Below are 57,671 nucleotides of genomic sequence, written 5' to 3' on the forward strand. Positions count from 1 at the left end.
TTTCTCTTTCTTTTGGCTTGGCCCAAAAGAAACAAAAGCCCAAGTCGTGGCAATGCTTCTCCCCACTTGCCAGCCGCACCCTCGCTGCCACGACCTCCCCACGCGCCTTAAGAATGGGCTTTTGGAATAATTGGAAATGCATTTTCTGTTAATTGAAAAATTGGAAGATTGGATGATTTGTGTCACCTAACTATGTCCGGCTTCTGGAGAAGCAGGACAACAGAACAGCAGGGGCCGCCAACCCTCAATCGTTTTTTATGCCTTTTTGATTTTCTCTTTCTTTTGGGTTGGCCCAAAAGAAACAAAAGCCCTAGTCGTGGCAATGCTTCTCCCCACTTGCCAACCGCACCCTCGCTGCCACGACCTCCCCACCCGGCTTAAGAATGCGCTTTTGTGCTAATTGGGGATGCATTTTCTGTTAATTGAAAAATTGAGAGATTGGATAAGTTGTGTCAGCAAACTATGTCCGGCTTCTGGAGAAGCAGGACAACAGAGAGAAAGGAATTAAGGTTGGGATTGAAAATCCTATGCTAGGTGATTCTACAAAACAACTATCGAACGGCTGCTTCTCTATCCTTCCTTTTTTGTAAATAATTGCCAAAACTGCCTTTCTTGAATATCTTTATCAAAAAACCAATACCCCCTTGCTTGGAGCAGTAATCCTAATTGTAGTACTATTTGGTGTTAGCCAGCCTATCCTCAGCAATTTGCAAAAGGAACATAAATGGCTAAAAGCAGGCCTACTCAATCAGATGTATTGGTACCACATGTTTTTTGGATTGGTTTATTGGACCTATGCACAGTTCAACCGCTCTGATTCAGTTAATTATTTTTTCAGTTATAGAAATTACAAAAACTGGTCTAGTGCCTTCGAACCCGGCACTCTTTTCATCGAATGGGTAAATTACCCCTTTGCCAAATGGCTAGGATTCAATTACGATATGATGATGTTTTTCAGTACCTGGATTGGGTATTGGGGCTTCGTCTATTTTTATTGTTTTTTCAAAGAAAACCTTCGCTTCAATGCCAAATTCGAGGGTTGGGATGCTATCACAATTTTCATGTTTCTTCCTAACATGCATTTTTGGACGGCTTCTCTAGGCAAGGGGGCTTATATCTTTGCAGGGATAGGTATCTTAACCTACGGGCTTTCCTGGCCAGGTAGAAGAATCCCATTGATCCTCTTAGGTGGCTTTATCTGCTATATGATCCGCCCTCATATTCTGTTTGCTATATTGGTCGGAATGGGTGTGGGCTTTGTCTTGGGAAAGGAAAAAGTACCGGTGTATCAGAAGTATCTGGTAGCTCTAGGAGCCATAGCGATGAGTATTTATGTCTATGAGGATTTATTGACTTTCCTCGGATACGACCCAAATAATGTACTAGCAAGCTTCGAGGAGGAGACTGGACTGAATGCTCAGCGCCTGCAATCCGCTGGTTCTGGAGTAGATATGTCTAATTACAGCTTACCTATGAAGCTCTTCACCTTCTGGTTTAGGCCGCTTTTTATTGATTCTCCCAATATACTTGGCATAGCCATCTCCTTCGAAAATGCCCTCTATATCTATATGTTTAGCAAAATCATCAGTAAGGATTTCATTAAGTACATCAAAGAAGCTCCTGCGATGGTGAAGATGTCCGGGGTTGTTTTTATCTCCATATCCATTTCCATGACCTTTGTGATGTCAAATCTGGGGATCATCATCCGGCAGAAGTCCCAAATCATGTACTTTATGCTCTTTGTGATTGTGGCTTTTATGGATTGGCAAAAGCAAAATAGAATCAGGAAAAGAGGTGAAATATTCAACAGGATAGTGGAAGAGGAAAGAAGAAAATTGGAGGTGGGGATTGGGGATTGAGAGATTGGGAGATTGGGAGATTGGGAGAATAGAGAATAGAGAATAGAGAATAGTTACAAATTCAACTCTGTTCACCCAGTTGATTGGTTATTTTAGTGAAATTCATATTTTTAAATTTTTCAATCATGGAAAAATCAGAGACTTTCGAAAACCTTAAATGCTGGCAATTAGCCTATCAATTAAAAACGACTATTAAAAAAGATGTAATCATTAACTTTTCATCTAGTGAAAAATATGAGTTGAATTCTCAGCTACTTAGAGCTGCTAGATCTGCAACAGCAAATATTGCAGAAGGCTGGGGAAGATTTCATTACCTGGACAGCAACAAATTTTATTACAATTCCCGTGGATCCATATCGGAAATTTTAGATCATATTATAGAAGCCAGAGATGAAGAATATATATCCCAAGAAGTTTACCTCAAGTTAAGATCAATGATTATAGAATCTCTAAAAGTGCTAAATAGCTTTATTTTTTACTTAAAGAGAGAACATATTAACAACTCAAGAAAAGGGTAAAATCTCCAATCTCTAAATCTCTACTTTCCCTCAATGACCAAAGGCATTTTTACCATCTCTCTAGACTTCGAACTCCTTTGGGGTATTTTTGATAAGGTGGGGACTTCCTATGATCCCAAGTATTTTAAGGATACGAGGTTGATCGTCCCAGACATGCTCGAGCTTTTTGCAAAAAATGAAATTCAGGCGACCTGGGCTACAGTAGGGATGCTTTTCGCAGAAAATGAAGAAGAATGGCGACAGTACTCCCCCACTCAGCTACCTAGCTATAGAGAACCGAAGCTATCTGCCTATGAGTTTGTCAAAAAACATGGATTGAAGAGTGAGGTGCATTTTGCGCCGGAACTTATCCAAACCATTCTCGATACCCCGGGACAGGAGTTGGGCTCACATACTTTTGCCCACTACTACACGTTGATGCGGGGCCAAAGTCCTGAGCAATTCAGACAGGATCTTCAGGCTACTCAGCGAATAGCCCAGGATAAATTTGGTAAAACTTTACGCTCTCTTGTTTTCCCCAGGAATCACATCAATGAACTATACCTCAGCATCTGCCTGGAAGAAGGATATACACAGGTCCGTAGCAATCCACGCAACTGGTACTGGCAAGAGACCCAGCATGAAGATCTGAGTAAAAAATGGTTTAGATCAGCCGACTGCTTTTTCAAAGTGGGGCAAAGAACCAGCTACCCCGCAGGGGAATTGCAAGTATTGCCTGAGGAGCCTTTGCTTATTCCTGCCTCACGGATTCTTCGTCCTATCTCCAAAAACAACAAGCTATTCAACGCGGTACGCCTCAATCGGGTGAAAAATGAGATGACTTCTGCTGCTCGAGGAAAGGAAATCTATCACCTCTGGTGGCATCCTCATAATTTTGCTACCGATCCCATTCAATCCATGCAGGAGCTTGAGGATATTCTGAGTCATTTCAGGTTTTTACAAGCTGAGTTTGGTATGCAAAGTAGGAATATGGGGGGAATTAGGGAGTTGGTTGGTGGGTGTTAATTGGTTGGTGGTTGTTAGATGTTGGTTGTTGGTTGTTAGATGTTGGTTGTTGGTTGTTAGGTGTTGGTTGTTAGGTGTTGGTTGTTGGGTGTTGGTTGTTGGTTGGGGAGAATTCAGTTTATGCCCAAAAGGGTGAATGGAAAAGGGGTGAAATTATATTGATGAATATTGAATAATGAATAAGGAAGTAAAAGCGGTGCAGGGAAAGGATCATGGCAAAAAGATTAAGGTATTGCATCTCATAAAAAGCTTGGGACGTGGTGGGGCAGAAAAGCTGATACCTGAGACAGCTTTGGTTCATGATCAGGAGAAGTTTGAATTCTACTGCTTGTATTTTTACCATCAGGAAAACAACATAGTAGGCGAGCTGCAACGAGCAGGAATTCATGTTGAATTGATCCCATCGGGTAATTTGAGTCTATTTTTCCAAGTAAGTAAAGTAAGAAAATTCATCCAAACTCATGAGATAGACATCCTCCATGCCCACTTGCCCTGGGCGGGAATAATGGCCAGGTCTGTAGGGAATAAAATCAAAATCCCAATTGTCTATACCGAGCATAACACTTGGGAACGCTACAACAAACTCTCCTACTGGGGCAATAGAATAAGTTTCAAAAAGCAAGATGTAGCCATTGCAGTGTCTAATGAGGTGGCTCTATCTATGCGTTTGAATTCAATTTGGGATCCGTACAGACGGGGAGAGCGAATGCAGTTAAAAGTCATCCAGAATGGGGTGAATACGGAAATGTTTGTAAGGATGCCCGATGTCCGATGTGCGATGCCTGAATTAGCAATTCCAAAAGAAGCTAAGGTTATTGGAATTGTAGCGGTGTTTAGGGATCAGAAGCGTTTGTGGCTATGGGTGGAAGTGGCACTGAAGGTACTAGAGAGATGCCCGGAGGCTCACTTTATGCTAGTGGGTGACGGGGAATGGAGAGGAAAAATAGAGGATCAAATCAAAAAGTCAGGCAAGTCTGGGAATTTTCATTTGGTGGGAGTTCAAAAAAATGTCATCCCCTATTTATCCATGATGGATATCTATCTAAGCACTTCCGAATTTGAAGGCTTGCCTATCGCGATGCTGGAAGCCATGTCATGCGAAGTACCTGTGGTGGCCACTAGTGCCGGCGGCATAGGCGAGGTCATTCAGCAGGGAGTGCAAGGTTATTTATCCGCAATAGATGAGTGGAATAAATTAAGTGATTACTGTTGCGATTTGATACTTAATCCCGAATTACATGATAACATGCGAAAAGCTGCCAGGGAGCGAGTAATTGATCAATTCAGTATGAAAAGAATGGTGAGGGAATTGGAGGGAGTGTATGGGGAGGTGGTTGGGTAGTTGGTGGTTGTTGGTTGGTGGTTGGTGGTTGGTGGTTGGTTATTGGTTGTTAGTTGTTGGTTGTTAGTGTTGGGTATTAAGGGATATGGAGTTAGGGGTGGTTAATGATTTGTTGAAAAAAGTCCAGGTAGTGCTGGGCAACTTTATCCATTCGGAAGTGTTCAGACGTGAATTTTTTGGCGTTTTGGCCTAGCTGGATCCGCTGATTAGGCTGATCAAACAGTTGGTTTATTTTTTGACAAAAAGCATCCACAGAGCGATCTGGAATGAGGTAGCCCGTTTCCCCATCAATCAGGCATTCCCTGATCCCTCCTACTTCAGTCGCAATCGTAGGAACTTCAAAATAAGCTGCTTCCAAAACCACTCCAGGCAGCCCTTCTGTATCTGAAGTCAAAATCAGCAAATCAGCGGCGGCTAAGTAGGGAGAAACGTCTTGCTGGTAACCGAAAAAGAAGGTTTGAGATTGGAGATTTGAGATTTGAGATTTGATCGAAACGCCCAAATCACCATCTCCAACTACCAGCGCTTTTAATTGAGGTCTTGTTTTTGCTAGTTTTTGGATGATTTCTAGAAAGCGATCCGGTCGTTTTTGAGCGGTGAGGTTTCCCAGAAAAAGTAATACCTCGTCATTTTCATCTAAACCTAAATCCTTTCTACCTGCTTGTCTGCTCGGAGCATTTTTGAATTTGCGCGGATCAAAAACCCGGTAAATAACTGTAGTAGGCTTTTTGAAATTGTAATGCCTGATCATGGAATCCAGAGAGGCTTGGCTTACTCCGATAGAAGCATCCAATTGAGGAATCACTAAGCTTTTATAGTACCAATGTGTAAATTTTCCTGCATTCCAAAATTCAGCATTATCAATAATTCGGCTAACCCATCTGATCCGTTTGGGTAAAAACTGCTTTGCTGCCGCCCCATACTTTAATGTTCTTGAGCCGTTAAGCAGGATGATATCAGGAGAAATTTCCTTAATTCCTTCTATCAATCGCTTTAAAAGAACTGGCTGAATTGTTGGGATTTTCTCAAACAGATTTTTTGAATCAAAATTCAATACTAAACCTTGAGATCTAATTGGCAATTTAGATGCGGATTTTTCCGCCTTATAAAGATAAACCCTGAAAGTTTCATGTCCGCTTCTACTCAAATAATCAGCTAACTCAGAAATAAAAACCTGCGCTCCTCTGCGTATTGGAGAAGTATCGAGAAAGAGAATCTTCATCTATTTTCTTTTAAATGAATCGCGAGAACTAGCAAAGCATAGATTCGCCGTTTGTTGAATCTCCCTTTTCGCTGACCTGATAAAAGAGATTTGATAAATCGATGATCAAATGGAGAATCGGCCCCAAGGAGATACTGAGTAATCAGTTCATTCCAATCCGATTCCTTCAACCATTGCTCTAGAGGAGGAACAAATCCCTGCTTTCTTTCAAAATCCCAATTCGAGGGGAGCTTCTTTTCGCCTAACTTTTTTAAAATAATTTTGCGCTCTTTATCATTAACCTTCCAATCTGAACTAATAGATTTAGAAAAGTCCAGAATTCTAGGATCTAAGTATGGAGCCCTAACCTCCAAACTTGCCAACATGGAAGCTCGATCCACCTTAGTTAAAATGTTGTTAGGAAGGTAGTTTTTGAAATCAAAGTCCAACATATTTTCTGTCCATCCCCTATCCTTGTTCCAGACAAAAGCATTTATATAGGTTTTTGCAAAAAACTCTTTTCCCATCAATTTTTCAATCTCATGATCCAAAAAAAGTGTAGGAACGATTGGGGGACCAAATTCCATATTCTCACCAAACTCCATTAGTGCATGTCTTCCCTTTAAACCGATTGGCATGTAGTATTTAGCAATAGATGCTAGCGTTTTTCTTAAAATCAATGGAAGACTTTTACTCTTTTCTTTAAGTCTGGTCCAATCCTGATAGCGCTCATAGCCTCCAAACACCTCATCCGCCCCATCTCCACCCAATGCTACTTTACATTGGGTCCGAATAGCTTTTGACATGAGATAGGTAGGATAGAAAGCGGGGTCAGATATAGGTGACTCCAGTCCTTTCATCGTGGCCAACCAATCGGACAGCTCAATCTCGGAACAAGCCAAGACTTCATGAGACAGTCCAAAATAAGCTGTAATCTTTCTGGAAAAAGGCTCCTCATTTAATGACTCAAAACCAGGGAAGGTGACGGTATAGGCTTTCACAGAATTAGAAATCTCACTGACATAAGCTGCCAAAAGTGAGGAATCGAGTCCACCACTAAGCATTAAACCTACAGGAACATCAGCTACCAATTGATCTTTTATAACTTTTTGGAGAACTTGATCAAGGGCCTCTACCGGATTATCCATTGTTTTATCCTCTTCTTCAAAAAGATACGATGAGATTTCAGGTTCAGCTCCGAGTTTCATCTTTAAAAAATGACCAGGCAATAATTTTCTAATACCTGTCCAACAAGTCAGTGAGTCTCTAAAATATCCGAAGTTCAAATAGCTTTTAATTCCTGAAGCATCGATTTCAAATACTTTATTACTCAAAGTCTTTAATGCATTGATCTCTGAGGCAAAAAAAAGTTGCTTGTCTGAAGAGAAATAATAAAGAGGTTTTTCCCCAGATCGGTCTCTGGCAAGAACTAGCTCTTTTTTAGTCCGATCCCAAATGGCAAAGGCAAACATTCCATTTAACTTTTCCAGGCAGGATTCTCCCCATCGCATCCAAGCTCTAAGCAAGACTTCTGTATCAGAATGAGACTGGAAGCTTTCTCCAAGAGCTTGAAGCTCAATTTTTATCAAATTCCAATTATAAATTTCACCATTAAAAGTAAGGATGAACTTTCCATCAGGAGATATCATAGGCTGACTACCTCCCTGACCTAGGTCAAGAATAGATAGACGCGTATGTCCAAACCAAAGTCCATTTCCTGCATCAAGATAATCCCCATTTGCATCCGGGCCACGATGGTTCAAAAATGACAAAGCCGACCGTTTCCGATCGGCTGAAAGCAGTTTATTTGGAGTAAATGCTCCTATAATTCCACACATTCTTTAAGTAGATTAGAATAAACTTCCCAACCGTGGTCTGTGTCCTCACAGAACACTATTTTGGACTTTTTGACCCTGATTCTTGTCCTAACAGGTCACTAATTCACAAACACAAAGCCTAAAACCTATCCCCTCACCCTGGTCTGTGTCCTCTCACCGTGGTCTGTGTCCTCTCACCGTGGTCTGTGTCCTCTCACCGTGGTCTGTGTCCTCTCACCGTGGTCTGTGTCCCCACAGACCACTGTCATTGACTACTTATCTTCACCCACAGACCACTCTTATTAACCAAATCATCAGTGTGGCGTACATAACTTCCCTCGCTCAGTACCTAACTTGCAGTTGACCAACCTTACAGGTCACTTCAAATAAAAAATTCCTTACCTAAGATCACCTAAAACCTATCCCTGTAATCTGTCAAAAAGCCAAACCTATCAACCCCATGAGCATAAAACTCAGCTGAGGACCATACATATTCCTCAGGGGTAGAACACAAATTCCAATGGTTCTGCAGCGGATTTAAATGAACATATTCCAGTTTTTGCTCGACCTTTTTCTTCGTATCCATTAACACCGCTAAAGGGTCTCTTTTCCAAATCCGAACCTTGCGATCTGACTCTTCCACCTGAAAATCAGCCGCTAAGTTCAAATTATCTTCCTTTAGTTTTTTTGCTATGGAATGGCTCGTGAATTTATTAAAACTCGCAACTGGGGTTTCTTTCCCATTCATTTCTTTCATCTCCCAAATTAGGTGAAGATGGTTTGGCATGATCACAAAGCCGTAAACCACCAAGTTTCCTCTCCTCACCAATTCACCCATGGATGACACAATAAGAGACTTGTATTCATCATTGTGAAAAATTGATTTCCAGTCTTTTACCGTATCCGTCCAAAAATAGACCCGGTCAAATTCCATGTGGGAGTTGCGAACTGGATTTATAAAGTCAGACATGAATTCAAGACAAAGTCAATGCGATTCTAGTTTGAGACTGAAGTGAGACATACCAATGAATAGAAGCAATTATTTCTGTCTGTGGAAACCTGCCTCCCGATAAGGTAGGCAAAGACCAAGGTTTGAAAATACAGTGTGAGTTGAAATGATACATTTCGGTCTGTGAAGACACAGACCGAGGTGACGACCCACCACCGTGGTCTGTGTCCCCACAGACCACACTTACTTAACCAAATCTTCGCCATTGCTTCTGATCCAACGTACCCGTGTTGCCTTTACTCACATCCTTTGCTGCATCCCAACTTCTCTACATTACGAAAAACCATCATACTAATTTGGATCTGTGAAGACCTGTCGCCCAACAGGACAGTATCAGAAAGAGTCGTTAGTATTTATTTCAATCTTTAAAGGCATAAACCGAGGTGATAAGTAGGTATAGTTACGATGGATGGAACAGGGACTGAGGTTAATAGTTTCGGTCTGTGAGGACACAGACCGAGGTGGGCGATAGTTTCGGTCTGTGAGGACTCAGACCGAGGAAGTCGGGTGGTCATGATTTCTGTTTCGGTTTGTGAGCATACAGACCGAGGAGAAGCCCCACCACCGAGGTATGTATCCTTCCACCCCTGCCTGTGTCCTAAACCGTGGCCTGTGTCCCCTCAACCCTGGCCTGTGTCCTCAACCGTGGCCTGTGTCCCCACAGGCCACCACTATTTAATATAACTACCGTCTTTGAAGGCATAAACCGAAGTGATAAGAAGGTATAGTTACGATGGATGGAACAGGGACTGAGCTTAGTAATTTCGGTCTGTGAAGACACAGACCGAGGTGGGCTAGTTTCGGTCTGTGAGGACTCAGATCGAGGAAGTCGGGTGGTCGTGATTGCTGTTTCGGTCTGTGAGACCCAGACCGAGGAAGGCCCTTCCACCGAGGTATGTATCCTTTCAACCGAGCCTTGTGCCCTTAACCGAGAATTGCGTCCTAAACCGTGGCCTGTGTCCTCAACCGTGGCCTGTGTCCCCACAGGCCACTATTATTCAATATACTTACCGTCTTTGAAGGCATAAACCGAAGTGATAAGAAGGGATAGTTACGATGGATGGAACAGGGACTAAGGTTAGTAATTTCGGTCAGTGAAAGCATAAACCGAGGAGAGTGATAGTTTCGGTCTGTGAGGACACAGACCGAGGTGGGCGGGTTTGTTATGATTGCTGTTTCAGTCTGTGAGACGCAGACCGAGGAGAGGAGAAAGTGACCTGTCCAACTTTCTTTTTTACCACCTGACCAAATATTAAAGAGAATTTTAAACCTTCGAGGTTTGAAAAACCTCAAAGGTTATCTGCCAGCAAACGCAAATAAACCTCTTCATATTGAACTGCAATCTTCTCTATATCGAAGTGCTCCCTGGCATAGGCATAACCCTTTTCTGTACGAATCTCCCAATCTTGAAGCGATACCGCCTCCTGCATTTTCGCCAATAGATCTTCCTGATCCCCTACGCTATGAAAAAGACACATCCCTTCTTTTAGGCATTCCTTATTCTCCGGGATATCTGAGCAGATGATAGGAATTTTTGCCAGCATCGCTTCAATCACTGAGCCGGGCAAGCCCTCAAAATAGCTTGGAAAAACAAAGAAGTCTGATTTTTCCAGCAATTCAGGTACATGTGATACTGTACCCAACAATTCCACGGAATTTCCAATCTCTAAACTCTCAATCATCTTTTCAATGGCTCCCCTATATTCCCCATCCCCCGCTAAAATCAGTCGGTCCAGAGGCCGCTTCTTAAGCAATTCAGCAAAGGCAGGAAGTAAATCTTTATGGCCTTTTCGTTCGATCAAGCGTCCTACACAAAGCCAAGTCCGATGCCCGATGTCCGATGTCCGTAGTCTGAAGCCCGATGCCCGATGCCTGATTACTTTTGGAATAGGACGTCCTCGGTGGATTACACCAGTTTTTTCGGGGTCAAGACCAATAGTTTTTCGATGTGAGTCAATCAGCACCTGAGAGTTTGCAATCATCAAATCTATTCTGCCAATGGTAAACCTATCCAGCAGCTGCACCCCTAGCAGGGAAAGTTTTCCCTTCCAAGGCAATCCGTCGTAGCGTCTCTTTCTATAGCTGTTATTCACTAGACTATTCACGATTTTGACCTTACTTTTCAATCGTCGGGCTACCATATCCGAGCGAAAAATACTGGAGTGAACAATGACTGCCTCATACTTTTTCACCAGCTGATCCACCTGTGTGGCTAACTCTCCGAATCGATTAGATACGGGCAGACCTAATCGGATCACTTGAATTCCGGCAGCTTCATATTCGGGTAAGAGGTCATGCTTTCCATCAAAAAGTGTCACAAAAACCGGCTTAAAATGCTGAAATCTAGAAGTGATTTCCAGCAAGCTTTTTTCTGCACCCCCGGTTTGGAGGGTGTCAAGAAGGTAAAGGATGATGGGCTTCAGAACTGACAATTTATACGATTTTTTTGATCACCGTGGTCTGTGTCCTCACAGACCACTTTATATCCCCATTCTTTATCTCAGACCAGAGATAACGACACCTATTTGTGATTAATGTCATTCGATCTTTCTCTGCGATGCAATAGCCAATCACCTCCCTTTCTTCCATATTTCGTTCTGTGCGGACAATAGCCGAGGTGTATAGTACATAAATTTCGGTCTGTGGGGACACAGACCGAGGTTAGCTATTCCAGTCTGGAAAAAAACAGACCGTGGTGATGGGATAATGGTAAAAATCCACCGTGGTCTGTGTCCTCACAGATCACTTTAAATACCCATTCTTTATCTCAGACCAGAGATAACGACACCTATTTGTGATTAATGTAATTCGATCTTTCTCTGCAATGCAATAGCCAATCACCTCCCTATCTTCCATATTTCGGTCTGTGGGGACAAAAACCGAGGTGTATAGTACATAAATTTCGGTCTGTGGGGACACAGACCGAGGTTAGCTATTCCAGTCTGGAAAAAAACAGACCGTGATGATGAGATAATGGTAAAAATCCACCGTGGTCTGTGTCCTCACAGACCACTTTAAATACCCATTCTTTATCTCAGACCAGAGATAACGACACCTATTTGTGATTAATGTAATTCGATCTCTCTCTCTGCGATGCAATAGCCAATCACCTCCCTATCTTCCATATTTCGGTCTGTGGGGACAAAAACCGAGGTGTATAGTACATAAATTTCGGTCTGTGGGGACACAGACCGAGGTTAGCTATTCCAGTCTGGAAAAAAACAGACCGTGGTGATGAGATAATGGTAAAAATCCCCCGTGGTCTGTGTCCTCACAGACCACTTTATTTAACCATTTTCTATTTCAGAATGGGGATAACCACAGATACCTGAGATGAATGTCATTCAATCTCTCTCAGCGTTGTAATATCCAATGATCTCCCTTTCTTCCCAAGTATTCCAGCCCGAATTCCCATTAGTCGATATTTGGTTAATTCCAGACCATTAGAGGTGAAAATACCACCAATCAATCGCTTCCCCTGTAAAATCAGATAGTCTAAGAGAATTAAACCAGAAAAATGAAGCCTTACAAAATGAATAAAATTCCTGGACTGATAATAGGCTCGCCATTTGGCTGAGTGAGAAGCTCCCCCTCCCCACCCTTCATGCAAAATTTTTACATGGGGATTCTTACATACGCCTAGTTTAAATCCTGCCTGCCGGATTCGATAGCAATACTCGAAGTCATCAAACATCATAAACCAATCTCTCACCGGAAAACCAACCTCACCTAAATCCTTGAACTTGGCAATTGCCCCGTCAAAAAGCCCAAAATCGACTTCCATTAGTTCATCCGGCTGAGGGCTTACCTGAGTCCTTCTCCCCACTCCTACCTTTGAACCTTTAGATGCAATCATTGAATAATTGCTTGAGCTAATCCGTTGGATCAAAAAATCGAGATATCTTGGCTCTGGTATGCTGTCATCCTCCATAAATACCACCCATTCAGGCTTTGACCCGATTAAAAGCTGATCCAGTGCCACCGCTATTCCAGCACCATGACCTAGGTTTTCATTTAGATTTACCAGCTCTAGTCTCAAGCTGACCTCAAATTCGTTAGCAACTTCACCTGTGGAATCTGTACTGGCATTATTGATCAGTACAAATCGATCATACTTCCAATTTGAATCTGCAATTCGCTGAAGTAAAGCATGAAGCAGGTCAACTCGATTGTAGGTAACTAAGACAAGGGCTATCGAATTTGCCTTCACAGACCAATCGTTTTTCCGCTGATTCCACGGAGGTAATGATAAAATCCCAGAGTTATCAACCGGAAGTTTTTAGCCCCATATTTAGGACCGTATCGAAATCCATAAACTGCCTTAGCCAACCATTTCTTGATCAATTGATTTCGCATACCTGGCAGGGTCAATGAATCGGATATCATCAAGAGATTTCTAAGACTGTAGTATTCCCGATTCAAATTAGACTTTACCTGATATGCAGGGCGTTCAAATTCCAATCGCTGATGAAGCTTCCTGGCTTCTAAAAAGAGCTTACAATCCACGACAATGGCGTATCCCTTACGTGAAACCTTCAGACAAAAATCCAACTCTTCAAAACCAAAAAACAACTCCGGATCAGGCGCAATACCTTCTCTGGCCACTTTTCCACTTACGAGCATACACATCCCTCCTGCTACATAATCTACCTCAATCCAATCTTTCTTTTCGAGCAATCTTGTCTGTACTCGCTTAATTACACCTTTCTTTCGATCAAAAAACTGTCCTACCGTACCTAGGACACCACAAAATGGATTTGCATCCCGTATCGCCAGCAAGCGCTCAAAACAGTCGTTTCGGAAAGGAGGATCATTGTCATCTCCCCAATAAATCCAATCCAGATCTTCCTTCGCACAAAGCTCCAGACCCTTAGCCGCTGCTCCGGCAGGACCGGAATTGTAGCCCATTCGATGATATTTAATCCTTGGATCAAGCAGTGATGCAATGGCATGATCAGTGGCCAAGCCTTCTGAATTATCAATTATCCAAAGAAGCTCAGGCGGGTAAGTTTGAGCGAAGATCTGCCCAATAGTATCTAGCAGGATGTCTGGTCGATTATAAGTAATGATAAATCCTCCGAATTTCATTTATAAGATACAGCTTCAGGATAAAGTTTCTTGGCCATAAAAGGTAGGCAAGCTATAAACCATCGTGCTAGCGTTCCAAAATTTGGTTTGATTTGCAACGCTTTATTAAGATGAAAACGGGCCTCTTTATATTCTTGAAATCTCAAATGATTCACTCCAATAATTTGATGGTACAGAAACTTAACATGGGTGCTTAGCGTACTCTGGTGCTTTTCCATAAAATAATTCAATGAACTAATCATATTCCGCAGATTTTTACTTCCTCCAGCTTCATTTTCATAATAGTTAAGTGACACAAAAGCGATTACTTCCTCCTGCCCCTTATTTAATCGAATTCTATGAAATAATTCAGTGTTTTCAGCAAACTTCAAATTCGAATCATAGCCTCCTATAGTGAGGAAAAACACTCTTCTGATTAAAAATGTACCGGAAATTCTACTGAAGTATTTTCCTTTTTGGGGAAGTTTAATAATTTCTTTATGTCCACTTATCCGCTTTATTCCGGAGGAAATTAAGTCAATTTCATCTTCTACCCTTGCAGAAAAGGTAGATAGACAATTTAAACTCAATTCATCATCTGCATCCAAAAATATCAGCCATGCTGCCGAAGCCGCTTCTGCCCCACAGTTTCTGGCGGCACTCACTCCCTTATTTTCCTGATCTAAATATTGAATCCGGGAATCAGATAAATACCGCTTTGCGACGGTCGAAGATTCGTCTGTGCTTCCGTCATTGACCAATATCAATTCCCAGTCTTCAAAGTTTTGGTTAAGGACAGATTCCACTGCCCGATGGAGGCTGTTCGCTCCGTTATAGAAGGGGATAATCACCGAAATCTTAGGACTCATCCAAAATACCTATTAAGTGTTGATTCCACTTTTCAAGGGAAAAGTGATTCCGGACGGGCTCAAATGCAGCTTCCTCCCAGGGACTTTCCAAGTGAGAGAAAATTGTTTTTTCCCAATCGAATGCATCAGCTGCCAGGTGAATCAGACCGGAGGCAATCCAAGATTCAAATCCTCTTGCCCCGAATGAAGTACTCACCACTTTCCGACCCAAGACCAACGCTTCTGCCAATTTGATATTACTCCCGCCCCCGGAAAACACGGGTACAATACATAGGGCATGCGCCTTGTACAGGGGTAGAAGGTCCTCCACTCCAATCAACAGCATCACTCCGGCACTGGAATGAATCAACTCCGCCAAATCAATACCTGGATCAGCGGATGAGACCAAAGTCAATCTCATTCCTGAATTGCGGGAGTATAGCCTTGGCCAAACCTTCTCCAAAAACCAGCGAATCCCTTCTGCGTTGGGTCCATAGCTAAGTTTCCCTACAAAAAGTAGATTTGCTTCCGACGGAGGCGAAAGGGCAATCTCTCCGCGCCACAAAACCTGAAAGGGTAAATTTGGAAGTAGGCTGCCCGAGAAACCTGCCTTCTGATTTTTCACCCAAATCAAGCGACTCGCTCTTCGAAGAATCCGGTAATAAAATAATCGGTTGAGTAGGTAAATCTGTTTGTAGCGAATTTTTTTCCATTCACTCGGCGCAGAGGCAATGGTACTTTCCATCAATTCCCGGTAATCATCGTCTATATCCAGGGTAAATTTCAACCCATCCGGTAAGTCTTTAGCTGCACTTGCATAGCGACAGAGGACTTTAGCATAGCTTTTCCCTTTCAAAAAACCGTTCAGATTTTCCCGATTTTCCCGACTTGGATAATAGCCCAGGCCCAGCTTTTTCATCCAAGGAATGGATGGAGATTGGGGTAAAAAGAAAAACCGAAGCCCCGGTATCTGCTGCTTGTTGCTTTCTCTATACTCTCCTGAATTTCCCAAAATCAAATAATCCACTTCGTAGGCAGTCAGCGCTCCCCGGATCAAGGCTAAGCTTCGCTGCCGTTTTCCATCCTTTGGGGGAAAGGGGCTAGACTCGGCAATAAACAGGAGTTTTGGCTTCAATATCGGCCCAGTTTGTTAAGCGCGGCACCCAAGTATGTGCCATAGGTGAAGTGATTCAGCTTTTTGAGCTGCATTCCAAATACCAATCTGAGCAGGTTTTTGATTTCATCGGCTGAATATCCAAGGCCAAAAAAAAATGTTGAAACGACTGGTCGTGTATCCGCAAGTAATTTAAAGATCTCTGCCTGAGATGAAAAATAAGCCCAGGAGAGGTAGCTACTCAAGTGACTCCAGTCTTTCCCCTGAACATCCCATTGCCACTTTTCAGATTCCTGAAGATACCAGGCAATCGCCTCTTTTGCTTTCCCTTGATGAAGCAGCACGCCAAGCACGGTAATTAAATGGTTCTTTTGGATGTTGGGCAGGTTTGTCAGACTTACAAGTTCCTCACCTGTCTGATTTCCAAGTCGAGGGTCAGGCAAGGTAGCTCTGCGGCTGACCTCGCTGAGTGCCGCATACATTACCTGAGGATGACGGCTCATACTAGTCAACACATAACGGTAGGCAACCAAAACCTTCGGAATAGAATAAATCTCAGCGCCCAATCTCCCTGAACGCATCCAAAAATCCCAATCCTCGCAGCTCTTGAGGGTGATATCAAACTCACCCACCTTACAAACAAGATCTCTTCGAATCAGGATAGAATGACAAGGACCGATGTTAGCTGTCAATACCTGGGGATAGATAGGTCCATTTATAAAGGGGAGATGCTCGTGAAACTTGGTCCCTCCCGGCCTATCCCAATACGCATAGCCTGCCCGAAAAAGGGAAAGACTTGGGTTGGCTAAAGTGGCCTCAAAAAATGTCTGAAGACAATCCGGCTCCAACCAGTCATCCGCATCTAAAAAAAGTATATACTCACCTTCGGCTAGATGAAGCCCGGCATTTCGGGCAGCAGAGAGACCTTGGTTGCTCTGCGAAATGAATTGAATTCTAGCATCCTTTTGTAAAAATTCTTCGGCTAGGTCAGCGGTACGATCCGTACTACCATCATTGACTAGTATGGCTTCCCAATTCGTAAAGGTTTGCCCGAGAAGGGAACCCAAGCAGTCTATTAAAAAATGAGCTTGGTTGTAGCAGGGGATAATGATTGAAAATAAAGGGCTATTCAATGGATAGAATAGAAATTATTTGTGAATACCAGTTGATTTACCAAAAACACCTACTAACGATTTCCCAAAACTATTTCTAAACAAAGGATCTAATCTTTTCGCGATTGGCACCAAATAGCTGTCCCAGAAATTGATTTGACCTTGACTTGGATAGGGTTGCTTTAAAACCAATTTATTCGCAACACTCGAAAAAAAGCCTAAGGAATCAAGGTAGAATAATTCTCTAATTTCCATTTGTTGCGGAACTATGGCTGTTAGCATCCTTTTGTCATAGCGACGAAAATGACCAATGCTTTGATCAAATGGACTATATAAAAAATTAAATGCAGGAACCAAAACAATCAGGCTACCCCCGGGGCGAAGTGCCTGATAGGCTCTTACTAACTCCTCACCATCTTTTTCAATATGCTCTATCACATCGATATAAAGAATCGTATCATACTGTTCTGTTTGCGCTTCCAACACTGCATTGGAAAATTGATATAAATCCTTATTCCTCCAAGTGTCTCCTTCCTTTACTAACTTTTCAAATAGAACTTTATCTGGCTCAATACAAGTCCAGGAAGAAACTTTTGAAGTTACTAGATAGGGTGTAGTACCTCCAATTCCGGCCCCCACTTCCAATACATCACCAGAAATGTAAGGGTTGATTTTATGTGAAAAATAACTTTTCCAGTTTTTAGCATTTTCAAATAATTCTAGCTCCTGACCTGGATAATTGACACTCATTCGATAAAGGTTTTATATTCTTTGACCGGTGTTATCCCCAAGCTGCTTCGATTAGATAAGAAAATAAATAAGGTAAAAAACGAAATCAATACAGCTTGAAAAAGCAAAATAGCCAATGCCAATACAGAGTAAGTAGCCCATCCGGGAATGGCCATATCTGTGGTCAAGCGAATACCGATTACGATCATCATCCCGAGTAAAGTAGAAACAATGGTACCCAGAGAAAAAAGAATAATTCTGGTAGTCACCACATCTGCAAAAATCGCAATTCCACTTAAGCCATGGATGATCAGTTGTGTAAAATTCATTTTTGACACTCCCTGATATCGCTTGCCTCGATGAGTGGAGATTCTGATAAAAGGTTTTTTTAATTTGAGAAAAGCGATCGCATAATTATTCCAAAGATTGGATTCGTGTACCAAAGACTTCAGTATGGTTCCTTTGATTACACTGAAGTTTCCAAAATTGACGCGTTGGCCGCAGAGTAATTGGAAAATAGATTTGTATAACACATAAAACATTCGGAAAAGCAACCCTTCACTACGCTTGGAGCGCTTAGCAAAGGCAGAGGAATTATGGGTCTTCGCTTCTGCTGCCAGACGGAATAATTCATGGGGCTGATCTTCCCCGTCTGAATCCATGATCCCTACCCATTCACTTTGAATAGTTTCGTAGGCATAGCACAAGCCAACAGCAATCGCACGCTGATGACCCATATTTTTAACAAGGCGAATAAGCAAGATCTTCAGATTAGAATACTTCTCTAGGTCAAGAGACTTTTCTTCCAGTGAATGATCATCCACAAGAACCACAGCTACCTGACCCAATTCATGCCGAGATGCTAACTGATCAATTTCCTGAAATAGGCGATGCAGGCAGTCCCAATCATTGTAATGAGGAATGATTAATGTAAGATTACTTTTTAGCAAATTTACGGGAGTTTAGTATTTCAAATGTGGCTAATACAACTACCAAAGTAAGAAATGAATAAGAAGGCATCAGGTACCTGTTTTCGATCACCCGAAGTAGAATAGGATGAATAAATAACACATACCAAACAATGCCTGATAAAATCAAATAAACAGGTTTTTTAAAAGCAAAGACCAACAAAATAAGCGCTGACATGTAGCCTAAAACCAAGGTAACTAGATAGGTGAATGATTTGAGTCGAATGAATTGATCTCTCCAAGGAAACTTTAAGCCATAAAATGGATTTCGGATTTTCGTAGTAAACAAAAATTGCCTTAGCAAGGAAATTCTTGATTCTATATGATAGAGCAACGGTTTTTCTTCTTGAATACTTTTCGAGAATCTTGAAAAAGAATCATAGATAACCGCTGATTTTCGATCAAATTGTGTAACACTAAGTCTATTCTTTTCCAACTTGAGGTCCATCAGCCGCTCACTTGCTCTAGTAAGGGAATCTTGATTGAATTGTGAAGTGAAAATTTTTCCAGGAAACTGAATCTGATTTTTATCAAAGTATTCCAAGCTATCTGTTCCCACGCCAAAATAACGGATCTCAGCCCCAGGATCCCACCAGAGGTAATTGCCTCCCCAGTTTTGGGTAAACCAAAAAGCAGGTTCATAGAAAACATTACTTTGGGATGGCCCTAAAAAGGACTCTTGGAGTGGTATGATCTTTTGATACTTTTTGTATCCGGAATAAATCCACATCCCATCTAGAATCAAAAATGGAATGAAAAATAAAATATAAACTCTGAGTGTTTTGGAAATGGAATAATGAAACTTCCAAAAAACCAAGAAAATAAACAATCCCCCAATTGGTAGAAAAACGGGTCTTAGGAAAACCAAATTGGTAAATAGTAATCCTGAAAAAATCAGGTTCCAAGGGGAGGGATTACTCCATGACCGGACAAAAAAATAGACGGAAAATATTAGAAAAGAGCTAGTTAAACTCTCTGACATCAAATAATGATCATACCAAGAAGTGTAAGTTGTCCCTAGAAGTAAAAAGTAGCTCGTTAAGAATACAGCTCTACTACCCGTAAGTTTGCCACCCAAAACTGACAAAAGATATACCCCAATTCCCGAACAAATCGCTTGAAACAGCAACAGAAAATTCAAAGCCCAAACCTTAGGGAAAATCAATAGAAACAATCCATACCAAAAGCCATAGCCAGGCATGCGGTAATGAGGGAGGTAACTTCCTTTTTCAAAAAAATGAGTAATGGGATCAAGGTAGCCATGGGTATCAAAAGCAAAATCACCCCAAAAACCTTCAAGGTAGGATTTCTCACTTGTTCCTGATATAAATAAAAAAAGCAGCGATAGCTTAATTACCACCGCAAAGACTAAAAAGAAGAGGTCTCTTTTTAGGGTCAAGTTAAAATTCAAATTCCAAATGTCCCTCCCAACACCTCTTTATAGTTTTCCAAACGAGTCACCCCAAACTCCTTCAGTGCAAGCATTTGGTATTCATTGCCTCGATTTCTTAAGTTTTGATATTCCTTGGAATTGGGTGTCCATTGATCATGAATCACTCCGCATTTTCTGGTAGTCCCCACTTTCAAGCCCGCCAATTTTGCCCGAATAAAGAAATTCTGATGCTCACCTCCTTTAAGAATTGGATTCCAAGCCCCAAAGGCTTTGACTTGTTCTGTTTTAGCCAGAAAGAAATTATGGGTCAAATCACATCGAGTGACTGGATCGGTATAATGAATGGAATACAATGAAATTTCATTTGGCTTAATCGTAATGCCAGCATGATATTCATAAATCTGTGAAGAAGGCAGCACCCAGCCTAATCGATTCAGTAAGCGATTCACTTTCAAAAGATACTTCCCTTTACGAGTTTTCCGATTATGCTGACGAAAGACACCTCCCAAAATATCCAGTTGATACTCTTCCAACAATCTCCTCATAAGGGGAATCCGAGTACGGCGATCAAATACAAAATCATCATCACAGAGCAGAAAATAGGGAGTCTGTACCAACTCTAACATTCTATTTCTTCCCTCAGCAGTTCCCGCATCATAAGGCAAATTGATGTATTGAATATTCAATTGTGGAAACTGTCGAAGGATTAAAGCTCCATACGGAACCCTACTATCGTCTGCAATGATGATAGGACCGGCAAACTTGTAATGAGCAATAGAGGAAAGTAACTGTACCAAATGCGCCTCACGTTCTAAGGTTTTAATAAGGATGCTAAGGTCAGAAAGATCATTTAACATATAACAATCTTTTGAACTAAGCGGGTTTAAATTAATAAAATTCATTATGTTATAGGGTCTTAAAAAGCCACTTAAGATATCTAAAGTTTATTTTTAATAACTCTAACAAACTAAATCTACCCTGAGAAAATTTAATAAAAAGTGATTTAAACTTATCTTTTTCTTTAAGCAATGTATTAAATGAAGATTGACTCAAATCATTTGACTTCCATGAAAGATCAAAATGATGTATTGAAATAGACTTCTTCGTAATAAATCGTTCAGGATTACTAAAATCTTCAAAATAAGAAATTGGATAAAAAATAGATTTATCAAACACACGTACACCATTAAAAACCCCAGGATTTCTCTTAAAACCTATGTTTTGGAGTAATCTTGTAGTTAGGACAGGTGATGACTCATTTGCATTTTCTGATCCGTCAAACCTAGTCTCAAGCTCAGCCAAACATTGGGAAATGAAAGGATGATTCGCAGTACAAGAGATCACAGCATTGTTAACTAAAATTTCATTCTCCCAAATATCTGATTCAATTCCAAGAAAACATTTCTCTTTGAATTCGGAAAAATCTGGTGTTTTAAGAATCTCTACATCTGTGTCAAAATACCAACCTCCGTGTTTTTTAAGTGCAAACAACCTCGTATAGTTACTTAAATTAGCCCAATTTTGAAGTGAATAAGCCTTCTTCATGTAAGGATTGTCCATAGGTGCATTAGTTTCATTCCACATGATAAATTGATAATCAGGAAAATAATTCTTCCAGGTTTTAATGCAATAAATTGTTAGCTCGGGCAATACATTTTCTCCAAACCAACAATAATGAATAATTTTAGGAATCATTACTATCTATAAATGCGCCTGAAAATAAAGATTTATAAAAATTCGACCTGATAATTAAAAAATTGCGAAAAATATAAAAACTAATAAAGAGAATCCTTTTAAATGCCTTGGCACGAAAAGGAAGTAAAGACTTAATAAAATCAGAAAACAAAATAACACAAACTTCTCTTAAATTATATATAAAAGAATATTTAGGATTAGATAACACAATTAAAAAATCTGAATAATCGCGAATTGCTTGTGACCTGATATCTTGATAGGTTCGCTTAGCTACCTGTGGACAATCATGAAATATACGAGCAGTTGGATCTATATAAAAACTCATATTATGATAATTTAAGCGTTGACCCAAATTGTTGTCCTCTCCGTAGTGAAAAAAAGCAGGATTAAACCCTCCAATTTTTTTTAACACATCCAATGAAAAAAACCAAGCCGCTCCATTAACAAACCCAACCTTATAAATAGGTTTCTTTTGAATATCCTTCAAGAAAAATGGAGAGAGAATTTCCCTAGATAAAGAATCACGGATACATGATTCAAAAACATAATCAAAATTATTACCTGAAGGTTCTAAATGTAAAGGGCTAAGAATTCCTTTTAAATCATTAATTATATATTGATGCCTCAATGATTCTAAACATCCTTTAGCTAACCAAGTGTCTTGATTTAGTAAAAACACAAAATCAAAGCTTTTGTCAATAGCATACTTTAGTCCTATGTTATTTGCCTTTCCAAAACCTAAATTATTATCTAAAGAAATTAAAATGACACTTTCAAATTCTCTTTTAAGAATTGAAACAGTATCATCAGAAGAGTTATTATCAATACACAATATACTATAGTCTAACAACTCCGATTGAATTGAATTCAGACATTGACGAATCCATTTTTCAGAATTATAAGTAATAATAATTATCAATATCATAGAAAAATTAATTGTTATTAATTAATCATTGGAAACAAATATAAATATAATAACAGAAAAAATATCATTCCTTAATTTTAAGCCAAATTAAGAAAAACTTTAATGAAGTTCGAAGAGGTTTTATCTTTAACCTATTATATGACTTATAAACTGAATAAAGAGTATTATAATTACTTGTAAAAACGGAGGAATGCTTCGATAAAATATAGTTGAAATTGTCATTCAATCCCCCACTAGCAAGGGTAACAGTAATCATGCTTTCTTTTCGAATTTGATAATAAAAAAATCTCCTATTAAGAAACTTAAACCTAAATTTATTCTTATATGAATTTATCCAAAACTCCCAATCTTCATGACCTGGAGAAGGCATTTTCGTATCATAACCCTTACATGTCTCCCATACTTCACGACGATACATTGCACAAGCATCAATATAATTGCCCGTCAGTAGTTTGAAAATATCAAATTCTTGAGGATAGAAATATCTAGACTGATCTAACTCCCCAAAAAACTCAGGTCTTCCATAGACTATATCACACTCATTTTGTTCTAAGAAAAAAAAAGCTTCCTCAATACCTTCTGGGTCTAACTTGTTGTCAGAATCAAGAGGAATAATATACTTACCTGTAGAAATTGAAATACCTTGATTACGAGCAACGGCCAGGCCAAGATTATTTTGATTATAAACAGTGAAACCTTCCTTAGCGAGTTGATTTAATATCAAAATAGTATGGGCGTCAGTAGACCCATCATTTACAATAATAATCTCAAAATTAATATACGCTAATTTTCTCACACTACGTACAGCTTCTCGTAAGAACAATCCGTGATTGTAACAGGGAACTATAATTGAAATGTCCAAGTCAGTTATATTTCTTATAGCCAAAAGTAGTTTCCCCGACTTTTTCAAGTTCAAAACCGTAGCGGTCTAGAATCGACAAGATCATAGTAGTGGATTCTACCTCCTCATGGATTTCGATTGCGATAAGTTTTGTGTTTGCTAATAACCTATCAAAACCACATTCATTTTCAAAGACAGCTTTTTCAGCCCCTTCTATATCTATTTTTAGGATATGAATCTCCTGATCCAAATATTCATCATATACCTGATTTAAACTGATGGACTTTACTGTATTAGGATAAATCTCCAAAGCAGGAACCACACTTTTTGCCCATTGCTGTCCATCTCTAAAGTCAGAGCTTATTTTTAATGTGGATTCCGAATCCGACCATAATGCTTTATTTACTAATTCAACATCACTATTATATCTCATATTAGAAAAGACATATTTTTGAAAAACATAATTTTCTAAATCAGCTTCTATGGACACGATTTTTTTCACTCTAGCCTTATTCAAAATCCAAGCACTGAAAAGTCCTATATTTGATCCACAATCCAGTACAGAAAGCAAAGTATTGGCCAAACCACACTTTTCAAGCAGGTCAATAAGGGATCTATATTCTTCATTTACAATAACTTGCTCAAACACCTTAATATCAGATCCATGTCGTCGTAAAAAATATTTCTCTTCATTCGCCATAATTGATAAAGTCATTTTATCAATTCGTTTTACCTTAAACCCTTTTGAAATAAAATCATAAACAGTTTCAGCGTAAGGCTGTAAATTCTTCTGATAGTAGGTTCTTGATACAATTGGAATATTCAACTTTATAATTACATGTAAAACGAGTTCCTTAAAAGTGAATGCTCTAATCTTGGTAAATAAGTACATTTATTTTTTTCTAAGAATTGAAATAGTATCGTAAGAAACTTCAATAGGAATTCTAAGTTCACGCGCCCACTTTGGAAATAAATTTAGAAAACGATTCCATTTTAGGATTCTCCTCATTTTATTTTGTTCATTAGAGAAATTGTATGATTTTCCAGGAATAGTTAAAACATGCTTATCTCTCTTTAAGAGCTGATTTAATTCTTCCGATTCAAACAAACAAGTCACGATCTCCAAATCACAGTGACTTGCAAGGGACTCCATTCCACTAGGAAAAATACGCCAACAATCTATAGGCGCTTCATGATAAGGCCAACTTACAGGATTGATCGTAAAAATTATCCCTTCTCTCTTTACAATACGCTTTAATTCAGCCATCCATTTCCAAATTTCCTGAACATGTTCGATCACTTGTCCAGATACTACCAAGTCATAAGAATTCTCAGGAATGGGAAAAGAATAAGGATCATAAAGGTTAAAAGTTAAATTGCTCACATTAGTATCTATATAGACGGTACTTTCAAAATCAATAGTATCCCATTGGATTGAGGGATCATTTACTATTTGACAATATGCTGATGGGAAACCTGCTGGCCCTATTTCCAAAACTTTAATACCAGGTTTAAAATAATCTTTTTGGTATTTTCTAAATAATAATTCGCTGTTTAAATGCATTTCAATTCTGCCAGTAAAAGTCTTCAATGTAAGCGCAGGAATCCTTTTCCCACCTGTAAGCACGGGACTGTTCATACATAACTACATCGAATAAACATATTTTATCTAATACTTGAATAACATGATTGCCGTTGTTAGAAGCCAAAATTATCCGACAGTAGTATTCTCCCTGATATAGCTTTAAACTTGGAAAAACACAACTAAAACGATGAATACCAGCTTGGTGTAATATTGGCTTAACGTCGTTGAAAATCCAACTATGAATAATCGGAACATCATAGCTATTACATATTTGAATGGATATATTCCCATTTTTTATACCTTCAAATAAACTTATTTCAACATCAACCTTTAGTTGTTCACCATTATGATGTGTGTGCCCAAAATTTGATGTAAAAAGATTAACTGTAATAATCTCGTTTATATTGGGGTCTGGCTCTTTGCTATACTTGCCTCTGGAAGAATTTTTAGTTTGCAAGTATTTACTAATTGCAGATTTCGTATCGGAATGAATAACAATCTCTCCATTTTCCAAATAGATGCATTTTTGAGTAAGTGTGGAAACAGCCTGCATATTATGACTAACAAAAAGAACAGTTCTTCCTTGACCAGACACTTCCTCCATTTTCCCTAAGCACTTTTTCTGGAATTCAAAATCCCCCACTGCAAGAACTTCATCAATAATAAGGATTTCAGGTTCCAAGTGAGCTGCAATAGAAAAGCCAAGCCTAACCTTCATTCCAGAAGAATAAAATTTTACAGAAGTATCAATAAACTTTTCTACCCCAGAAAAATCTATGATTTCATCTAATTTTGAATCTATCTCTTTACGGCTCATCCCAAGGATAGTCCCATTCATATAGATGTTTTCCCTTCCTGAAAGCTCGGGATGAAAACCAGTTCCGACTTCAAGTAGCGAGGCTACTTGAGCATGGATTTCTACTTTACCGGCTGTAGGATCTGTAATCCCAGAGAGAATTTTAAGTAAGGTTGATTTACCCGCACCATTTTTTCCTATGATTCCTAAAACCTCCCCTTCTCTTACTTCAAAATTCAAATCTTTCAGAGCCCAAAAAACAGATTCGTCTTCTGATCCAAAACGGCTCATTTCATGAAGTTTTTTAAAGTTTTGCCAAGGAGATTTTATTAAGTTTCCAATCTGACCTGCAAGCGTCTCTGACTTATTTTCTTTTAGACCTAGACGGTAACGTTTAGATAAATTTTCGACTTTAATGACTGAATTAGACATGCAGGGTCGTTAATTAATTAACATTTTGAAGTTTTAAGTTCTTCTGAAATACAAACCAGTATAGTTGAAATACTATAGGTAGAAATATCAGGAAGGTGATGGTATTAAAAAGCATTAGATAATGTGAAATTGAGAAGTTTAAAACTGAGACAGAAGTGCCTAAGATGTTATTTGTTGTGGACTTTTTAGATTATATTTAGAGGATTGGAGTGGTTAAGAATTTCTCTTACAGAGGCGCACCTTTACAGTTTCAAGATTCATTTATTGATTATCAATCATCAATGGGGAGTGAGGTAGTTTCAACTTTTTTATTTAGCCATTTGAAGACTTTACCTTCAGTAGGCATGCATAGCTTAGCCCTTTAACTTCCTATCAACTATCATTGGTTCTTCTTTTTGCTCATCTTCCTAATCCTGCAAACAGAGGATGAAACCAATGAAAATCTCTGAACGTCCAAGGTCTGTTTCGATAGACTGGACTTCACAAACATCCTCTTGCTTTAACTGTGAAAAAAAATCTTGGTAAACATTTTTTTTCTAAAGGTTCCCATACCATTAAATACATGGTATTAACAAATAATTAAACCGGATGTTAACCACATCAATTAAGCTAAACAATATTTAAAACGAATCTCATTCAGCTAAGTAAACACCTCCAATACCAAAATATTTTTCGACGTAGATATTCGAATAGTAGGTGGGGTTATCCGTAATATCCCAAAACCTACTCGTCCAATTGTTATCTGGAACAACGATAGATTTCAATTTAACTGTTGTCTCGCTACCTCTACTTTCCTCCAAAATATCCATTCTAACGGCCATCTGCACGCTTACTTCCCTTCCTGTTTGATACTGAGTCCAAACCTGCGTCCCAAAGTAAAGAAAGAAAGCTATAGCCATTCCATTGATAAGCACTGCCGGAATTTTAGCAGCGATGGCGCGTATCAAAAGACCAATTCCGAGGACGCCTGCCAGCAAAAGAAAAGTCTGAAAATGAATGGCTGTATGCTTGCTAGCCGCGGAGGGCAAAGGCAGGAAAGGAAGAATCGACGCAAGGGCGCTCAATACAAGAACAAGAACCAGTCTGTAATCGACCTTTTGAATTTCCTTTCTCAAGTACAACCCCACCAAAATGGAACCAATCCCTATCCATTTTGACATCCCAGCATATTCTTTAAGTATGGAGATAGCTCCGTCCCACATGTTTGCGAAGGAAAACATCAAGGCACCATTAGCACGGTTGAAATTACCGGGTGCAAAAGTCACCAATGCCAGTGTGACCAATCCGAGCGAAAGCATACCCCAAAAGTTAGCTTTATCTAATCGGATCAATCCAAATAGCTGTGCAAAAACAAAAAAGCATAGCACAAGACAGCCCGAATTGGCACCAGTCGATACTGCCACGAAAAACCAGCAGTAATTCCACTTCGAGCTGGATTTTTGAAGCAGACGGTAGATCACATAGACGCAAAAGAAATTAGCAAGACAATAAAAAGATCCTGTTGCCCAATAGAAACTACGACTAAGGTGAGGTCTAAATACCATTATCAGAACAAAAGCGATAAGTAAAATGGTAATAGCCTTCTTTGTTTTTGAAAATTCGAGCCAATTTTCGCGAACTAGAATTAGCGACATAAAGTAGGAAGTGCCAAACAGAAAACCTACAGTAATCAGCGTGACTGCCCAGGATTGTTGATAATCAAAAAGCCAGAGAAAAAGATTACGAAGCGTGTAAACTGGAGAAATGGCACGACCATCCCACCCCCAATATATATCCCATTGAAACTGAAAAAAGCCAGTGTGAATCAATTCATAACGCTTCCAGAAATCATCCATCCAATAGAATGAATTGAAAGCTGTAGCAGTAAACAGCACCAAGCAAACTATACTTATTATAAGAACTATAGTTTCTGAGACCTTGCTATATGAAAAAGTGTCTAAACCTTTCAATTTTAATATGTTAATTAATTAGTACTTCAGCTTAAACTGCTATCCCTACTTTTGATTTTTGTGAAATCAATTCGATATTGACATTTTCCCCTAAAATAATTCCGGAGAGGTTGTGAGGTAATGGTTGTTAGTTACCTGCCCTGAGCTTATCGAAGGGATGGTTTTGAAATAGCTGAAAAATATCTAATTGCTACCTTTCACCACTTACTTTTTACTTTTCACTTGCCAGGCACAGCTTCGCCCTTTCACTCCCACCTAAGATTAGAGTTATTCTCATTTACATACAATAAATGCCCTTTGGGGCTTGTGGGAGGACTGAGTAATAAATTTACTCGGTTGGATTGGATTCGCAAATTTTATTGGGGAGAAGTTGGGGGTTGGTTGTTGGTTGTTAGTTGTTGGGTGTTGGTTGTTGGTTGTTGGGTGTTAGTTGTTGGGTGTTAGTTGTTGGTTGTTGTCTTTCGACTTCGCTCAGGATGACATGGGTGTTAGTTGTTGCGTGTTGGTTGTTGGTTGTTGGTTGACTGGTCATAGATCACAGCATAATGACTTCCGGTAATTCATAGAATAAGGGCAATCTTAATAAGCAATCGGAGTAGCGCGCTGCATTGGGTAGTTCTCGGCCATACTGATCCGGAAAGTGCTTTTTGGCGTAGCCTGATCTGTGAAGACTTTGGTAATGAAAGACAGCTAGGACTCCTTGTTCTTTCAAGACTTTAGCATAGCGGGTTCGCTGATCCAAGCTTTCAAAAAGCAGATAGAAAATGTGTGCATTTGCTTTTTGGGCCTGGGTATTCGTAGTAAAGGTATATTTCTCATTCTTTGGGAAGAGACTCAAGTATTCCGAAGTAAGCAGGTTACTTTTTGGCGTAAGCCCATGAAAATACGCAAAGTATTCCTCCCAGATTTGGTCACGACGGTCTTGAATAGTGGCTATATTTTCCAACTGAGCCCAAAGAAATGCTGCGGTGATCTCTGAGGGAAGGAAGCTGCTGCCTTCATCCACCCAGCCGTATTTGTCCACCTCCCCACGAAAAAAAGCAGTTCTATTGGTGCCTTTTTCCCAAATAATCTCCGCACGCTCAGCTAAGTTGGGATCATTGATCAGTAATGCCCCTCCTTCTCCACACTGAATGTTTTTGGTTTCATGAAAGCTTATCGTACCCAAATGCCCAATAGTCCCAAGCTGCCTGCACTCGCTCCTACTTTCTATCGCTTGGGCAGCATCTTCTACTACGAATAGCCCATGCAGTCCTGCCAGGCGCATCACTTCCTTCATGTCACAGGGCAGCCCTGCGTAATGTACCACGAGGATGGCTTTGGTTTTGGCAGTAATCAGCGCTTCGAGCTTCATGCTATCCATCATGGGATGCTCGGCATGGCTATCGACAAACTTCAGTTGCGCCCCACGACGCACAAAAGCCGTAGCCGTGGACACGAAAGTGTAGCTTGGCAGGATCACCTCATCCCCGGGCTTGATCTCACATAGTATGGCCGCCATCTCCAGGGCATCGGTGCAGGAACTGGTAAGTAAACACTTATATACACCATAGCGCTTTTCCAGGAAAGATTGGCACTGTTGGGTATAGTAGCCATTGCCGGAGATCTTGCCGCGGTTGATCGCGTCCTGAATGTAGGTGAGTTCCTTGCCGGTTTGGTAGGGTTTGTTGAAGGGGGTTTTCAGTTGTTGGTTGGTGGTTGTTGGGTGGTGGTTGTTGGTTGGTGGTTGGTGGTTGTTGGTTGTTGGTTGGTGGTTTTTGGTTGGTGGTTTTTGGTTGGTGGTTGTTGGTTGTTGGTGGGTGTTGGTTGTTGGTTGGTGGTTGTTTGTTGGTTGGTTATTAGGGGATTAGTGTTTAGATTAAGTGTTGTTTTTTTCACAAACTTTCTTTCTGCTTTAAACACTAATACCATGAGTAGCTATAGAGACCTGGATATTTATAAGATCAGCTTTAGTTTATTTTTAAAGACTCATCCTTTTTCACTTAGACTTCCAAAGTATGAATTATATGAATTGGGTAGTCAGTTGAGAAGATCCTCTGATTCGGTCATTACGAACATTGTGGAAGGATACGGCAGAAGATCTTATAAAAATGATTTCATCAAATTTCTGGTTTATTCTGAGGCTAGTGGTTTGGAAACCGTCAATCACTTAGAGAAGATCCAATTTTTGTATCCACAGTTAGTTTTGGAAACTGAAGAACTGGTTAAGGATTATAAACTATTAGGTGGCAAAATTCACTCCTTTGCTGACTATGTGAGGGGCAGTTGGAGGAGTTAGGGTTGGTTGGTAGTTGTTGGTTGTTAGTTGTTGGGTGTTGGTTGGTGGTTGTTGGTTGGTGGTTGTTGGTTGTTGGTTGGCCTGTATTAGGGCGGAATTGCAGGTGACTTCAGCTTAATCTTACTCGGAAGTTTGGCAGAGCTACTTTTTCTCCATTCTCTGCTACTATAGCTGTCAATTCGAGAAGTCCTTCCTGGCAGACGATGACCGGATTGCCATTTCTGGTGAAAATCACTTTTCCAACAGTTCTATTGGCTATTTCAACATCCTCAGCAAGTGCTGCATCCAAAATTCTATACCTAAAACCACCTGCCTCGGAGAATGCTCCCTTGTAAGGGCTTCCACTGGCATGAATATGTCTCAAGACTCTGGATGCAGGTTGGGCCCAATTGATCCTATAGTCTTCCTGGTCTCTCCACAAGCTATATGTGGCCTCTTTTTCATCCTGATTTCTGGAAGTCAAGGTTTGCCCTGTACTGATCTTTTCAAATAACTCAGTTACAATCTCCAGGTAAATTTTGGCCATTAGGTCTATGGCTTGTTGAATTTTGCATGGATAGACTAAGCTTACTTTTTTTTGAACTATAATATTTCCCGTATCATAGGCTCCCTTGGCAAAGATGGCTGTACCTCCTATTTCTGAATCACCTTCTATAAGTGCTGTCACCAAAGGATTGAATCCTCTATACTTAGGCAACAAGGAATCATGCAAAACAATGAAGTGTTGATCTGGACTTTCTTTGACGAGCCATCTCCATCCTATCAGCAGGATATAGTTGCTATGTGGTAGGTTTTGGTCAGCCGCTTCTTTCTCAAAGTGTTCAATAGTTCGACTTGTACACCAAGCCTTTAGTTCATCTGCATAGTCATTTTCTACCCCAGCATCCCTACCGATGACTACAGAATCGATTAATGGAATGTAGGCTGGATTCAACTGAGTCAGTGCATTGTAGCCTTTGAATCCAAGAGAAAAAACACTGATCATATTTATGCCTTGTTTATCTTTAAAACTTGCGCTACGATGTAAATGGGCCTGTCTTTTACCCCTTCAAATGTTTTCCCCACATAGAGTCCCACCATACCTAGCGTAATCAATAAAAAGCCCGTTAGCAACCAAATAGAAATAATCAGAGAGGCATAACCGGCTACAATAATATCTCCATGCCAATAGCGATACAAGGTATATAATGCGAATACGAACCCTGCAAGAGACACCAGCATACCGAGTTTGACTGTCAGTCGTATAGGCTTGTCACTATATGCAAGCATAATGTCGAGGGCAAGATTAAATAACCTGCGAAGGTTGTAGGCACTCTGGCGCTCGCCATTTTCTGCATGAACCACAGGTATAGCAGCCTGCCTAAATCCTACCCATTTGATCATAGTGGGAAAATACCGTATAGACTCCCGCATTTTCACCACTTCAGCGATGACTCGGCGGTGGTAAATCCCAAAGTTTGCGATAGTTTCGTCTTGCTCTGATCCGGTAAGCCAGGCCAGGGTGCGGTAGAAGAGTTTGGATGAAAGTTTTTTCAGGAATCCGTCCTGCCGGTTTTCGCGCCTAGCTTGCACCACGTCAAACCCCTCAAGCGCTTTTCTGTATAAGTTTGGGATCTCTTCGGGTCTATCTTGCAAGTCGCAGTCCATCACGACTATCCATTCACCAGCAGCATGATCTAATCCGGCGGTAATGGCATAATGTTGACCGAAGTTTCGGCTGAGCTTAATTCCTTTGATTTGAGGGTGAATGCCGGCAAGTTTTTCTATGTGTTGCCAAGAGTGATCTGGACTAGCATCATCCACGAGAATTATTTCAAACTCATCGCAAATGGGAGAAACTGCGGATACGATACGCTCTACAAGCTGAGTAAGAAGTGCTTCGGCTCGATAAACTGGTGAGATGATGGAGAGGAGCAAGGGGGTGTTGGTTGGTGGTTGTTAGTTGATGGTTGTTGGTTGTTAGTTGTTGGTTGTTGGTTGTTGGGTGTTGGTTGTTAGGTGTTGGTTGTTGGGTGTTGGTTGTTGGTTGTTGGTTGTTAAGTGTTGGTTGGGGTTCGAGAAACTAACAACATACAACTAACAACCAATTAAGCTACATCCGCGAAGATTCTTTCCATCCTCCGAAAGTACATCATGCCGAAGATGAAGAGGATAAGAGCAACGATGGTTCCTGGCCAGATCCATTCCCAAGGCATGGGACGATCGAGGAAAGCTGCTCGAAAGCCTTCGATCACGCCAACCATGGGGTTAAGCACATAGAATGCCTGGTACTTTTCGGGTACAGCTGTGGTGCTATAAACTACGGGTGCGGCATAAAGTAAGAGCTGCACCACGAAGGTCAGTGCATGCTTGACATCCCGGTATTTCACGGCCATGGCAGAAAGCATCATCCCCATCCCTAAGCTGCACATGAGTAATTGAATGATCAGCAACGGGAGTACCAGCAGTCCCCAACCTGGTACGAGCTGGTAGTAAAACATCATTCCTACCACCACGACAAAGGCGATTATAAAATCTAGGAGTTTGGAAAGTATAGAAGATAGTGGCAGGACCATTCTTGGGAAATACACCTTGGTGATCATGTTTGCATTCTGGATCAAGGAATTGGCCGACTCGGTGAGTGTTCCCGAAAAGTAATTCCAAGGCCAGAGGGCTAGGTAAGAAAACAGGGTATAGGGAATACCGTCGGAGTCCACGTTGGCGAGGTTGCCAAAGACAATGGTGAAGACGACAGTGGTAAAAAGGGGTTGGATAATAGCCCAGGCAACTCCCAATACGGATTGAGCATAGCGGGCTTTGATTCCTCTCAGCGTTAGGAAATACAGGAGGTCTTTGTATCGCCAGAGTTCTTTGAAGTCTATTAGTTGCCATCCGGAGGTGGGCTGGATGATTTTGATGTTGTCTTTGGGGGTCAATGGGGGTTGGTGGTTGTTGGTTGTTAGTTGTTAGTTGTTAGTTGTTAGTTGTTGGTTGTTGGTTGGGGGTTGTTGGTTGGTGGTTGGTGGTTGTTGGTTGTTGGTGGTTGTTGGTGGTTGATGGTTGTTGGTTGGGGGTTGGTGCTATTTTATTATTTGCCATAAACCAAGATCCCCTGTATGTCTCCGGGGTCGGTGGTGAGTATGGAAACTTCTACTTTGCGTTGTACTTTTTCGTAGGTTTTCTCTCTGATAAAATCTAGATAGTGTTGATCGAGCTTCTTGCCTATTAGGATCATGCTGATCGTCCCGGAGTCTATGCCTTTAGCATAATCTCCTACAATATAAGCTGCCTCTACCTCCCCCATTCTTTTGACTATACGCTCCATGAGATCGTCTAAACCCAGGAATTTGGAAACCATGCCTTTGATTTCTTCAAAAAAGGGATGGCTGGTGTTTGCTTTGTAGAGTTTGGTTTTGCCATCGTCTTCTGATACAAGAAGTCCAGCCTCGGTGAGCCGGTTGAGTTCCACTCGTACGGAGTTGGTGGACTCGTCAAACTCCTTGGCCAGTGAACGCAGGTAGCCTGAATTGGCGTGCGAGAAGAACTTCAGGAGAAGTTTAATTCGGGTTTTGGAAGTGACTAGGGATTCGAGCAACTGGTGGTTGTTGGTTGGTAGTTGTTGGTTGGTGGTTGTTAGTTGTTAGTTGTTGGGTGGTGGGTGGTATGAAGTACCTTAAAGCTTCGCTCGGTCACTCCCATGTCAGAAACTAGCGGACTGAGTAATTTTTTGACTCAGTAAAGCAAATTTACTTGGACAAATGATTTTTGCAAGAAATAAATTGAATTGAGTGAATTAACACTCCCTGGGAAAACCCTCGCTAGTTGGTTCTTATGTAATGGAAAAGAATAAAGTTGTCCAGTTCAGTTTTGCTTTCCAGTTGATACCCCTCACCTACATAGTTCATGTAATCTGGGAAGAAGTACTCCTCATGGATATCCACCCCTATGAGGTAATATTCGTCGGCATCTGAAATGACCTGAAGTCCAAGTTGCTCCAGTTTCTTGGTCTGAAAAGGGCTTTTAGAAATCCATCCCAGACTCAGGAGAGACACAGGATTGTCCTTGGAGAATTTTATCCCAAGGTAATTTTCTTTATACCCCTCTAGTACCAAAAGTGACTGCTCAGGAAGCTGTGCAGTGAGGGATTCAAATTCCCTTTGCATAATTTCTCTTCCTTTGGAGACTGTCAGAAAGGAAAAAAAATGATACCCAAAGAGAAGTAAAAGCAGGTAAGATGAAAGCAGAGAATTCTTTTTTGAGAGGCTGCTTGAAGCTTCTTCTAAAATGAATGGAAACCAGAATGGAAAAAGGTACAGGATGATTACCCTGCCATTGAGGACATAGAAATGATTGAACGTAATAAAAAAAAGAATCCAAGCTAGGAAAAAAAACAAGGAATTCTTGGAGAATCTGAACCTATAGAAATACAGAAAGAAAAAAAGTAGGGTAAATACTGATTTGAATGCCTCCGTTTTCAGAATAGAAATCAGTCTGGCAAAGGAGTGGTTCAATTGCTCTAGAGAAAAGAACATGCTATCTAAGACTATTTTTCTCTCGAGTAAATCCTGGGTGGTAAGTCTATCATTTTCCATCATCCATTGGGAAAAATAGAACCAAGTTGGCTCCTCTTCAGGCTGCATCTCTGAAATGAGTCTGTGAGTAACTGGATGATCAGACACGGCCGCCCGAGCTTTATTGTAGGCTATAAAGTCCAGGTAATCAGCTTGTTTTTCCCAAAGGAGTTTACCCCCAAAGAGAACCAGAAAAAGCAGTGCGGGGAGAATAAAAAACTTTGCATACAATCGGAATTCACTCAAGGACCTATAGCAAAGGAAATAAAGTGCATAGCCTAGGGAGATTAAAAAAAATGACTCCCAGCGTATCAAAATGGAAAAAATCAAAAGGAGAAGAGAAAAGCCTGGCATCAACAAACTATTATTTTTTCTACCCACCTCAAAAAGTAACATACCCGAGAAACCTGCCATTCCGGCAACCACGGTGAATTGGAGAGTTATCCCAAAGTGAAGAACCAATAAGAGTACAAACAGGATAAAGAGTTGCTTGAAGTTACTTGCACTTTCAGTTAAGGTTAATGATATAACTATTCCCAAGTAACTTAAGTAGAGCACGCCAAACCAGGTCAGCGGATACCAAGGAACATCTGGAAGCGCGGTATAGAGTTCGGAGAAAATCCAGCTGAGGATGGGATGGATGAAAACTGCGTAGCTTTCAGGCGTTCCGGTGTAGGCACCTGATACAAGCCACATCATGAGTTCGTCATCGTTGGTTTGGAATCGCCAGGGAAGAAACCAGATCAGCACTAATGCGAATAGCCCTAAAACAGCCCAAAACCTGAGGAAATGAGTTGCACTTACTTTTTCCATATAATAAGTAATTTTTCACCATTGGGCTGAATCACTTCTTTTTGCGTGGTCCAGTCAGCTCTTTCAAATGGAAATTCTTCCAATTCATTAAAGAGTATCATCGCCAAATCAGATCCCGAATGAAAGAATAACCTGGCTTGGGAAGGCTTCCAATATCCGGGAGAATAAGGTTGGTTTTTACCCAAAAGGTAAAGGATACCTGGGTTACTATAGAACGCAACGAGTTGCCTAGGTTTAGATTTCTTAATTTCTTCATCAATCAATCTAAGAAAATCAGTTTGCGCTGGAGATATGTAAATGCTTTTGCCTGTACGATACTCCCATCGCTCTGTAGCCTGCCAAAGATACGCTCCTTCAAAGGGTGTAAGCCAAATACCAAAGACAACCAAAACTAAGGATATACTGGAAGCAAATACATACAACTGCATTGGTTTTGGATAACCCTTTTTCTGAAACAAAAATACCAAAGCCAACAGCCAAAACACCCAATAATGTATTCCTAAGCGCATCCAATAGACGTTGCTCCCAAAATGAAGGATAAATGGAAGCAAGACCAAGGCGATCAGGAGCAGCAGTTCATCTTTTTTGAGGTCATTATTCTGCAGATCGCCGAGTACCCAAGCTATTCCTGCAAAAGTGAGCAAAAGAACCAGGTGACTCCATTCGGAAGTGATGAGGGTGAAGTAAAAGACTAGCAGCAATGAGCTTAGGGCTAGAATTAAGAGCAAAGGATAGAATTGGAAGCCATACTTCTTGGCTTTGGAAGCAGCAAAGAAAAGAAAGCCTGCCAGGAAGGACCAAAATCCACCCACCGCTGTGTATTTGAGCAACAGCAAAAATGTGTAGTCCTTTCGCTGTTGGAGAAAACCAAATTCTCCGGAGAGTCTCATCAAGGCATTTTCCAGAAATAAACCATAGAATATCACTTCAAAGAGTAGCATTGGAAGTAAGAGCAAAGCTATTCTGGCTAGGGATAAAGATTTTTTAAGCAAGAAAAAAAGCAAAGTAAAGCCCCCTAGTGCAAGGCAAACGGTGATTTTAGCATAGAATAAAACCATCAACACCAGGCCTAGGTAAAGCCAATCCTTAGGTTGAAGCGATTTTTTGGAGATAATTGCCAGCCAAAAACACACAGCAACCACCGATATGGAATTATAGGATAAACTGGGAGGTAGAAAACTATACCCAGCAATTAAGCCGCTCAGGGAAAGTAAAAAGACAGGCAGTGTAATCTTGAGTTGCTGATTGAGATTTTTCCAAAAAACACTCAGTGCCAGCGCTCCTGCCAAGTAGCTCAGCAGACGAATAAGTCGTGAACCTACTATTCCAACTTCAACTCCCGTGAAATGATAAATAAGCTTGAAGAAGAGATCGTAATTATAAACCCCGCCTATATTCTGCTGCTGAGGATCTGCCAGTAGCAGGTATAGTCCCTCATCCGAAAAGTCAAACCCACGATTGACCCCGAGGAGTATCACTGTAATGGAAAGGATGGAAAGGACTGAGAGATACTTGGTCAATGGGTTGGAGCTTGGGAGTAGGGAGTTTGGGAGTTGAAGAAAGTCAAAATTTGAATCTCTGCAAAGATGCCTGGGATTTTGATTCGTTGAAATCTGCGCTTTGTGAGCTAGAGCGGGCAAAGCAGAACTTTTTATAAAATGGCTTGGGAAATTTTGGCGGCACTAAAACGTTCGGAACAAAAAAGCTAGACTAAGAAAAATAGAATAACCATAATGAAAATCAGTAAAATGCAATTTTGTGGAAAACTTTAGCCTGATTACACCAAAAAATACCCTGTACAGGGTATTTTTTTCCAAGATCCGCGAGATACCTTTATGTCAGGGTGATTAAGCAACTTTTAAAGCATAACTTTTTCTAAGAAAATATTAAAGGGACCATTTAATCTTATTTTTTTATCCCTTTTCCTTCTCCTTACCTGAAAACTATCTATTATTCTTACTGAGAACAATCAGCGATACTTTTCTGGTTTTTTTCAAATTCAAAAGGGGGATGAAAGTGGTATTTCCACCTTCATCCCCCTTTTGCCAATTTGTTGCTGAGCTGTTTATTCTTTGATTATGGGCTTTTAAGTTTTACGCCTATTAGATGCAATCCTCTATACTGGCAGAATAGCCGAAGATGCAATTAACTTCTAGTAAAATCTAACTTCACAATCAGGGTTAGCTTTCTTGAAATTGTCTATGGCTCTGCTATTCAGTCGCGTATTGAAGCAGGAAAGTTTCTTCAGATTTGACAGATCTTCTATAGGTCTCAGTGAACGAAGATTGGTGCTGGCCACGTCGAGTTCTTCCAGTTTTATCAAAGACTCTAATCCTTTCAACGTTTTCAAATTAGTACCAGAAATATTCAAAACTTTCAAATTCATCAGCCCTGAAATAGGACTTAAATCTTCTATACCAGAGTTACTGATATCTAATTCTTCCAGTTTTGACAAGCCACTAATCGGTGAAAAATCCACCACAGGAACTTGCGAAATTCTCAGTTTCTCCAAAAGCTTCAGTTCAGTGATTGGTGCCAAATAACCTAAAGGCGCATCAAAAATCACCAGTGAACGGAGGTTTACAAAAACCGTCAATGCATGAATATCATCTATGGGAGTTCGCTCAAAGGTCAACGATGCTTTCTGTGCCATCGCATGAAGCTCTTCTGTGGTAGGATCGGCAGGTAGAGAAAACTGCTTTCTGAAAATATCCCTCCAATCATCGCTTAGCCCTTCCCACCAGGCGGCTAGTTCGTCAGTTCTATAAACTATCGTCAAGCTAGGTTTCTGTATTACAATCTCTGGAACTTCTTCCGTGAAAATCTCCGAGCCATTTACATTTAGATAAGTAAGATTCGGAAGGCTCAAAACATCCAAAATACTGGAAACCGGACTTCCATCTAGGTTAAGGTTGAGCAGTGCCTCATTAGATTTTAGTGGAGAGATGTCTTTGACTTGGGAGTTTTTACCTGTGATTTCTGTAAGAGTCTTCACCTCACTCAAAGAAACAAGCTCGGTGATCGGGTTATCAGAAAAATCTACTTTTTCCAATTTCACAAATCTCGTGATAGGATTAAGCGATTCGATTCCGGCTCCACTTAAGTCTAACTCTTCCAACCCGATCGTGTTGGTTAGAATCTCTACGTTTGGTTGATCTGAGGTGATTCTTGGATTAGCTTTTTTCAGACTGGCCTTCCAGGCTTCTGACAATCCTGCCCACCAGCTTTCCAAGTCTTTGACATGGTGAATGAGTAGTACTTTTGGATTGTTTCTTATAAAATTATCAGCGGCTAGGACGGTTAGCTTAGTCTCATCGGCTAGAACCTTGCTCAGACTGGCTTTTTTGTTCAGTGCTGAAATATCCGACACTTCTGTTCCTGTAATATCCAATACTTCAAGCTGATTCAAATCCTTCAGTGGTGTGAGGTCCTGAATATTTGTTCCTGATAAATTTAACTGCTTTAATGCAGTCAAATCTGCGAGTTGGCTGAAGTTGATTAAGTAGTTATTGCTGAGATCCAGTTCTTCAAGTTTCGAGAGCTCCTTAATATTTTCGGTATTATTAAAACCACTTTGTGCGATGTAGAGGCTTTTCAGGCTATCGAACTCATTCAGCACAGCAAAACTTAGGATTGGAGTTTTCTCTATGCGAAGAGATCTTATGGACTTGAGATTGACCAGCTCACTGATGTTAGTAATCTGAGTATTTGAAATATCGAGATGCTTCAAGCGATCAGAATACTTGATAAATTGGATATCAGCCGTGGGGGTATTAGAAACATCCAGATACTCCAGGAAAGTCACATTAGAAATGGGCCCGAGTTCGGTGATCTGTGTATTGCTCAGGTTCACGTATTTCAGGTTGCGCATGGCCTCCATTGGATCGAGGTTCAGCAGGGAGTCCCTTCCAGAAATATCCAGGGAATCCACTTCTACAAACTTGTACAACTGCTCCACTCCAATAGAATCGTAGGCAGAAAGTGCGAATCTTTCTCTAAAGTAGGATTTCCAGTGAGGATCTAGCACAGACCACCATTCGGTCAATTCCTCATCCCGGCTGACTTTGGTCGTGTAAACACTGGCAATTTTTAATTCCTGAGTTTTGCTATCGAGGTTAACTTCTATAAATCTTGGCTTGGTGTTGTTTACTTTTTCGTTGTTGATGCCCGTGGCAGTAATTGTTCTATCTAGTGAGGCTGTGAAATACACGTCACCATTATCTTTCTGGTGAGGTTTGATTTCCCGGATTTTAAACTTGAAGTTGACATTTTTATAAAAAAACTCGATGTCCTTCAGGTAGGCGGTTACATTCTTATTGGTAACAACTTTTCTATCCAACAAAAGGTCGTCTTCCACTTGAACTTCTCCATCACGGAAGATTTTCAGGTAGCTTTCGCGGATTACCACATCTTTATCTCTAGGTTGAGTTTCGGCTGAACCAATGGTGTTGAGCAGATATTCCAGGAACCTAACCTGATCTTCCACTTTGGAAGAGTAATCATCTATTTCCGCTTGGGTATAGCCTTTTATAGTTTGAGCTATTCCGGAGAAGCTCAGACTGAACAACAATAAACCTAGAAAGATGGTCTTAGTTCTGATCATAAATATATTTCTGAATGGTTTCCTTATCGCCAGGGGAAAGTTTGACAAGGTTTGAAATCAGCCATCCGGTATTAAAACCTGGGCGATTGAATTGATTTACTTCAAAATACCAGCCTTCTATTTGGAAGAAGTGAAACTTAACGTCCGTTACGGTATCGTAGCGCAGGTTGTTTTGCTTCATTTCGTAGAGGAATAGCGTTAGGTAATCAGGTTTGAAACTGCTTTCCGTGAACGATTCAGGCATTTTGGAGTCCTGAAAGGCTCTTCTCAAATTCATAAATCCAAGTTCATGACTTAGGGGATGAAGAAAGTCTTTTGAGTCTCCGACAGGTTTGTTGAATATTGTTTTGAATGGGGGAAATGAGACCTCATCTATGACCCATTCATACCCAAGTCCCTCGGGTTGTATTTTTAATATCAAGGTAGCGGACTCTCTTTTTCCTTTGTAGATAAAATCTGCCTGAACCTCAGCATACCATCCTTCCCGATGGAAATTCAAGTATTGGGGATATGTGGCAGAAAGGACGGTATCACTGAACTGTTTTTTCAGATCTGGATTGACCGAGGATGTTTGATTATCAAAAAGTATTTGAATAAACCCCCTTCTCAGCGGGATACTATGGTAGGCGGAATCGGATGGATAGTAGCGTACATTGCCATCAGTAGGTGATTCTTCACCATTAAATCTTCTAAAGAATTGGTTTAGTTGTTTGGTAGAGGCAGCGAATTTGCCATCATCTTTAATTGTCCCGGGGCTGCCTATGCCCTGCCCCGAGACAATTGAGATGCTTGCGATTACTATCGCAAAACTTAAGATTATTATTCTCATGCGGAGGTTTCTGTCACTCTCACGTCACCAAGCATGACGTCCCAAAATTCGATGGTTCTACCAGCAATTTGGGTTTGCTTCTTTTCAACGTAGATAGTGATGTCTTTCTTAGTCGTGTCTTTGTAGTTCATTCCTGTTTCAATAGAAGTACCTTCAAAACGTTGGAATACCGTCACAACGCCTACGTATCTTCCGTCAGGCTGTCTTTCAAGATCAGAGATATACTGGATATCATACCAGGTAATGTTTACTCTATCGTAGTTCAAAGCCATCAAACGCTCGAAATAACGTCTTACTTTGTAGTAAGCGATTTCGTTTGTATTGATACTAGAAACGCCCATTTCAGCACCTGGAGAGAAAAGCTCCTCAGCTCTGTCCATTACTCGGTTGGCTTCAGAAAACTGAGTTTCTTTGCTTCCGATGATGCTGATGTATTTACTCAAATCTTTTACTTTCTCTAGTGCAAGAGAGTCAATTGCTTGCTTTCTAGCCGGACTGATGGTTTCTGACTGAGCAAATACGCTTACTGAAGTCGCAAGGAATAAGCCCAGGAAAAGGATCATTTTATTTTTCATGTTTCAATTATTTTTTCAGGTGGGCGATTATTTTCTTCTAAGCTCCAATTCAGAAACTTTACCATTGGCATCCATGCGGATATCGCTGATGTAATTCAAGTTCTTTTTGGTGTCTTTCAAGTACTCCAAGTACTTCTTGATGGTAGTTGGCTCATCGTAATCTTTGATTCCATTTTCTTCGTGAATTACGATCAACACTGGAGTTTCTTGATTGGAGAACATACCTAAAGCTTCTTGGATTGTCTGATTAGCCATAGACGCATTCCCTGCTCCAGCCACACTATTGAAATATTTTTCCAACTTCTCGGCAGCGATCTCTTCAGCGGAAGAAACTGGTGCTGGTGGAGGAGTTGGAGCTGGCTGTTCTACTTGCTCCACAGGTGCTGGTGGTGCTTGTTGCGCAGCTTTCTTTTTACCCTTACAAGCGCCCATTGCCAACATGGCAACTATGGCTATCATAAGCGAGCGGTTAATCGAACTAGTGAATAGTTTTTGCTTCATTTTTTTTGGGATTTGATTAAGATAAGGTTTGATTAATAATTTTTATGATAGATTGCCTTAACGCTGTTATCCAGAATTGTTTCGCTTTTCATGCCTATGGGCAGATTAGCGGAGTGTAGTCTTTGCTAGAGTCAGTCCCCAAACATGCAAAAAATTGCTTCTTGCTAGGGATGGTGGAATGATACTTTGTAACTTCATGACTAGAGACTTTTTCTCTTTTTTCCTTGATTTGGGTACAAAGTAAATAAAATCATATGATTAACTCACAACTACCAATCCAAATCAAATGTGCTTTTTGTTAACAAATTTAAATGCCTTTTGAGCGGTGAATGTGCCGCGAGATCGGTCATTCAGCAACGTTAGAAAAAGCCTTTTTTTGGTTAGTTCATCTATCAATAAGTGAACCAATGATTTCTCAGTTGTAATTCCTAGAGCAAAATTGCTGGTCAATTCTCAAAAAACCTCAAAATATACCCTATATAGGGTATTTTAATTCTAAGTTTTACGCCTCAATTTTGACTTATCGTTAAGTTTTAATCAAGGCATTCGCCGAAGTAAAAAGACTCAGAGTTTCTCTGAGTTTTTTTATTAGAGCCAAACTGTGTGAGGAAACCACAACTCAGACTCAAGAAAAAGTGGAATTTGACATGGGCTAGGGAACCCAAATGATGGTGAAGAGGGGGATTAGGGTTGGCTTATTCTTTTTCTCTTAGCGAATTAGCTAGGATGACCCGAATACTTTTTGAAGAAAAATACCTTTAACCCAATATAGAGTAAGCCTACGCCGACGATCAACCCAAAACCCAAAAGTGGACTTGGGGTTGATTTTGGATAGATAAAAAAAGCAAAATTTATCACAAGCTGAAGTAAAGCATAGACCAAAGCGATATTGACGTGAGGTTTATTGCCTTGATTGGCGAGTATCTGGTAAAGATGCGTGCGATGGGGTTCGGAAATTTTCTCTCCCTTCCTAATTCTGTCAAAAATGGTGATCGCAGCGTCAACACCATAAATGAGTAAGAATAAAATCACCGTCCAAGATCCTGACTCTAAGTACCATTGCACGAGCATATATATCATCAAATACGCCAATGCAATACTTCCAATATCGCCTGCGAACATGAGGGCTTTTTTCCGCAAATTGAAAATCAGAAACACACAGATGGCAAGAATCTCATATCGTATCAAAAATTCATCAAAGATCCCGGAATAGGCATTAACCGCCAATATACTCCCCAAGAAAACTAAGCCATAAAGACCAGTGATCCCATTGATTCCATCCATGAAATTAATCCCATTCAGCACTGCTAAAGCTATAAAGTAAAAAAACGGTAGGAGCATCCAGGGAATTTGAGAGAAAACATCCAAGTCGTAAAAAGCCATTGAGAGAGCAACAAACTGGATTCCAAAGCGGATTTTACTGGAAATGGTATAGACATCATCTAGCAAACTGATGGCAGATACCCATAGTATCCCGATGACCATCCAGGTATTGGGGAAATCGTAAGCCATCCACCAGAAGACAACAGCAAGTGGAAAAAGAATCCCCCCTCCCCTAACAGTGGTATGAATGTGTGAGCTACGATGATTTGGCTTATCGACAATATTGAACTTCAATGCCAATCGATGATAGATCAAAGCCACAAGCAACAAAATTAAAAAAACGATGAAGTGAGTTAAAAACATGTATAGAATTAGAAAAAACCTAAAAGATTAACGAATTAACACAAAAGTACCTGCTTTTTGAATTTTTCTCATTAGAGTTTGTCTCGAATGTTCCTCGGCAAAGCAACTTCACCGAAGAGAAAGATAGAATTTTAGGTTTTGTTTTCTGCAATCCAGCGTTCTAAGCAGCAGAAATAAAACATGAGCAGTACGCAAAATCAAACTATTGAGAAATCAGAGAAGAAAATTCCGACTAGTGCTAGTATTAAGTAGGATAAACTTGCGCCAATCTCCTTGAATTTCGCTGGATTTAAGATTTATAAAATTCAGATCCTAAGCACTTCAATTGAAACTGAACCAGATCGCAAAGTTTGAAATAACTGATTTATCTGGTTACAGTTCGGGAAAAAAGGATCTAATAAAGTTGACTATCCGCAATCTTGACAGGATGCATAATTCCCTTGCTCATAAGGACAGAAGTCGAAAGATCGGTGACCGAGGCGGCCTCAATTCATAAGTTTAACATGTGCTACATTGCTTATTCCACATTACTGGTAGAAATACGGATAATCATAATACTTTTAGCTTTTTCCGGGTATCAATGCGGATATACCTGATTAATTATGGATTTTTCCTCGGGTAATTCTTGGTATCAAAATCAAGCCAAGACAGGAATAAGTTGAATGAAATCAAGATCGCCAAGGCGAAGATTATTACAGTTCCAGCAGGAGTAGTCAATCCCAAATTCAAATTTTTATAATAGTGATAAAAGCCGAAGCTACTTCCAAAAACAAAAAGTAACACAGAAAGAAACAAGTAAATAGATCCTATATTAAGATCAAACAGGAAATATTTATAATAAACTCTTCTGAAAAATATGGCAATAAGTTTTGGCAAAAATTCAAAAGGAATTAAGAATACATTCATATTGCTTACCTCATTTTTATAGATTGGAGGCATTTTAACTGAAGAAATAACACTATCGTTTAAGAATAATTCTCCCAATAAGCTGGTTTCAAAAAAATACGAATCATGCAATCTATCCAAATCTAACTGCATTAATGCTTCACGGGAAATCCCAAAGTAGCCATTGGTAGGATCCTGCACTCCCCAATAGCCCGTACACATCTTGGTAATAAATGATAGAGCCAAATTACCAAATCGACGGACAAATGGCATTCGTTTAATCACAGTAATATCATACAGTCTATTACCTTTTACAAAATCACAAGTTTCGGATATGAGGTGATCCTGCAACTTAAAGATCTGACTCAAATCCATTTGGTCATCAGAATCCACTTTATAGAAGTACCTAATTTCCTCATTTTCTAAGGCCTTCCTAAATCCAGTTTTCATAGCACCGCCCACACCTTTATTGGTCTCATGTTTTACTATAATAACCTCGAAGTCAAACTCAGAAAAAGAGCAGTCCGGTATAGGAATAGGACTATTATCATCCACAATATACACGAAGTCTATTATGCTAGGTATTTTTCTTAATACGTCAAGTACTAAATGGCCTGATTTATAGTAGGGAATAATTACACAGGATTTGGTATTCATAGGACTTTTCGAGAGCTAAATTGATAATATCCCAAAATAGGGACCAGGTAAAAGATAGGAATGATATATCTGAATAATGGAACTACTACAGATGATATCAAAAGAGTATAAATTAGAAGCACTAAAAAGAAAGTGTTCATATTGGAAAAACTCAGAGAGCTTAAAACCTTATAAATCCAATAAAAAAACACGAGGATAATAGGTAAATTAATAAGCAGCATAAGCAATTCAAACTTCTTATTGATGGTATCCGTCCCTACAAAAACTCTTCCCAGTTTTAATAACTGAAACTTCAATAAACCAAAAGCATTGGTTTTCAACTGAAGGACATAATAATCGAAAACTTGACCTGTAGTGGTGTACGTCTCATATTCATTCCAAAAATCATCCATTACCTTCCTTATACCTGGATCGTCTGTTAGGGTATTTCTATATCCTTTGTTGTCATAAGCGATACCATCTTTTAGCGATTGAATACTTCCTGTAGAAGAAATTACCAATTGATCAGAATTCAAATACGAATAAGTTGACCAGGGTAATAAAGTAAGTACGCAAATAAAGAATGGAAAAACCAATTGCTGAAGTCTATGCCTGTTTGTATAAATTAAAAACAAAACTAAGAATCCGAAAAAGTACAAGTAAGTCGGTCTCACCAATAACGATAAGGAAAAGTAGAAAAGTGAAAAGGTCAAATATTTAAAATCTTCTCTCTTTAAAAACTGGATAAATTTCCAAAGAAAAAGCAGAAAAAAAACCATGAACAAATGTTCTGACAATGGTTTGAAAGAGTAATAAACTATAATTGGATTTAGCAAATAAAAGAAAGCAGGAAAAAACCGAAAGCGATCAGTTGTAAATTCAGTTGAAATTTTAACTAGTAAATAAGCATTTATAGCAATACAACTAAGAATAATAAGTTTGGATAAAAGCAAAATACTGATTCCAGAAACTGTGGACAACTTTAAAGTTAAACCAAATAGAATGGGAAGCAGAGGCGGAACCCTACTGGTAAAAAATCCATCTAAAAAAAACCATTTACCACCATTTGCTATACTGTATATTTGTTTTTCGTAATCGGTGTTTAGCCATTCAGAGAAAGAGTAGAAGTAAGCATGGGTAACTACATAGACAACAACTGTGAAAATCAACAGATACTTAATTTCAAAGATTTTCAAATATCGATTAGAACTTATATGCTCAAGCTCCCTGGAACTACTAAAATTATTTTCCACTACTCTAAATGTCTTGTAAAGTGATTATATAACTATTCTTAAAGACTGAGGTACACTCTTTTATGGATGCAAAAGAAGAAACACTTTGCAAAGAGTAATTCATGTAGCCTGTGATAAAACTTGATCTAATTGAGCCTTAAAGTTTTCTTCACTAAAAAAGTCTCCAAAAGGCTTAATCGCTTCACCCTTATCCAATTCGTTATCAATGAGTTGCTTAAGTTTTAATTGGATTTCACCTACATCATCCATAGTCGCGATGCAACGATCATCGGTAATAATGTTTCTCAATTCAGATTTCTTTGGAGAAATGCATAGAACAGCCTTATTGATAGATGCTAAAAACGGAGCTTTACCCACCAAGATATTGGAATAGTGTGGACCATTTTCCAAAATGATCACAATATCGCTCTGATGAATCTGCTCATAGGAGGAATTTGCGAAGTTCACGATATCCAGAAATTTGATGTTCAGCGCCGAGCCATATAGCTCTTTATAACGTGCCACCTCATTGCCTTTTACCCTGAGGATGAGTTCAGTATTCACCTCGTACCTTTTATCTGATCGTACTAATTCACTGTAAGCCTTAATCAGATTCTCAATATTTCTACCAAACATCAGGGCGCCATGGTATGAAATACTGACTGGTTTTTCTTTCACGCGTACTACTCCAGTTTCTTCTTTTGCAAAAACACTTGGGTCATATTGATGTGAAAGGGTCAAGAATGGCTTTTTAGAACTATAGAGATGCTCCAAATCATGGGACATGCAAAAAGCTGTTGAAATACACACCTTGGCCTTCTCTACTACTTTCATCATTTTCTCTAGCCTGTAAAAATCAAGCTTTGTAGGCTTCAAAGTGGTTCCTACATACCATGGAATTGGATAGGGATCATGAAAATTAACAATGGCCTTACTTAAAATAGGTAAATTTTCTAGTGCCAAAATTACCTCATGGCCGATTCCTGCACTTCTAATGAAAATATGATCATACTTTTCATACTCAATTTTAGAAATGATCGAAGTGTACTTTTTCACGAAACTTTCCTCCACCAAGGATACATTGAAAAGCCTCCAGTAGAGTTTATTCACATACTTCAGCCAGAAGGGAACAGCAGTGTTTACTTGGTACTCTACAATCGTATCGACAGGAAGTAATTCTAGTTTGTCGTCTGTGGCAGCCGTTTTAATGTAATGAACATCAATCAGAGATTCAGGGTAGGCTTTCCTCAATTTACCCAAAAATGATCGGGAGATTATCCCTGCACTAGTACCGGAAACTCTTAAATCTTGCTCTATTATCAAAAACTTCATTTTCTCAACTATTTGAGTTTCATCAATTGATGAATTCAATTTTAACTATTATTTGAATTTTCACTTACAATTTTTTCCTCCTCAGCGAATCACTTTTAATCCTCTATAAATGAGGCGTTGATCCATTGCCATACGAAAAAACTATTGTCATTTTGACCGTCCTTATATTCCTGCCATTGATTGGACAAGGCATTTCTCTCAAACCATGGATTGGATTTGAGTTTGCTTACTCTGTCTTCGACAAAACCCGACAAAGGCCCTCCTATCCACTCACGTTGAGGCGTTTGCAGAGGTCTTTTTGGAGCTAATGCAATGCTTTCGAGTGTCTTTTTCACTAATTGACGCGGCAACCACTTCCCTTCGTCCCCTTTGATTTTCATTTCTGATTTTTGAGCAAAAGCCATCTCCACCAATCGGTAATCCAAAAAGGGCTCTCTAAGCTCGGTACTATGCATCATACTAACCCTGTCATTGAATCTCAATGCTCTGGGGATTTTGGTGTAATACAAATCCCTGAATTGCTTGTTTTGGAGTTTATTATCAAATGGTTCTGGATAGTTCACCTCTCTTGCCAGTGAGCGCAGATCCTGTGACAGCACTTGAGGTCTTGTCAATGGGCTTTTAATTCCTTGTACCAAGGCTGAAGAGTTGGATCTGTAATAATCGTATCCTGCCCAAGCTTCATCCATCCCTTGACCGTCCAACAGGACCAGGAAACCTTCCTTTCTAGCTTTTTCAAAAATCTTCGAATAGGCTAAGGTGGGAAATCCACCGAAGGGTTCATCTTGGAAATAGGAAACTTTTTCCAGGAGTTCGGGAATCTCTGAGCTGGTTAGCAGCACAGGATTGAGTGGGCTGTTGGTTTGAGCAATCAGATCCTTGACCCAAGGCAATTCATCGTATCGTTCATCTCCGGTATAAAACGTAAAAGCTTCAATGTTTTGAGTTTCACCGTGTTTTATATTGGCAATCATTGCTAATAAAATAGATGAATCCAGCCCACCGCTTACATTAAAACCTACAGGTACATCCGACCTGAATCTAATGCGAAGGGCATCCAAGAGCAATTCTAAATACTCTTCTTGTAGGCGTTCTGAATTTTCAAAAACCTGTTGACCGGCTACTTGAGCCACAAAATCATAATACTTATAGATCTGAGGACGAAGATCTCCATCCGAATAGCTAAGGCAGTGTCCGGGAGGTAATTGCTCGACATGTTTGAAAAATGTCTCATCTGGATAACCATAGCTTCCATGGACAAAGTAATCTGCCCATACCACATCATTGGAAGCAGCATCGACTCCTGCTGCGACCAGGGTTTTGATCTCACTGGCAAATAAAAACTGATGATCAGCGAAGGAAAAGTAAAAGGGTTTGACTCCAAATCGGTCTCGTGCTGCAAATAATTTTTTCTCCACACGATCCCAAATAGCAAAGGAAAACATGCCATTGAGATGCTGGAGCATTTTATCCTTGTACTTGATAAACATCGCCAGCAAAACCTCTGTGTCAGATGTGGTTCTGAATGAATAATCCAGCGATTGCTTTAATTCAATATAATTATAGATTTCCCCATTGAACACAACCACATATCTCCCACAATTACTGACCATGGGTTGATTGGCAGCTTCAGAAAGATCCAAAATAGAAAGTCTATTGTGGCCTAAGAAGCATTCCTCTTCGAACCATACCCCTTGGGCATCCGGGCCTCTATGCTTTTGTTTTTGAAGCATTTTGGCGAGAACAACTTCATTTTCTGGATTTCTTCCGACTATACCGGCTATTCCGCACATGCATTCAGCTTTTTGTAGGTTATTTCTGCTTTGTCCCAATCTGCCGGGGTGTCCAAATTGGCGTAATAGGAAGGATCAGATAGAATCCCTACCGTTTTACCACCGACGAGGACTCCTTTTTCTTTGATAAGCGAAACTTTCGAAATATAGACAGATCCATCTCTATGGTAGGCCATTGGCAATTCCTGCCTTCTGGGTATCAAGGTAGTCTCGCCAGTCGCAATAGACATAGCACCTTCCTCATCCATTTCGAAAGTCCAGTGTGGGTTGTACTCATGTGGAACTTCCAGCACCGAAATCAAACAATCTGCATCAGTAGATACAAACTTCTCTATGCAAGCATCAACAAATCCAGGAGGACGAAATGGGCTGGTGGGTTGAAGTAAGCAAACGGCATCAAAAAATTCGCCTTGATTTTCGAAAAACTCCAATGCGTGAAGGACCACAGCGAGGGAAGTGGTATGATCCTGAGCCAATTCCTTAGGCCGAATAAACGGAACTTCAGCACCATACGCTATCGCAATTTTGGCGATGTCCGCTCCATCCGTACTCACCGTTACGTTGTTCAGCTGATGAGCAGCAATACCATCTTTTATCGAATAAGCAATTAAGGGTTGGTGACCAAGAGTTCTACTATTCTTACCTGGAATCCCCTTGGACCCTTCTCTTGCTGGAATAAGGCCTAGTATTTTCATCAAAAAGTAATCGTTTTATGAAATACCAATGGTAATTTTCTTAAATGCTGGGCTATTTTTTCCCCTGCATTTCCATTCCCATAGATAGTTGAAATTTCAGGTTTAGGTGAAGTCTCTATTTTATTCAACGCATCTAAAATCTCCGTCCTGGAATAATCCACGTCAATCACATTTGCTCCTCTTTGTCGGCTATTTTGGCGAGAACCTATATTCACCACCGGGACACCCATAAATGCACATTCTCTGATTCCTACAGAACTATTGCCTATCAGGCCCTTGGAGGAGTAAAGTAACTTGAGAAAATCCTGAGGTTCCATATTTTTGAAGAAATGAAAATTTTCAAGATCATGAGTTTCCCTAAATGATCTAATTCCAGTGCTGGTACCATCGGCACCTGCATCCACATTGGGCCAAAACCAAAAAACAGGCTGATTTAGGCGATACATTGCGTGCAGTGTTTCTTCGATATGGAACCTGGAGTTCCCCACTTCTGTAGTGACCGGATGTTGCATGACCACCCAATAGCCATTGGAATAGTCCAGGACCTTTCCCACACCACCGTATTTTTTAATGGGGTCAAAATCCAAAGTGGGTGTTTGTTTTATTTCGTAGGCTAGGTCTATACTTGGACAGCCTGTGTTAAAAACATAATCAGGGTTTTCTCCCAACCTAATCACGCGCTTATAGGCATCTTCAGAGGCAACAAAATGATAATCAGCCAACTTCGTAATCGCATGTCGAACTTTTTCATCGATATTACCTGTGACCTCTCCACCTTGAATATGCGCCAAAGGTATGTTCATGTAGCTGGCTGAAATTGCCGTAGCCATGGTCTCAAATCTATCGGCCACCGTGACTACAATGTCTGGATTAAGATTGTTGAAAACAGTAGAAAGTTCAAGAATCCCTATTCCGGTTGTCTTAGCTGCAGCGGTGAGATTTTCGCCTTCTAGTACGTTGAATACCTTTGCCGTAATCTTGAATCCATCTTTCTCAATATTATTTACGGCATTTCCATACCGATCCAAAAGTGCAGAAGCTGCGACTACCAACTGCAGCTCCAGGTCCGGATGATTATTAATTGCGGCTAAGGCTGTTTTGATCCTTGAGTAAGAAGGTCTAGCAGTAATTACAACACAGATTTTTCTTTTCATTTTCAGGCTTTAAGATCTTCAGCATTCAGAAAATCCCATTTTTCAAGATTTCTATTTAATTCCCTTCCCAAAACAGATCGGTATTCACTGGCAGGAATACCCCGATCACCCGGCTTTTTGGATTCTAAATCATCCCCAGTCAGGATATGCCCTGCACTGAGCGCTTTATTTACTGCTAGCGATTTGCCAAACATCACTTTTAACTCTGCATATTTTTGGTTTTCAGACTTTACTACATGGTTATTCAATGCTGATTTGATTTGATGGATTCCATCACAAAGCAGCTTAGTCTGGTCAATGGTAATACTCGCAGGGGAATCAGGTCCAAACTGTCTTTTATCGAAAACCACGTGAAATTCTACGATTTCTGCTCCTAAAGTAGTAGCTGCCAGACAGGCAAAAATATCGCCGCTGTGGTCTGAAAAACCAACCGGTAAGTTATATCTGTGTTTCAATTCCCCCATGACATTCAAACCCCATTGGGTAGGTTTGGTGGGATAGGCAGTGGTGCACTGAAGTATGCTCAGAGGATTACCAAAAGGCATCAAAAACTCAATTGTTTTGTCGAGCTCTTCCATAGAACTCATGCCCGAACTGAGGATGATCGGTTTCCCGGTTTTCGCTATTTTTTCCAACATCAAAAAGTTGCTGATTTCCCCAGAGCCAATTTTATAGTGCTCCACTTGGATAGCTTCCAACACATCCACAGCTGCATTACTAAATGGTGAGGAAATGAACTTCATGTTTTTTTCCTCACAATGAGTTTTCAGACCTTGCCACTGTCCCAGCGTGAATTCCATTCGTTTCCAATACGAAAAACGTGTGTCGTCCTGCTTTGAAAATTTAACCCGAAAAGGCTCGAAAGCTGAAGATTCCGCCTCCGCTATATGAGTTTGAAATTTCACAGCATCTACACCTGTATCTGCCAGCGCATCTATGTAGGCATGCGCAGTTCCCAGGCTTCCATCATGTGCCTGTCCAATTTCTGCAATTATCATTTATCGAATTAGTATGAACACTCCGCCTTGATCAAAGGTAAGCCCTGATCTGGTGGAGTAGTTTACCTTGTACACATAATTTCCGTTGGGTGCCGGTGTTCCTTTTACAGTCCCGTCCCACCCTAGGTCTTCCAGGCTATCAGATTGGTAGATCAACTCTCCCCAGGTGTTGAATACATAAAACTCCAAACTGGCAAGACCTCTATGCTTAGGTTTGTAGAATTGGTTTTTGAGTCCATCAGGTGTAAAGGCATTCGGCATGATCAACAAATAATCATCTTTTACCTGAACCAAAATGGAATAAACACTCTGACATCCAATAGAGTCTGTAGTTTTAAGGGTAACTGTATAAGAGCCTTTTTTCTGGTAAATATGACTTGGATTCTGCTCTGAACTACTTGCTCCATCTCCAAAATCCCATTCCCAAATTATCACTTCTCCAGTCGAAATATCTTCGAAATCGACATTTTCCAAAATTTGGATATCCTCATTGCTTATAATAATTCCATCCCCTTGATCGGCATGGTACTGGAAATTAGACTGTAATAGCTCCTCAGCAATCCTTACTAAAATCCTTTTGGAATCGGTAAAGCAACCTGATCCTTTCACTGAGGCACTTACTTCATAATTACCAGAAACATCCACAGAAGTAGCTTCATTTCCAATCAACGCATTGCCTAGAGGGCTGATAATGGTGTATTCGTAGATAGAAGGATTATAGCCTTCGATGTAGTTAGTCAGGTCCACCGTTTCGTCTGGATCACAGACAATGGAAGGATTTGAAACCCTCAAATTAGGATAAGCTGTGACCAAAACTTGGACCCTTTTCGGAGACACACCACAGATTCCAACTCCTTCCACCATTGCAAAATACTCGTAAGCTTGAACGTTTGCGGCAAGGCCAGAAATAGTCAATTCCCCAGCGGAATTTATTTGATAAGTCACTCCGTTAGAAGAACCTGAGGTCAATGGATTATTCATGGCTTCATCAAAGAACCAGGTATAGGTAGGCGCGTTCACATTAGCAGGCACCGTGGGAACTAAGTTGGCATCCTGTCCCTCGCAGATCATTTGATCTTGTAAGCTTATTTCCGTTGGAACTTCTACCAAGTCCAAAGGATCTCCAATAGATAGTATGCAACCAAGAGCATCTTTGATTTCAAACACATATTGCCCTTGCCCAATTCCAGAAACAATCACTGCTCCACTAGGATCTGAAACCACCGTACCCTGGCTTACGCCATTCTTGAAGACTTCCACAACATAGTCTGCTAATCCACCTCGCACGGCTAGTGTAACTCTCCCATTTGCCACCTCACAGGTAGGGTTAAGGATTTCGACAATCTCAGCTTCCAAAGGACTATCTGAACCGATTATTTCAATATCACTGATAGTTACTTCACAAGTTTCTGGTGTCTGTACAGTAATAGAATGAATTCCTTTGGGAACATTTTCAAACAAGCCATTATCTTGGGATATCTGGCCGTCTAGAACAAAAGTGTAATTTCCAGATCCTCCACTTGCAGTGACATTGATAGTGCCTCCCTCTCCGAAACAGACTTCATCGAGTTTGGTATAAGTAGCAGTGGGCTTGCCATATACAAGTGCTTCTGCATTGGCGACAAATCCAGGACATACCCCACTTCCTACTCCAATGACATAGTATTGATAAGGACTGGCAGATGTAGCTAAGCCATTCACCGATAAGCTACCACTTGCAGGATTTATTTGATAAGTAATGCCCTGCGCATTTGGAGTAGCACTAGAAATAATCTTTTGAGTCAGGGCAGCGTCAAAATACCATTCAAAACCTGCGCCCGGAGCAACTGGGTCGATAGAAGGCGTGAATAGGACTGACTGCCCTTCACATACCGCTTGCTTATCTACCAAAATTTGAGAAGGCCCATCCACCAGATCAAGCGCATTAGAATTAATCTGACATCCTTGGGCATCTATAATGTCCAAAGAATAATTACCAGAACTAAGTCCATCAATAAAAAATGAAGCACCTGTGTCAGGTATGGTCTGAAGAGCCGTTCCATTTTTGATGATGGTGACTTGATATGGAGCCCATCCACCTGAAATAGTAGCACTAAGTTTGCCATTCAAAGCCCCACAACCTGGATTAACTCCTGTAAGTGGAGTAACTGCTAATGCAGCTGCGGGACCATCTACCGTAAAGGTCACATTCTGTGGGCATCCCGCAGGTGTAAGTACCTCCAATTGGTAGGTTCCAGCAGTAAAATTCATCGCTTCAAGAGCACTTTGCGTCATTGCAGCTCCTGAGTTCACCTTATATTGATAATCTGTTGAGGTTCCAGAAATGAAGATCAACTTCCCATCATTACCACCAAAACAAGAGACTGGTGTAGTCTCAATTAAGACTTCAGGTATTGCAAATACCTCAACGTCTATTTCGATTTCCTGTCCTGTACAGCCCACATAGAAATAATAGGTATAATCGCCAGCAGGTAAGCCATCTATTAACAACCTTGGATTCAGCCAATCAGTATCATCAATCGTGTAAATTATCGTAGGATCAGTTGGATCAGGTCCTTCTGTAATAAGTCCACTTTGACCTGGGTTTCTATACCAAAATACTTCAGTAAATGCCGTAGGAGGAAGACTTGGATCTGGCGCAATGTGTATAGGCCTGATTTCCACGGTTTCTCCAAAGCAATCATTGATAGGTGGAACGATTCCATATACTGGATCCGAAAGTTCACCAACTACAAAATCGAAGGACATTTTACATCCTTTTTGATCTGTCACAAGAAGAAAATAGGTGTCTGGTGAAAGATTGCTTGCTCCCGATGCATCTCCAGGGATAATAGTGCCGTCAATAGCACCTTTGCGCCATTCTACTGTATATCCACCCCAACCTCCTACTATCTGAATATCCTTGATAGTACCGTTTGCCAAATCACAGGAAGCTCTCTCTATGGTTTGGTTAGCAAGCGCTATTGGTGCTGATGGTTCTAAAACTTCTATATCGGCTAGGTTGGTCACACAGCCTAAAGCACTTTTAATACTTAATTGATACGTCCCGGCAGGAAGATTTTCGAAGAGACCTCCATTTTGTGCAAAGTCAACAAAAACTCCGTTATCTCCTGAAAGACTAAATTCAAAGTCAGCATAGTTATTTCCAGGAATCTGAGCTTGAATAGTACCTAAACTTTCACCAAAACAAGTCTCAGTAACTATAGGAGCATTCATTTCCGGACCAGGAGTTACTTTAATTTCTGTAGGAATGTATCCTTGATCACAAATCTTAGCGCCAGTCACCCGAAGATAAACCAAATAAGGAACACTTCTCGCAGGGAGCCCTGTCACAGACAGCTCATTCGAAGAGTTCACGTTATACGTGATGTTTCCTATCACCAGATTATCCGTAAGTAAGGTATAACCTCCTGCTCCGTTGTCTATGTACCAATTGAAAACTGGAATTCCAGTAGATGGATCATTTATACCTATTGAAGCATACGCTACCTGCCCTTCACAAACTTCCGAACCCACCGTAGTAAAGTTAGATGCAGGATCCTCCAACACATCCATGGTCTGGCTCAGGGTACATCCTTTAGCATCAGTTACAGTGATGGAATACTGGTTAGCAGCTAATCCCTGTAGCGAATAAATTCCGCTGGGATCAAATGGCAAATTGGTTCCATTCACGACTACAGACTGATAGGGAGCATTTCCCCCAGTTATCTCAAAAGAAATCTCACCATTCGGAAGTGAACAAAAGGCATTTTCAACAGCACCAGGTACGATAAGTAAATTATCGGTCGGCCCCTCAATACGTACATCTTGTATAGGTGAACTACAGCCCAATGAAACTGAGGTGCCAAACACCTTATAGTCACCTGAGACTAGAGTGGAGAAAATCCCGGTTGTATTAGTCGCCAGTAGTTGATCATTAGCATCTAACAACGTGTAGGTAATATCTGAAGCACCGCTTACAGAGGCCACAATTTCACCGGTTGCATCATTACACCAATCATCGGAAGAATTAACTGTGAAATTCAAAGGCGGATTGACAAAGACCGTGGCTTTGGTCAAAACATCACCTATATAGGGACAAAAATTACCCCCGGTCTGTGATTGGTTTGCTGCTTCAACAAAGAACTCATAGGTAGATGCGGGGCCATTATTTTTCAATCCAGAAAGTGTGAATTCTCCTGTGGAAGAAATGGTAATACTTACAGGGGTTCCACCGATTGTGACCGTGGAGCCACTGACTAAAGCCCCTCCAGACCTATCTGCATTCTGATACCATAAATAATTAGGCACAGCACCAGGAGGAATGAAAGATGGGTCTATGCGGGGAACAAAGGAGACAGCTTCTCCCTCACAAATCGTTTGATCTGGAACTTCCACAAAAACCGGAGTTCCGTTTTCTTGATCTACGATAACGTCGAACGTTTCATAACATCCGCCAGAGGATGTACCTGCTGGATTCCAGATGTTCAGGGTATAAGTTCCGAGGTTTATTCCTGTCAAGTCAAAAGTGGCTTGTCCATTGGTCAGTGGACTTACAGAAGCACCAGATTTGCCGATCGAAACACCATTATACAACCATTCATAGTCAAAACCTGTCACCAAGTCTCCCACTATGAAATCGAAAATTCTACCATCTTGCTGTCCGTCACAGCTAGGATTATCGATAGATGCATCTTGAATTTTTACTGGGAAAGGGTTCGAAACCACTCTAATAACTTCAGGATCAGAAGTTAGTCCGTAATTATCTGTGACGTTATAATAAACCAATGCCTCTCCTACAAACCCCGGTGCTGCTACAAATTTGACATTGACGACATCTCGGATCTGATTGAAATTCCCTGTATTAAGTGTCTGAAGTTCAGAATAAAATGTTCCAATCAGATTTCCATTTACATCGAAAACCTGC

General features: G+C 40.4%; 47 protein-coding genes (1 of these 47 running past the window's edge). 5 read left to right on the forward strand and 42 right to left on the reverse strand.

Annotated elements, in window-relative coordinates:
* Positions 1-644: 644 nt before the first annotated feature.
* From ABJH64_RS00065 to ABJH64_RS00080, 4 genes are all read left to right on the forward strand, one after another.
* Positions 645-1,859, forward strand: coding sequence for a hypothetical protein (locus ABJH64_RS00065; protein ID WP_348275404.1), 1,215 nt, complete (start codon positions 645-647; stop codon positions 1,857-1,859).
* A 125-nt stretch (positions 1,860-1,984) separates the two neighbouring features.
* On the forward strand, positions 1,985-2,377 hold the full coding sequence (locus tag ABJH64_RS00070) for a four helix bundle protein (protein ID WP_348275405.1): 393 nt from the start codon (positions 1,985-1,987) through the stop codon (positions 2,375-2,377).
* A 33-nt stretch (positions 2,378-2,410) separates the two neighbouring features.
* The gene (locus ABJH64_RS00075; RefSeq protein WP_348275406.1) at positions 2,411-3,382 is read left to right on the forward strand and encodes a polysaccharide deacetylase family protein; all 972 of its coding nucleotides are present in this window, start codon (positions 2,411-2,413) and stop codon (positions 3,380-3,382) included.
* Between the two features lie 175 nt (positions 3,383-3,557).
* Entirely contained in the window at positions 3,558-4,724 is a 1,167-nt protein-coding gene (locus tag ABJH64_RS00080) for a glycosyltransferase (protein ID WP_348275407.1), read from the forward strand.
* 91 nt (positions 4,725-4,815) lie between these two features.
* Here ABJH64_RS00080 and ABJH64_RS00085 read toward each other — a convergent pair whose 3' ends face one another.
* The 23 genes from ABJH64_RS00085 to rffA form a co-directional block, all read right to left on the reverse strand.
* Positions 4,816-5,946, reverse strand: coding sequence for a glycosyltransferase family 4 protein (locus ABJH64_RS00085; protein ID WP_348275408.1), 1,131 nt, complete (start codon positions 5,944-5,946; stop codon positions 4,816-4,818).
* Positions 5,943-7,763, reverse strand: a complete 1,821-nt coding sequence (gene asnB / locus ABJH64_RS00090) for an asparagine synthase (glutamine-hydrolyzing) (protein WP_348275409.1) — start codon at positions 7,761-7,763, stop codon at positions 5,943-5,945. Before asnB (ABJH64_RS00090) ends, ABJH64_RS00085 begins: the two co-directional genes overlap by 4 nt.
* 391 nt (positions 7,764-8,154) lie before the next feature.
* A complete protein-coding gene (locus ABJH64_RS00095; RefSeq protein ID WP_348275410.1) occupies positions 8,155-8,712 on the reverse strand; it encodes a transposase in 558 nt (185 codons plus the stop codon).
* Between the two features lie 1,328 nt (positions 8,713-10,040).
* The gene (locus ABJH64_RS00100; RefSeq protein ID WP_348275411.1) at positions 10,041-11,183 is read right to left on the reverse strand and encodes a glycosyltransferase; all 1,143 of its coding nucleotides are present in this window, start codon (positions 11,181-11,183) and stop codon (positions 10,041-10,043) included.
* 1 nt (position 11,184) lies between these two features.
* Positions 11,185-11,403, reverse strand: coding sequence for a hypothetical protein (locus ABJH64_RS00105; protein ID WP_348275412.1), 219 nt, complete (start codon positions 11,401-11,403; stop codon positions 11,185-11,187).
* Between the two features lie 413 nt (positions 11,404-11,816).
* Positions 11,817-11,939 (reverse strand): hypothetical protein, encoded by a 123-nt coding sequence (locus tag ABJH64_RS00110; protein ID WP_348358113.1) that lies wholly within the window; start codon positions 11,937-11,939, stop codon positions 11,817-11,819.
* A 152-nt stretch (positions 11,940-12,091) separates the two neighbouring features.
* On the reverse strand, positions 12,092-12,961 hold the full coding sequence (locus tag ABJH64_RS00115) for a glycosyltransferase (RefSeq protein ID WP_348276701.1): 870 nt from the start codon (positions 12,959-12,961) through the stop codon (positions 12,092-12,094).
* Positions 12,958-13,839: a glycosyltransferase gene (locus ABJH64_RS00120; RefSeq protein ID WP_348299458.1), complete on the reverse strand. Its 882-nt coding sequence runs from the start codon at positions 13,837-13,839 to the stop codon at positions 12,958-12,960. Before ABJH64_RS00120 ends, ABJH64_RS00115 begins: the two co-directional genes overlap by 4 nt.
* Entirely contained in the window at positions 13,836-14,687 is an 852-nt protein-coding gene (locus ABJH64_RS00125; protein WP_348276703.1) for a glycosyltransferase family A protein, read from the reverse strand. The genes ABJH64_RS00120 and ABJH64_RS00125 overlap by 4 nt, the downstream gene beginning before the upstream one ends.
* A complete protein-coding gene (locus ABJH64_RS00130) occupies positions 14,677-15,801 on the reverse strand; it encodes a glycosyltransferase (RefSeq protein ID WP_348276704.1) in 1,125 nt (374 codons plus the stop codon). The genes ABJH64_RS00125 and ABJH64_RS00130 overlap by 11 nt, the downstream gene beginning before the upstream one ends.
* A complete protein-coding gene (locus tag ABJH64_RS00135; RefSeq protein ID WP_348276705.1) occupies positions 15,798-16,913 on the reverse strand; it encodes a glycosyltransferase in 1,116 nt (371 codons plus the stop codon). Before ABJH64_RS00135 ends, ABJH64_RS00130 begins: the two co-directional genes overlap by 4 nt.
* Before the next feature lie 15 nt (positions 16,914-16,928).
* Positions 16,929-17,642 (reverse strand): class I SAM-dependent methyltransferase, encoded by a 714-nt coding sequence (locus tag ABJH64_RS00140; RefSeq protein ID WP_348276706.1) that lies wholly within the window; start codon positions 17,640-17,642, stop codon positions 16,929-16,931.
* Positions 17,639-18,571: a glycosyltransferase gene (locus ABJH64_RS00145; RefSeq protein WP_348276707.1), complete on the reverse strand. Its 933-nt coding sequence runs from the start codon at positions 18,569-18,571 to the stop codon at positions 17,639-17,641. Before ABJH64_RS00145 ends, ABJH64_RS00140 begins: the two co-directional genes overlap by 4 nt.
* Complete coding sequence (locus tag ABJH64_RS00150) at positions 18,558-19,988, reverse strand: hypothetical protein (protein ID WP_348276708.1); 1,431 nt, start codon at positions 19,986-19,988, stop codon at positions 18,558-18,560. Before ABJH64_RS00150 ends, ABJH64_RS00145 begins: the two co-directional genes overlap by 14 nt.
* A gap of 8 nt (positions 19,989-19,996) precedes the next feature.
* Positions 19,997-20,839, reverse strand: coding sequence for a glycosyltransferase (locus ABJH64_RS00155; protein ID WP_348276709.1), 843 nt, complete (start codon positions 20,837-20,839; stop codon positions 19,997-19,999).
* A 49-nt stretch (positions 20,840-20,888) separates the two neighbouring features.
* Positions 20,889-21,677, reverse strand: coding sequence for a glycosyltransferase (locus tag ABJH64_RS00160; protein ID WP_348276710.1), 789 nt, complete (start codon positions 21,675-21,677; stop codon positions 20,889-20,891).
* Complete coding sequence (locus ABJH64_RS00165; protein ID WP_348276711.1) at positions 21,667-22,602, reverse strand: glycosyltransferase; 936 nt, start codon at positions 22,600-22,602, stop codon at positions 21,667-21,669. The genes ABJH64_RS00160 and ABJH64_RS00165 overlap by 11 nt, the downstream gene beginning before the upstream one ends.
* 64 nt (positions 22,603-22,666) lie before the next feature.
* Positions 22,667-23,518: a glycosyltransferase family 2 protein gene (locus tag ABJH64_RS00170; protein ID WP_348276712.1), complete on the reverse strand. Its 852-nt coding sequence runs from the start codon at positions 23,516-23,518 to the stop codon at positions 22,667-22,669.
* A complete protein-coding gene (locus ABJH64_RS00175) occupies positions 23,466-24,335 on the reverse strand; it encodes an FkbM family methyltransferase (RefSeq protein WP_348276713.1) in 870 nt (289 codons plus the stop codon). The genes ABJH64_RS00170 and ABJH64_RS00175 overlap by 53 nt, the downstream gene beginning before the upstream one ends.
* Positions 24,336-25,034: a methyltransferase domain-containing protein gene (locus ABJH64_RS00180; RefSeq protein WP_348335419.1), complete on the reverse strand. Its 699-nt coding sequence runs from the start codon at positions 25,032-25,034 to the stop codon at positions 24,336-24,338.
* Positions 25,009-26,256: an ABC transporter ATP-binding protein gene (locus ABJH64_RS00185; RefSeq protein WP_348276715.1), complete on the reverse strand. Its 1,248-nt coding sequence runs from the start codon at positions 26,254-26,256 to the stop codon at positions 25,009-25,011. The genes ABJH64_RS00180 and ABJH64_RS00185 overlap by 26 nt, the downstream gene beginning before the upstream one ends.
* 632 nt (positions 26,257-26,888) lie before the next feature.
* Positions 26,889-28,205: a DUF6056 family protein gene (locus ABJH64_RS00190; RefSeq protein WP_348276716.1), complete on the reverse strand. Its 1,317-nt coding sequence runs from the start codon at positions 28,203-28,205 to the stop codon at positions 26,889-26,891.
* A 535-nt stretch (positions 28,206-28,740) separates the two neighbouring features.
* Positions 28,741-29,889, reverse strand: coding sequence for a dTDP-4-amino-4,6-dideoxygalactose transaminase (gene rffA / locus ABJH64_RS00195; RefSeq protein ID WP_348276720.1), 1,149 nt, complete (start codon positions 29,887-29,889; stop codon positions 28,741-28,743).
* On the opposite strand from rffA, the gene ABJH64_RS00200 reads away from it, so the two are divergent.
* A complete protein-coding gene (locus ABJH64_RS00200; RefSeq protein ID WP_348276717.1) occupies positions 29,785-30,483 on the forward strand; it encodes a four helix bundle protein in 699 nt (232 codons plus the stop codon). The two genes, rffA and ABJH64_RS00200, sit on opposite strands and share 105 nt — an antisense overlap.
* A 109-nt stretch (positions 30,484-30,592) precedes the next feature.
* Here ABJH64_RS00200 and ABJH64_RS00205 read toward each other — a convergent pair whose 3' ends face one another.
* The 19 genes from ABJH64_RS00205 to ABJH64_RS00295 all read right to left on the reverse strand — a co-directional run.
* Positions 30,593-31,468 (reverse strand): formyltransferase family protein, encoded by an 876-nt coding sequence (locus ABJH64_RS00205; protein WP_348276718.1) that lies wholly within the window; start codon positions 31,466-31,468, stop codon positions 30,593-30,595.
* A 2-nt stretch (positions 31,469-31,470) separates the two neighbouring features.
* Entirely contained in the window at positions 31,471-32,400 is a 930-nt protein-coding gene (locus ABJH64_RS00210; RefSeq protein ID WP_348276719.1) for a glycosyltransferase family 2 protein, read from the reverse strand.
* Positions 32,401-32,570: 170 nt separating this feature from the next.
* Entirely contained in the window at positions 32,571-33,398 is an 828-nt protein-coding gene (locus tag ABJH64_RS00215) for an ABC transporter permease (RefSeq protein ID WP_348276721.1), read from the reverse strand.
* A gap of 152 nt (positions 33,399-33,550) precedes the next feature.
* Complete coding sequence (locus ABJH64_RS00220) at positions 33,551-34,057, reverse strand: winged helix-turn-helix domain-containing protein (RefSeq protein WP_348299867.1); 507 nt, start codon at positions 34,055-34,057, stop codon at positions 33,551-33,553.
* A gap of 223 nt (positions 34,058-34,280) precedes the next feature.
* Positions 34,281-35,846: a hypothetical protein gene (locus tag ABJH64_RS00225; protein WP_348299868.1), complete on the reverse strand. Its 1,566-nt coding sequence runs from the start codon at positions 35,844-35,846 to the stop codon at positions 34,281-34,283.
* Positions 35,834-37,366, reverse strand: a complete 1,533-nt coding sequence (locus ABJH64_RS00230; RefSeq protein ID WP_348275934.1) for a hypothetical protein — start codon at positions 37,364-37,366, stop codon at positions 35,834-35,836. The genes ABJH64_RS00225 and ABJH64_RS00230 overlap by 13 nt, the downstream gene beginning before the upstream one ends.
* A 632-nt stretch (positions 37,367-37,998) precedes the next feature.
* Positions 37,999-40,449, reverse strand: coding sequence for a leucine-rich repeat domain-containing protein (locus ABJH64_RS00235; protein ID WP_348275933.1), 2,451 nt, complete (start codon positions 40,447-40,449; stop codon positions 37,999-38,001).
* Entirely contained in the window at positions 40,436-41,278 is an 843-nt protein-coding gene (locus ABJH64_RS00240) for a hypothetical protein (protein ID WP_348275932.1), read from the reverse strand. The genes ABJH64_RS00235 and ABJH64_RS00240 overlap by 14 nt, the downstream gene beginning before the upstream one ends.
* Positions 41,275-41,853, reverse strand: a complete 579-nt coding sequence (locus ABJH64_RS00245) for a hypothetical protein (protein ID WP_348275931.1) — start codon at positions 41,851-41,853, stop codon at positions 41,275-41,277. The genes ABJH64_RS00240 and ABJH64_RS00245 overlap by 4 nt, the downstream gene beginning before the upstream one ends.
* A 27-nt stretch (positions 41,854-41,880) precedes the next feature.
* Positions 41,881-42,354, reverse strand: coding sequence for a nucleoid-structuring protein H-NS (locus ABJH64_RS00250; protein ID WP_348275930.1), 474 nt, complete (start codon positions 42,352-42,354; stop codon positions 41,881-41,883).
* A 717-nt stretch (positions 42,355-43,071) separates the two neighbouring features.
* On the reverse strand, positions 43,072-44,040 hold the full coding sequence (locus tag ABJH64_RS00255) for a glycosyltransferase family 4 protein (protein ID WP_348334509.1): 969 nt from the start codon (positions 44,038-44,040) through the stop codon (positions 43,072-43,074).
* A 600-nt stretch (positions 44,041-44,640) separates the two neighbouring features.
* On the reverse strand, positions 44,641-45,582 hold the full coding sequence (locus tag ABJH64_RS00260; RefSeq protein WP_348275928.1) for a glycosyltransferase family 2 protein: 942 nt from the start codon (positions 45,580-45,582) through the stop codon (positions 44,641-44,643).
* Positions 45,579-46,097, reverse strand: coding sequence for a hypothetical protein (locus tag ABJH64_RS00265; RefSeq protein WP_348275927.1), 519 nt, complete (start codon positions 46,095-46,097; stop codon positions 45,579-45,581). The genes ABJH64_RS00260 and ABJH64_RS00265 overlap by 4 nt, the downstream gene beginning before the upstream one ends.
* An 816-nt stretch (positions 46,098-46,913) precedes the next feature.
* Positions 46,914-48,125, reverse strand: a complete 1,212-nt coding sequence (locus tag ABJH64_RS00270; RefSeq protein ID WP_348275926.1) for a hypothetical protein — start codon at positions 48,123-48,125, stop codon at positions 46,914-46,916.
* Between the two features lie 95 nt (positions 48,126-48,220).
* Complete coding sequence (asnB, locus tag ABJH64_RS00275; protein ID WP_348275925.1) at positions 48,221-49,918, reverse strand: asparagine synthase (glutamine-hydrolyzing); 1,698 nt, start codon at positions 49,916-49,918, stop codon at positions 48,221-48,223.
* Complete coding sequence (locus ABJH64_RS00280) at positions 49,906-50,613, reverse strand: acylneuraminate cytidylyltransferase family protein (RefSeq protein ID WP_348275924.1); 708 nt, start codon at positions 50,611-50,613, stop codon at positions 49,906-49,908. Before ABJH64_RS00280 ends, asnB (ABJH64_RS00275) begins: the two co-directional genes overlap by 13 nt.
* Positions 50,613-51,767, reverse strand: a complete 1,155-nt coding sequence (gene neuC / locus ABJH64_RS00285; protein ID WP_348275923.1) for a UDP-N-acetylglucosamine 2-epimerase — start codon at positions 51,765-51,767, stop codon at positions 50,613-50,615. The genes ABJH64_RS00280 and neuC overlap by 1 nt, the downstream gene beginning before the upstream one ends.
* Positions 51,768-51,769: 2 nt before the next feature.
* Entirely contained in the window at positions 51,770-52,765 is a 996-nt protein-coding gene (locus ABJH64_RS00290) for an N-acetylneuraminate synthase family protein (protein WP_348275922.1), read from the reverse strand.
* On the reverse strand, positions 52,766-57,671 hold the 3' portion of the coding sequence (locus ABJH64_RS00295; RefSeq protein ID WP_348275921.1) for a PKD domain-containing protein. It continues 1,208 nt past the right edge of the window; the window shows 4,906 of its 6,114 coding nt (coding positions 1,209-6,114); the start codon falls outside the window, past its right edge; it ends in the stop codon at positions 52,766-52,768.

Source organism: Algoriphagus sp. (assembly GCF_039969895.1).
In the GTDB taxonomy this organism is placed as follows: domain Bacteria; phylum Bacteroidota; class Bacteroidia; order Cytophagales; family Cyclobacteriaceae; genus Algoriphagus.

What these genes read in the sequence shown, in the direction of transcription:
- ABJH64_RS00070 (WP_348275405.1), top strand. Translation starts at nt 1,985, where the DNA reads ATGGAAAAATCAGAGACTTTCGAAAACCTTAAATGCTGGCAATTAGCC.
- ABJH64_RS00075 (WP_348275406.1), top strand. Translation starts at nt 2,411, where the DNA reads ATGACCAAAGGCATTTTTACCATCTCTCTAGACTTCGAACTCCTTTGG.
- ABJH64_RS00080 (WP_348275407.1), top strand. Translation starts at nt 3,558, where the DNA reads ATGAATAAGGAAGTAAAAGCGGTGCAGGGAAAGGATCATGGCAAAAAG.
- ABJH64_RS00085 (WP_348275408.1), bottom strand. Translation starts at nt 5,946, where the DNA reads ATGAAGATTCTCTTTCTCGATACTTCTCCAATACGCAGAGGAGCGCAG.
- asnB (WP_348275409.1), bottom strand. Translation starts at nt 7,763, where the DNA reads ATGTGTGGAATTATAGGAGCATTTACTCCAAATAAACTGCTTTCAGCC.
- ABJH64_RS00095 (WP_348275410.1), bottom strand. Translation starts at nt 8,712, where the DNA reads ATGTCTGACTTTATAAATCCAGTTCGCAACTCCCACATGGAATTTGAC.
- ABJH64_RS00120 (WP_348299458.1), bottom strand. Translation starts at nt 13,839, where the DNA reads ATGAAATTCGGAGGATTTATCATTACTTATAATCGACCAGACATCCTG.
- ABJH64_RS00125 (WP_348276703.1), bottom strand. Translation starts at nt 14,687, where the DNA reads ATGAGTCCTAAGATTTCGGTGATTATCCCCTTCTATAACGGAGCGAAC.
- ABJH64_RS00140 (WP_348276706.1), bottom strand. Translation starts at nt 17,642, where the DNA reads ATGAGTGTCAATTATCCAGGTCAGGAGCTAGAATTATTTGAAAATGCT.
- ABJH64_RS00155 (WP_348276709.1), bottom strand. Translation starts at nt 20,839, where the DNA reads ATGTTAAATGATCTTTCTGACCTTAGCATCCTTATTAAAACCTTAGAA.
- ABJH64_RS00160 (WP_348276710.1), bottom strand. Translation starts at nt 21,677, where the DNA reads ATGATTCCTAAAATTATTCATTATTGTTGGTTTGGAGAAAATGTATTG.
- ABJH64_RS00165 (WP_348276711.1), bottom strand. Translation starts at nt 22,602, where the DNA reads ATGATATTGATAATTATTATTACTTATAATTCTGAAAAATGGATTCGT.
- ABJH64_RS00175 (WP_348276713.1), bottom strand. Translation starts at nt 24,335, where the DNA reads ATGTACTTATTTACCAAGATTAGAGCATTCACTTTTAAGGAACTCGTT.
- ABJH64_RS00185 (WP_348276715.1), bottom strand. Translation starts at nt 26,256, where the DNA reads ATGTCTAATTCAGTCATTAAAGTCGAAAATTTATCTAAACGTTACCGT.
- ABJH64_RS00205 (WP_348276718.1), bottom strand. Translation starts at nt 31,468, where the DNA reads ATGATCAGTGTTTTTTCTCTTGGATTCAAAGGCTACAATGCACTGACT.
- ABJH64_RS00225 (WP_348299868.1), bottom strand. Translation starts at nt 35,846, where the DNA reads ATGGAAAAAGTAAGTGCAACTCATTTCCTCAGGTTTTGGGCTGTTTTA.
- ABJH64_RS00235 (WP_348275933.1), bottom strand. Translation starts at nt 40,449, where the DNA reads ATGATCAGAACTAAGACCATCTTTCTAGGTTTATTGTTGTTCAGTCTG.
- ABJH64_RS00240 (WP_348275932.1), bottom strand. Translation starts at nt 41,278, where the DNA reads ATGAGAATAATAATCTTAAGTTTTGCGATAGTAATCGCAAGCATCTCA.
- ABJH64_RS00245 (WP_348275931.1), bottom strand. Translation starts at nt 41,853, where the DNA reads ATGAAAAATAAAATGATCCTTTTCCTGGGCTTATTCCTTGCGACTTCA.
- ABJH64_RS00250 (WP_348275930.1), bottom strand. Translation starts at nt 42,354, where the DNA reads ATGAAGCAAAAACTATTCACTAGTTCGATTAACCGCTCGCTTATGATA.
- ABJH64_RS00255 (WP_348334509.1), bottom strand. Translation starts at nt 44,040, where the DNA reads ATGTTTTTAACTCACTTCATCGTTTTTTTAATTTTGTTGCTTGTGGCT.
- ABJH64_RS00260 (WP_348275928.1), bottom strand. Translation starts at nt 45,582, where the DNA reads ATGAATACCAAATCCTGTGTAATTATTCCCTACTATAAATCAGGCCAT.
- ABJH64_RS00270 (WP_348275926.1), bottom strand. Translation starts at nt 48,125, where the DNA reads ATGAAGTTTTTGATAATAGAGCAAGATTTAAGAGTTTCCGGTACTAGT.
- asnB (WP_348275925.1), bottom strand. Translation starts at nt 49,918, where the DNA reads ATGTGCGGAATAGCCGGTATAGTCGGAAGAAATCCAGAAAATGAAGTT.
- ABJH64_RS00280 (WP_348275924.1), bottom strand. Translation starts at nt 50,613, where the DNA reads ATGAAAATACTAGGCCTTATTCCAGCAAGAGAAGGGTCCAAGGGGATT.
- neuC (WP_348275923.1), bottom strand. Translation starts at nt 51,767, where the DNA reads ATGAAAAGAAAAATCTGTGTTGTAATTACTGCTAGACCTTCTTACTCA.
- ABJH64_RS00290 (WP_348275922.1), bottom strand. Translation starts at nt 52,765, where the DNA reads ATGATAATTGCAGAAATTGGACAGGCACATGATGGAAGCCTGGGAACT.